The sequence below is a fragment of the Bradyrhizobium lablabi genome, from assembly GCF_018131005.1.
GTDB classification, from domain to species: domain Bacteria; phylum Pseudomonadota; class Alphaproteobacteria; order Rhizobiales; family Xanthobacteraceae; genus Bradyrhizobium; species Bradyrhizobium lablabi_D.
On sequence record NZ_JAFCJK010000008.1, the window covers coordinates 1 to 56760 of the forward strand.

The window sequence follows — 56760 nt, forward strand, 5'->3', positions numbered from 1 at the left end:
CTCGAGCTGATCGAGGTGCAGACCGGCAGCTATTTCGGCGAGGACGACATCATCCGCATCGAGGACGACTACCAGCGAACCTGAAGCGGGCGGGCTCTCATGCCAAAAAAATGATCTATTGGACGATGTAACTCTTTGAATCAAAACGTGTGCGGATTTCGCCCTCGGCATTCGCCACATTTGTGACGGCATGCTATAGCGCTTTCTCAACAAGACGGGCCGGGGCGCGCCAGAAACCTGCCAAAGATGAGGTACAGCCTTCGCGCTGATTCGCCTCGGAGCCGGGGGGCTCCAGAAGCGCCGGGAAGCCGCCAGACAATCTGTTGGGGTCAGGATATGAATTCAAAAGTGTCTGCACCGGGCGCGAGGGCCGACATCAAGCGCGCGCTGCGCGTCGGCGTGATCGGCGCCGGTGTGATGGGCAGCAACCATGCCCGCGTACTGGACGGGCTGCCCGGTGTCGTGCTGGTCGGGATCGTCGATCCCTTGCCGGAGCACCGTGCGCGAGCGATCGAGCTCGTGGGTTGCCGCGCATTCGAGAGCTTCGATGACCTGCTGTCGGAAGGTGTCGATGCGGTGACGATCGCCGCGCCCACCCATCTGCATCACGAGATCGCGCTCGCCTGCATCGCACGCAACATCCACATCCTTGTCGAGAAGCCTGTCGCCTCCACTGTCGAGGAGGGGTGCGAGATCGTCGCCGCCGCGCGCCGCGCAGGCGTGACGCTGATGGTCGGCCATGTCGAGCGCTTCAACCCGGCGGTCGCCGCCATCAAACAGGCGATCTCCGGGGAGGACATCCTGTCGATCGGCATCACCCGCGTCGGGCCGTTCCCGCCGCGGATGTCAAATGTCGGCGTCGTCATTGATCTCGCCGTGCACGACATCGACCTGATTCGCTGGTTCACCGAATCTGACATCGTCGAGGTGCAGCCGCAGCTCTCGAGCGCGGTCGCCGAGCGCGAGGACATCGCGCTCCTGCAATTCCGCACCGCCTCCGGCGTTCTCGCCCACATCAACACCAACTGGCTGACGCCGTTCAAGGCGCGCAGCGTGACCGTGGCGACGCGCGGCAAATATGTGATGGGAGACCTGCTCACGCGCCAGGTCACCGAGTGCTTCGGCTTCAAGCCGGACGGCAGCTATTCAATGCGCCATCTGCCGGTTGGTCATGATGAGCCGCTGCGCGCTGAGCTGATCGCTTTCCTCGACGCAGTGCGCACCGGCAAGCTGCCGGCGGTGTCCGGCGACGAGGGCGTGGCGAGCCTCGAGATCGCGATCCGCTGCCTGGAGTCGCCTGCACGGCCCGCCGCATCCACCGCCCGCAAGGGACCGCGTCGCGTCGTCGGCTGATTGCCGGTCTCCACTTTTCCTGATCATGCCGCACCAGCAGAAGAGCTCCATGAACCAGCATATGCGCCCGGAACCCATCCCCTTCATCGACGTCGCCGCGCAGCGCCGGCGGCTCGGCAAGGCGATCGACGAGGCGGTGGCCCGTGTGCTCGATCACTGCGCGTTCATCAACGGCCCGGAAGTGACGGCCCTGGAGAAGGCGCTGGCGGAGTATTGCGGCGCCAGGCATGTGGTGACCTGCGCCAGCGGCACCGACGCACTGCTGATGGTGCTGATGGCCAAGAGCGTCGGCCCGGGCGACGCGGTGCTGTGTCCGTCCTTCACCTTCTGCGCGACCGGTGAGGCGGTGGCGCTGACCGGCGCCACGCCGGTCTTCGTCGACGTCGATGAGGCAACCTTCAACATCGATGTCAACTCGCTCAAGCGCGGTATCGCGACCGCGAAAGCGCGCGGGCTTAAAGCCGTTGGCATCATCCCGGTCGACCTGTTCGGCCAAAGCGCCGATCATGATGCGGTGGCTGCGGTCGCCGGCGCCGAAGGCCTGTTCGTGCTCGACGACGCCGCGCAGGGCTTTGGCGCGAACTACAAGGGCCGCAAGCTCGGCACCTTCGGCCTTGCGACCGCGACGAGCTTCTTCCCGGCCAAGCCGCTCGGCTGCTTCGGCGACGGCGGCGCGATCTTCACCGACGACGACGAACTCGCGAACACGCTGCGCAGCATCCGTGTGCATGGGCAGGGCGCGGACAAATACGACAATGTCCGTCTCGGCCTCACCGGCCGGCTCGACACCATGCAGGCCGCGATCCTGATCGAGAAGCTGAAGATTTTTGAGGACGAGATCGCGGCGCGCAATCTGGTCGCCGCCCGCTACGCGCGCGGGCTCGGCAATGTCGTGACCGTGCCGCGGCTCGCCGCCGGCTGCACCTCGGTGTGGGCGCAGTACACGATCCGGCTGCCCAAGGGGGTTGACCGCGACGTGTTCGCGGCGGCGCTGAAGGCGCAGGGGGTTCCGACCGCGATCTACTACACCAAATCGATGCACCAGCAGACGGCCTACCGCAATTTTCCGGTCGCCGACGGCGGGCTGCCGGTCAGCGAGAGCCTCTCGGAGGACGTCATCAGCCTGCCGATGCATGCCTATCTCGACGAGGCGACGCAGGAGCGCGTCATCCAGGCCGTGCGTGGCGCACTTCAGGCATGATCCCGAAAACTGGTCCCCGGTTTTCGGACCGGATCATGCCTAATTATCATGCCAAATTGTTGTCTTCCTGATTTCGACGTTTTGTCACGCTGCCTCATAGGATAGAAGCGGCGCATGCTCGGGCGCATCTTCACCGTCGGCGGCTACACCCTGCTTTCGCGGCTGACCGGGTTTGCACGCGACATCATGCTCGCGGCGATCCTCGGCGCAGGACCGGTGGCGGATGCGTTCTTCGTCGCGCTGCGGCTGCCCAATCATTTCCGGGCGATCTTCGCCGAGGGCGCCTTCAACGCCGCCTTCGTTCCAGCCTATGCCCACGTCCATGGCGAGCGCGGTGAGGCCTCGGCGCGGCTGTTTGCCGACCGCATCTTCACGCTGCTGTTCGCTTCGCAGGTCATCCTGCTGGTCGTGGCCATGGCGTTCATGCCGCAGGCCATGAGCATCCTCGCCCCCGGCTTTACCGAGGACGTCGAGCAGCGCAAGCTTGCGATCGAGCTGACGCGGATCACCTTTCCCTATCTCCTGCTGATTACGCTGGTGACGCTCTATGGCGGCATGCTCAACGTCATGCATCGCTTCGCGAGCGCCGCGGCGGCGCCGATCTTCCTTAATCTGGCGATGATGATGACGCTTGCACTCGCCGCATTTTTCCCGAGCGCCGGCCACGCCGCGGCCTGGGGCGTGCTGATTTCCGGATTCCTGCAGTTCTTCCTGCTTGCCGGCGACCTCGCGCGCCATGGCGGCCTGCCGCGTTTTGCACCGCTCAGGCTCGACGAGGACGTCCGTTCCTTCTTCCGCGCGTTGGGTCCCGCGACGTTGGGCTCGATGGGGACGCAGGTGGCGCTGTTCGCCGACACGATCATCGCGACGTTCCTGCCGGCGGGCGCGCTGTCGGCGCTCTATTACGCTGATCGCCTCAACCAACTGCCGATTGGCGTGATCGGGATCGCGATCGGCACCGTGCTGCTGCCCGAGATGTCGCGCCGCCTGACCGCGGACGATCAGGCCGGGGCGCTGGCCGCGCAGCGGCGCGCGTTCGATTTCACGCTGTTGTTCTCGGTGCCGTTCGTGGCCGCATTCCTGACGGTCGCCGATCCGATCATGCGCGCGATGTTCGCGCGCGGCGCCTTCTCGAAAGCCGATGCCGCAACGTCAGGCGCGACGCTTGCCGCCTACGCCGTCGGCCTCATTCCCTTCGTGCTGATCCGCAGCGCGGTAGCGACCTTCTATGCCCGCAAGGACACCGCAACGCCGGTAAAGGCGGCGCTCACCGGCGTTGCCGTCAACGTCGCGCTCAAGATCGCGCTGGTCGGCACGCTGGCGCAGGTGGGTCTTGCACTCGCGACCGCCATCGGAGCCTGGATCAACCTCCTGCTGGTACTGCTCTTCGCCGCGCGCCGCGGCTTCCTCGATTTCGACCGCGCGCTGATGCGCTCGTTCGGAAAATTCGCGGCCTGCGGCATCGTATTGGCGGCCAGCCTGTGGCTGACCTCGCACTTCGCGGCGGTCTGGTTTGCGCCGATGCGGCTGTTTCGCGACGAGTTGATCCTGCTGCTTTTGATCGCGGTCGGCTTGTTCGTATATTCCTTCTGCATCCTGGTTCTGTTCGGCCGCGGCTGGTTGTTCGCGCTCCGGCGCGTCTAGCGTTTCTCAAACATAATCAACGATGTGGGTCCTTATCCTGTAGCGATTTCTTGATCAGATATTCTTCAACATTTGCGTGAGAAGCGCGCTGTAACGCCTCTGCGCATATTGACGCATCCAAGCGGGCGATAGTTTCCATCTACCGGTGTGCTCGGGCGACCTCAACCAAGACCACCAAGATCATCAATTTGAGGTCGGCGGCCCGATGGCGACGACGTCTTGATCGCGGGTGGTCCTGCGGCGATTCATCAAATCCCCGGCGTCGCCGGGGCCTTGCTGTTCGGCGATTCGGGCACGGGGCGCTCGCTCGAAAGCAGCAAAGCCGTTTGCGCTTCTCGGCCAACCACGCCAATATGGTCCCACAAAAAGACTGCAACCGGAGATCCCATGGCAGCTCCCGTCAAGTTCGGCGTCGGACAAAGTGTGCGGCGCAAGGAGGATGATGCGCTCATTCGCGGCAAGGGCCGCTATACCGACGACGTTGCTCCGTCTCCCGCACTGCACGCGCAGGTGCTGCGCTCTCCGCATGCGCATGCGACATTCACCATCGACGCCGGCAAGGCGCACGGCATGCCCGGAGTGGCGCTGATCCTCACTGCGGGCGACGTCGCCGATCTTGGCGGCCTGCCGTGCCTGTTCAACCTGGAAACCGATCCGTTTACCGCCCCGCCTTACCCGATCCTCGCCAAGGACGAGGTGCGCCATGTCGGCGATGCCGTAGCCTTCGTAGTCGCCGACACCGTCGATCATGGCCGCGACGCGATCGAGGCGATCGACGTCAAATGGACGCCGCTGCCGGCGGCGGTCGGTGTCGTCAACGCGATCAAGAAGGACGCGCCGCAGGTCTGGCCGGACAAGCCTGGCAACGTGCTGTTCGACGTTTCGATCGGGGACAAGAAGGCGGCCGAAGCAGCCTTCGCGAGGGCGCATGCGGTCGCCGAGATCACCATCGTCAATCCCCGCGTCATCACCAATTTCATGGAAACGCGCGCAGCGGTTGCCGAATACGACGCGAGGAACGATCACCTCACGCTCACGGTCGGCAGCCAGGGCAGCCACCGCCTGCGCGAGATCCTCTGCGACATGGTGCTCAAGATGCCGAAGGAGAAGATGCGGGTGATCTGCCCCGACGTCGGCGGCGGCTTCGGCACCAAGCTCTTTCCCTATCGCGAATATGCGCTGATCGCGGTCGCCGCGCGGAAGCTGAAGAAGACGATCAAATGGACAGCGGAGCGCTCCGAGCACTTCATGGGCGATGCGCAGGGCCGCGACAACGTCACCACCGCAAAGATGGCTCTGGCCGAGGACGGCAAATTCCTCGGCATGGATTGTGACCTGATGGGCGACATGGGCGCCTATCTGTCGACCTTTGCACCTTACATTCCGCATGGCGGCGCCGGCATGCTGCCCGGCCTCTATGACATCCAGGCGTTCCACTGCCGCGTCCGCACGGTGTTCACCAACACTGTGCCGGTCGATGCCTATCGCGGCGCCGGGCGGCCTGAAGCGGCTTACGTCGTGGAGCGGCTGGTCGACGCCGCCGCGCGCAAGCTCGGCATGACGCCGGATGCGATCAGGCGGAAGAATTTCATTCCGCCGAAATCGCTGCCTTACACGACCGCGACCGGCAAGGTCTACGACTCCGGCGACTTCACCGCGCACATGAAGCGGGCGATGGAGATCGCGAACTGGAAGGAGTTTCCCAAGCGTGCCAAGGCCGCCAAGAAGGAAGGCCTGGTGCGGGGCATCGGCATGGCGACCTATGTCGAGGTTTGCGGCACCATGGGTGATGAGACTGCGAATGTGGCGCTCGATCCCAATGGCGACGTCACCATCCTGATCGGCACGCAGTCAAGCGGACAGGGTCACCAGACGGCCTATGCGCAACTCGTCGCCGAGCAGTTCGGCCTGCCGCCCGAGCGCGTCCACGTGCTGCAGGGCGACACCGACAAGATCGCGAGCGGTCTCGGCACGGGCGGCTCGGCGTCGATCCCGACCGGCGGCGTCAGCGTCGAGCGCGCGACGCGCGATCTCGGCGACAAGCTGAAAGAGCTCGCGGCGCAGGCGCTCGAGGCCGGAGCCGGCGACCTCGAGATATCGGACGGCCGCATCCGCATCGCGGGCACCGACCGCTCGATCAACTTCGCCGACCTCGCCAAGCGTCCCGGCACCGATCCGTCCAAACTGAACGCCAGCGCGACGTTCACCCAGGTCGACGGCACCTATCCGAACGGCACGCATCTCGCCGAAGTCGAGATCGATCCCGCAACAGGCATCATCAAGATCGTCAACTATGTGATCGTCGACGATTTCGGAGTGACGCTCAATCCGCTGCTGCTCGCGGGCCAGGTGCATGGCGGCGCGATGCAGGGTATCGGCCAGGCGCTGATGGAGCGCGCAGTCTACAATGCGACCGACGGCCAGCTCGTCACCGGCACGTTCATGGACTACGCGCTGCCGCGCGCCGCGGACGGGCCGTCTTTCGTGTTCGAGACCCACAACGTGCCCTGCACGACCAATCCACTCGGGGTAAAGGGCGCGGGCGAGGCCGGCGCGATCGGCTCGTGTCCGGCGGTCGTCAACGCGATCATCGAGGGTCTGTGGCGCGAATACAAGATCGACCACATCGACATGCCGGCGACGCCGGAGCGGGTCTGGATCGCGGTCCGCGAAGCGCAACGCCAGCACAAGCTCTGATTATTTGTCGCAGGCGGAATGAAGGTCCGCCTGCGGTGTTTGCAAACAAGCCGGCCGCAGCCCTGCACCGGCATCAAACGGATTGAGGGGATTTTGCCGATGAAGCGGATTGTCGTCGTTGCAGCGGTGCTTGCGTTCAGCGCAGGTGCGGTTGTTGCACAGCAGGATCAGGTCAAGCAGACCCAGACCATGATGAAGGACAACGGCAAGAACGCTGGCGCGCTGGCAGCGATAGTCAAGGGCGAGAAGCCCTATGACCAGCCGACCGTCGATGCCGCGCTGGCTCAGTTCGAAGAGACCGCCAAGAAGCTTCCCACGCTGTTCCCCGAGAGCATCAAAGGTCATAAATTTGAGGGTGATTACTCTCCCTCGCCAAAAATCTGGGAAGACAAGGCTGGCTTCGAGCAGCACGTTGCGAGCTTCGGCAAGGCCGTCGCGGATTCCAAAGGTAAAATCAAGAATCTCGACACGCTGAAGGCGGAACTGTCCATTATCGGTAAGCAATGCGGCGGGTGCCACGAAACCTTTCGCGTCAAGAAGGGCTGATCCTGTTGAATCGAAAAAGGGCGGGCGCCGCGCGGCGTCCGCCCTTTTGCTGTGCCGGCCTTTTCTTGTTTGAACTTATTTCGTTACCTGACCACGGATCTCGCCGCCCGGATTGGCCGCGGTGTGAATGTTGACGTAATACTTGCCGGCCAGGAGATCGGCGGCCTGCGCGTCGGTCAGCGTCGCGCTGCCTTCGACCGGGCTTGAGCCGGCGTTGGGGATCGCGACTGCGACGCCGCTGTTCTTGCCGGCGTCGGCAGGGCCATGGAAATGCGCGGCGGTGGCGGGACCGCTAAGACCGGAATAGGTCACTTTCCAGGTCAGCTTCTTGGTCGCGGCGTCATAGTTGATGTCGGCCGTGCCGGTGGCGGCACTGGTGTTCGGTGGCACTTCGGACTTGCTGTCCAGCGTCGCCTTCAACTTCTCCGCCAAGGCAGGGCCAGCGAATGCGATCGCTGCGCCGAGCGTGAGTGTGGCAAGCAAGGTCTTGTTCGGCATGGTTCTCTCCCTGTTGACGTCGACCGTGTCAGCCTCAAAACAGCGGCCCTTCGGATTTATTCCCAAAATCGCCGTGAACGCGCGAAATTTGATGGAAGCTTATGGGCCGACTAGCGTTCATACTAGCTGACGGGATGAGGGGCTCAATCGTGGATTAGTGAATGCTGCGACGAATTCTCATTCTGGCTATTCTGGCCGGCATTGCCGGCTTCGGCGCGTTCTGGTGGCTGACGATCCCCGCAACCGTTGCAGCGAGCGCGCTGCCTGTCTATCGGCCTGACGTGGCGAACGGGCTCGCAACGTTCAACGCCGGCGGATGTTCCTCCTGTCACGCCGTGCCGAAGCAAGACGACCGCACCAGGCTCGGCGGCGGGCTCGCGATTCCGTCGCCATTCGGCACCTTCTATGCGCCGAACATCTCGCCCGATCAGAACGACGGGATCGGGCGCTGGACTGAAGCCGACTTCGTCACCGCGGTCATGAAGGGGACCTCGCCATCGGGAACGCATTACTTCCCGGCGTTTCCCTATACCTCCTATCAGCATGCAAGGATCGAGGACGTCAGGGATCTCTTTGCCTATCTGAAGACATTGCCGCCGGTTGCCGGCAAGGTGCGCGGTCACGACCTGCCGTTTCCCTTCGACATCCGCCGCAATGTCGGCATCTGGAAGCTGCTGTTCATGGACATTAAGCCGCTAGTCGCCGATGCAGGCCGCTCGGCGCAGTGGAATCGCGGCGCCTATCTCGTCAACGGATTCGGCCATTGCGCCGAGTGCCATAGCCCGCGGAATTTCCTCGGCGGCATCGTCAATGCGCAGCGCTTCGCCGGCGGACCCAATCCGGAAGGCGAGGGCTGGGTGCCCAATATCACGCAGAAGGGGGTCTCGGACTGGAGCGCAAAGGATATCGCCTATTTTCTCGAAAGCGGACAGACACCTGACGGCGACTCCGCCGGCGGATCGATGGTGCGTGTAATCAAAAACACCTCGCAGCTTTCGCCCGATGACCGCGACGCGATCGCCGATTACATCAAGTCGCTGCCGCCGGTCGACGGACCGCCACGGCCGAAGAAGGAGGCGAAGGAGTCCTAGACTCCGGCTTATCCTGAGGCACAGCGCGGCCTCATGGTTGGACACGGCGCAGGCGCCTCACCATGAGGGATTTGCAACGCAGCAAGATCAGCCTCCGCCGAAGGCCTTGAAGGTGATGATAGTGAGGGTGTCCTGGATACCCGGAATCACCTGCACCTTCTCGTTGATGAAGTGGCCGATGTCGGTGTCGTGATCGACGTAAAACTTCACCAGGAGATCGTAATTGCCCGCGGTGGAATAGATCTCCGACGCGATCTCGGCTTCCGCCAGCGCATTGGCGACGGTGTAGGACTGACCGAGCTTGCATTTGATCTGGACGAAGAAAGGAACCATCGCTGTCGTCTCCGGGGATATCGGCCCAATAGGCCAAAAACAGACGGCCAAGGCAAGGCCGGGACCGGCGAACTTGCTGCCAATAATCAGTCGCGCTAGGAGAGGTCATGATCCCGTTCGCATCAGCACCGTGCGTTGTCGGATGACACCTGTCGCGCTCACCATTGCCGGCTCGGATTCCTCGGGCGGCGCCGGCATCCAGGCCGACCTGAAGAGCTTTGCGGCGCTCGGCGTCTACGGCGCTTCCGTCATCACGGCGCTGACGGCGCAGAACACCACGGGTGTCAGCGGCATCCATCCGGTGCCGGCGGAATTCGTCACCGCGCAGATCGATGCGGTGTTTTCCGATCTGGCGGTCGGCGCGGTCAAGATCGGCATGGTGGCGCAAGCCGCCACCATCGCGGCGATTGTCGATGGCCTTGCGCGCTGGTCGCCGCGACACGTTGTGCTCGACCCCGTGATGGTCGCGACTTCGGGCGATCGCCTGCTGGCGGCGGAGGCCGTCGATGCGCTCAAGTCGGGGCTCGTCCCACGCGCGTCGTTGATCACGCCGAACCTGCCTGAGGCGGCAGCGCTGTTGAATGAGGCGATTGCCGAGAGCGAAGCCGCGATCGAGAGCCAAGGCAAGCGATTGCTGGCGATGGGGTGCCGCGCCGTGTTGATCAAGGGCGGCCACGGGCAGGGCGCCGATAGCACCGACTATCTGATCGACTGCGACCGCACCATCGCGCTTGCCGCGCCGCGCGTCGCGACCAAGAACACGCACGGCACGGGCTGCTCCCTGTCATCGGCGATCGCTGCGGGTCTTGCCAGGGGCGAGGACATGGAGACCGCCGCGCGTAACGCCAAGGCCTGGATCACGGCCGCGATCGCCGCAAGCGATCGCTTCGCTGTCGGGCACGGCCACGGGCCGGTGCATCATTTCCACAAATATTATTGAGCGTCGCAACCGTAACCGGCGCTCGCTTTGCGTGCGGGCGCGTCGGTTGCGTCGCTTTGCTTGCAGTCCACCAGTCGGATGTTCCGGTGCAGAACACCGGGCAACGCGAGTGCGTTTGCCATATCGTCTGGCCCGCAATGTCGCCTGATTGTCGTATCGCGCTGTTATCGCCAATGACAGGGCGTGCAATTGATTCTCGCTGATTTTCCGAGGCCTTCGGTCGCGAGGATCGTCATCGCCTTGTCACAGGAATCGGCTAGGTGCACGGCATGGGAAGTGACTCCTTGAGTGAAGAGAGCCCCGAGCGGCGCTTCCGTACTTTGTTCATCTCGGACGTCCATCTCGGAGCCCGCGGTTCGCAAGCCGACCGCCTGCTGGACTTCCTCCGCTCTCATGACGCCGATACGATCTACCTCGTTGGCGACATCGTTGACGGTTGGGCACTGAAGTCAAACTGGTACTGGCCGCAGACTCACAACGACTTCGTACAGAAGATGCTGCGGAAGGCGCGCAAGGGCGCGAAGGTCGTCTACGTGCCCGGCAATCACGACGAGTTCCTGCGCAAATACTACGGCACGCATTTCGGCGGCATCGACGTGGTCGAGAACACCATCCACACCGGCGCTGATGGCAAGCGCTATCTCGTGATCCACGGCGACATCTTTGATCTCGTTGTGCAGAATGCGCGCTGGCTCGCACATCTCGGCGACAAGGCCTACGACTTTGCGATCCAGATGAATCGCTTCGTCAACTTCTTCCGCCGTATGTTCGGCGTGCCCTATTGGTCGCTGTCGCAATGGGCCAAGCTGAAGGTCAAGAAGGCGGTGAACTATATCGGCGCGTTCGAGACCACGCTCGCCGGCGAGGCGCGGCGGCACGGCTGCGACGGCGTGATCTGCGGCCACATCCACTACGCGACCATTCGCGACGAACATGGCATTCGCTACATGAACTGCGGCGACTGGGTCGAGAGTTGCACTGCGCTGGTCGAGCATGAGGACGGCAGCTTCGAGATCATCGTGTGGACTGATCCCCTGCGTCGCGTCGCGCCAGTTCCACGGGTGACGGCACGCGCTGCATGACGCATATCCTGGTCGCGACCGATGCGTGGCATCCCCAGATCAACGGGGTGGTCCGCACGCTGACCATGATGGCGCGGACGGCAAGGTCCCTCGGCGTCGAGGTCAGCTTTCTGACGCCGGAATCCTTCCGCACTTTTGCAATGCCGGGCTATCGCGATCTGAGGCTCGCATTGCCGGGCCCGTCGCGGATCGCAAGGTTGATCGACGCGGCTAAGCCGCACAGCATCCATATCGCGACCGAGGGCCCGATCGGACTGCTGGTTCGCCGCTATTGTCGCAAGCACGGCCTGCCGTTCACCACGAGCTTTCACACTCGCTTCCCAGAGTATGTTTCGGCGCGGTCACCGATCCCGGAATCCTGGATCTGGCGCGCGCTACGCTGGTTCCACAAGCCGAGCCAGGCAGTGATGGCGGCGACGCCGGCGCTGGCCGCCGAACTGCGCCAGCGCGGCTTCCGCAACGTTGTGCTGTGGTCGCGCGGCGTCGATACATCGCTTTTCCATCCGCGCGATGTCGATCTTTGCCTGCCTCAGCCGGTTTTTCTGAACGTCGGCCGCGTGGCGGTGGAGAAGAATCTCGAGGCCTTTCTCGACCTCGAACTGCCCGGCACCAAGGTCGTCGTGGGCGACGGCCCGGCGCGCGCGGCGCTGGAGCACAAGTATCCGGAGGCCGTGTTTCTCGGCGCGCGCCACGGCGAGGAACTGGCCGAGATCTATGCCGCCGCCGACGTGTTCGTGTTCCCGAGCCGGACCGACACCTTCGGCCTCGTGCTACTCGAGGCGCTGGCGAGCGGCGTGCCGGTTGCCGCTTTTCCGGTCACCGGTCCCCGTGACGTGATCGGAACAACTCCTGTCGGCGCGCTCGACGATGATTTGCGCGACGCCTGCTTGAAGGCCCTGAAGATCCCGCGGACCGCCTGCGTCGATTTCGCCGCGCTCCACACCTGGCAGGCCTCGGCGCGGGTATTCGTCGATCATGCGACCAATGTCCGGCCCGTTCCGCCGGAGGGGGAGGTCGCAGCGACCGAATTCGGCGCAGAAGAGCGCCATTTCGCCGCTATGCCGGCCGCCCCGCCCGGCTCAAGATAAAGTAGGTTGCCCGGTGATCCGTTGCCGCGATACAAATCACGGATGACGGAAATCGCCCCAAATCCACCCGTCGCCGCCGCGGACATCGATGCCGCGGCCAAGGTGGTCGCGCCGTTCGCGGTGCGTACGCCGCTCCTGACCTTTCCCGTCCTCAACGAACGCGTCGGCACCCGGGTCTTCCTGAAACCCGAAATGTTGCAGCGGACCGGATCGTTCAAGTTCCGCGGCGCCTTCAACAAGCTCGCCTCGATCCCGCAAGCGCAGCGGGGCGGCGGCGTGGTCGCATTTTCCTCGGGCAATCACGCCCAGGGTGTCGCGGCCGCGGCAAAGATCCTCAACATGCAGGCGACCATCGTGATGCCAGCCGATTCTCCGGTCACCAAGCGTGACCGGACCAAATCCTATGGCGCCGAGGTCGTGCTCTATGATCGTGATCGCGACGACCGGGAAGCGATCGCCAACGGCATCGCCGGCAAGCGCGGCGCGACGCTGGTGCGTCCGTATGACGATCCCTTCGTGATCGCAGGCCAAGGCACCGCCGGCCGCGAGATCGCCGAGGACATGGCAGCGCTCGGGCTCAACCCCGACATCGTGGTCGCGCCGGCGTCCGGCGGCGGGCTGATCGCGGGCGTCGCCACCGCGGTGAAGGCGAAATTCCCGCAAGCCCAGGTGATCGTCGCCGAGCCCAACGGCTACGACGATCACGCGCTGTCGCTCAAGGCCGGGCATCGTGAGCCTCATCCGGCGATGCCGCGCACCATCTGCGATGCACTGATGGCGGCGATGCCGGGCGAACTCACCTTCGCCATCAACAGCAAGCTGTTGGCGAACGGCGTGACCGCCTCCGACGAGGAAGTCGGCGCGGCCGTTGCCTTTGCCTATCGCGAGCTGAAGCTCGTGGTCGAACCCGGTGGCGCCGTCGGGCTTGCCGCGCTGCTTGCGGGCCGGATCGAGGCGAAGGGCCGGAATGTCGTCATCGTGCTCTCCGGCGGCAATGTCGACGCCGAACTGTTCGCGAAGCTCGTCGCCTGAGGCGACGCGCGGAATCAGGAACGGGGCAGAGCGGTCCCCGCTCTGCCCCGTTTTCTTTGGTGAACTCGGCGTTCGAATATGCGCTGTTACGAGAAGAACGCGATCTTCTCGGCCTGGCTCATGCGGCGGATCGAGGCGAGCGGGTCGTTGGCCGCGATGGTCGGCTTCTTGACGATGCCGCTCGCGATGATGGTGGAGCCGAGCGAAACTTCCATTGCGGGTTCGCGAGCAGGCGCGACGCCGGCTTGCGGCACTGCGTCATTGGCCTTCGATTCCGCAATGGCGGCCTCGACCCTTGCCGCGGGCGGCGCGACAACCGGTTCAGGCACACGCGCGGGCTCCGCCTCTGACGCTTGTGCCGCGATCCCTGATTCGAACGGCGGCGCAGCGACGAGATGCGCTTCATCGACTATCATCTCGGCGTCGTCGTAGTCAGTCGGATCGGGCGCGCCCATCTCCATCGCGATCAGATCGAGCATGGCTTCGTCATGCGCATCGGCGGCGGCCTCTTCGGCGACGCGGGCGAGCTCGGCTGCCTCGGCCTCGGCCAATGCGGCTTCGGCTTCCGCGAGCGCGGCGTCGATCGGTTGCGTCGGCATGGGCGCCGCGGCTTCGGCCGCCGGTGCGCGGATGGGCTCTATCACAGCTTCCCGTGCAGGCGGCGGCGCCTCGACGGCCGCGATGTCGATGGCCGTGCTCTCGGTCATCGGGGCCGGCGAGGGCGATGCCGCTCCCGCGACCGCTGTGTCCGCCGACGGCGCAGGTGCTTCGTTCTCTCCGAATTCGGAGAGCCGGCGTGCGAGCCCGGCGAAGGCGGCATCCAGCACCGCCTTGGCTTCGTCCAGCGAGACCTCAGCGGCGCTCGCCTCGACGGCGTTCATCTGCGAATCGATGATGTCGCAAATCCGCCCGTCATTGCCGATCTCGCGCAATCGCCAGGAGATTTCGCGGAGCACCCGCACGCCCTTGCGTACCGGTGCAAGCTTCTGTTCGAAGCCGAGATCGTCGAGAGCGGCCACAGCAGAGGCCTGGGCTGCCTCGATCGCGCCGCGCAACCCGCCGAGCGCGTCCTCCAGCCGTTCGTCGAGGATCGCCTCCATGGCGGCTTGCCGCTGCGCGCCAAGACTTTCCTCGATCCGGGCCACGGCATCGAGCACCATGCGCGTATCAGCATTGCGGTTGCGCTTGGCATATTCGCCAAGAAACCAGCGGCCCCGCGCGGTCTCCATGAAGGCGTCGCTGATCGCGACATAGTCCTCCTCGCTCGGCTGGGCCGCACGGGCGGAAATCGGCGACAGGGCGAAAGCTTCTTCGGCCATCACAATCTCTTCGCGCAAATCACTGCGCGTTAAGATAACGATCACCACGATATCGCGCGAATCGCAATTGAATTGATGCAGTCCGAATCACAAATCCCCATCACCGAGGCTGCATCGAGGCGATTCGCGGCGCGCCTGGCGGCATTCTACGCCACGCTATTCGGCATGACCGGCGCGCACCTGCCGTTTTTCACCGTGTGGCTGAAGGCGATTGGAATCGATGCGGCCTGGATCGGCGTGATCACCGCTGTTCCGCCAGTGACGCGCTTCACTGTGCTGCCGCTCGTGACCGGTGCAGCCGAACGACTCCAGATGCTGCGCGGCGCGATCATCATCACGGGATTCGCTACCGCGTTCGGCTTTCTTGTGATTGGCACTCAGCGCGAGCCGTTGCTGGTTCTCGCGGTTTATGTGCTGACCTGCTGCGTGTGGACCCCGATGGTGCCGCTGACGGACGCCTATGCGTTGCGCGGCGTGGCGCGCTACGGGCTCAATTACGGACCGTTGCGGCTGTGGGGCTCGGCTGCGTTCGTCGTCGGCGCGCTGGTTTGCGGGCTGTTGCTCGGCTATGTCGCGGCTGTCCATCTGATCTGGATCATCGCCGGTGTGGCCGTCCTTGGCGCGGTCGTCGGGCTTGCGCTGCGGCCGCTGGATCGTCCCTCGGCGGCCCTGGCGCCGGCGCATGGCGGGCGAAAGCTGCTGCGCGATCCCGGCTTCCTCGCGATCATCGTGTCCTCGGCGCTGATCCAGAGCAGCCACTCGGCCTATTACATCTTCGCTTCGATCGCCTGGCAGCAGGCCGGTTTCGGCGGCTTGACCATCGCCGCCCTGTGGGCGCTTGGCGTGATCGCCGAGATCGTGTTGTTCGCGCTGTCGCCGCGATTTGCGCTGGCTCCTGCCATGCTGGTCGTGATCGCCGCGGCCAGCGCGGTCGCACGCTGGACGATCACGGCGCAGGATCCTCCGATCGCGATCCTGGCGGTGGTTCAGCTCGCCCACGCGCTGACCTTCGGGCTGACCCAGGTCGGCATCATGGGGCTGATGGTGCATCACGTGCCCACTCACGTGATCGCGCGGGGCCAGGGCTATCTCGCCGCCTGCGGCGGCATCGTCGCGAGCGCCACCTCGATCCTGTGCGGCATGGTCTATGCGCGCTACGGGCTGGGCGTCTATTACATGATGGCCGCGATGGCGGCCTCGGGCGGGCTCGTGATGTGGCTCGCGCGCAAGAGGCTTACCCATCATCCCCAGAGCGCGGCGTCCGGCGGATAGACCTGGCTGCCGTCATAGCGCAGGCCGTCGTCGCGATCGCGCGCAAGAAGCAACGGGCCGTCGAGATCGACGAAGCGCGCGGCTTGCGCGATCAGCATCGCCGGCGCCATCGACAGCGAGGTCGCCACCATGCAGCCGACCATGATCTCGAAGCCGAGCGCACGCGCGGCGCCTGCCATCGCCAGCGCCTCGGTGAGCCCGCCGGTCTTGTCGAGCTTGATGTTGACGGCGTCATAGCGCCCGCGCAGGCGATCGAGCGAGGCGCGATCGTGCACGCTCTCGTCGGCGCAGACCGCGACCGGGCGCCCGATGCGCGCGAGCGGTTCGTCGTTGCCGGCTGGCAGCGGCTGCTCGATCAAGGTCACGCCGGCATCGGCGCAGGCGGCGAGGTTGGCCGCAAGGTTGTCATCGGTCCACGCCTCGTTGGCGTCGACGATCAGCTCGGAATTCGGCGCGGCCTTGCGCACCGCCACAATTCGCGAACCGTCGCCCTCGCCGCCGAGCTTGACCTTGAGCAACGGGCGGTGCGCCGCCCTGGCGGCGGCCGCCGCCATCACCTCTGATGTGCCGAGCGAGATCGTATAGGCGGTGGTGCAGGCCTGCGGTGCAGTGAGGCCGAGCAGGTTCCAGATGCGCTGCCCGGCAATCTTGGCCTCAAGGTCCAGCATTGCACAATCCAGCGCGTTACGGGCGGCGCCGGCGGGCATTTTGGACTGCAGGGCGTTGCGGTCCATGCCGAGAGCCAGGGGTTCCTGCATCGCGCAAATTGCCTGGAGCGTTGCGTCCGGCGTCTCGCCATAGCGTGGATAGGGCACACACTCGCCTCGGCCGGTCAGGCCGCCCTGGCTGATCTCCGCCACCACGGTCACCGCTTCGGTCTTGGCACCGCGGCTGATCGTGAAGCTGCCCGCGATCGGCCAGCGCTCGATGCGGGCAGCGAGCGCTCTGGAGGGGTTGGAAGTCATTTTAAAGTCTACAATTTCCTGAACCGTATGCTTGCGAGGCGCAATCAACTATGACTGGTTAGTGACAGATTCGACAAGGCAATCCGAGGTGCCGGATCTCTGTGTCCGAGCGGCCAACCAGCCGAGGGGTGGGCAAACGTGAGCGGCGACCCGACATTGGAACAGATAGTCCAAGGCGAGGGACTCGCGTTGTGTGCCGCTGGCAACTGGACGGCCACCTTTGCACCCGCGCTCGAGAGGATCGTCTCCGACGCCGAGAAGCTGCGCGGCAGCCGCCCGCATATCTTCATCGACGTCTCGCAGGTCTCAAGGCTCGACACGTTTGGCGCGTGGCTGATCGAGCGGCTGCGCCGCAGCCTCAGCGACACCACCGCCGAAGCCGAGATCGCGGGGCTTTCGGCCAACTACTCGAGTCTCGTCGACGAGGTCAGCCGCGTCGGTACTGCGCCAACAGCCGACGGCGATCGGGTCTCGCTATCCACCATGTTCGAGCAGATCGGACGCACGGTGGTCGGCATCGGCGACACCGTGGTTGGGCTCGTCGACATGCTGGGCGCCGTGCTGGCCGCGACAGCCCATGTACTGATCCATCCGCGCAGCTTCCGCCTGACCTCGACCGTGCATCATCTCGAGCAGGTGTGCTGGCGCGCGGTGCCGATCGTCGTGCTGATCACCTTTCTGATCGGTTGCATCATCTCGCAACAGGGCATCTTCCATTTCCGCAGGTTCGGCGCCGACATTTTCGTGGTTGATATGCTCGGCGTGCTGGTGCTGCGCGAGATCGGCGTGCTCCTGGTCGCAATCATGGTCGCCGGCCGCTCGGGCTCCGCCTACACCGCCGAACTCGGCTCGATGAAAATGCGCGAGGAGATCGACGCGCTGCGCACCATGGGATTCGACCCGATCGAGGTGTTGATCCTGCCGCGCATGCTCGCTCTGGTGCTGGCGCTGCCGATCCTCGCCTTTCTCGGCGCGATGGCCGCGCTCTATGGCGGCGGGCTGGTGGCCTGGCTCTATGGCGGCGTCGATCCGGAAGCGTTCCTGCAGCGGCTGCGCGACGCGATCTCGATCAATCATTTCATTGTCGGCCTCGTCAAGGCGCCCGTCATGGCCGCGGTGATCGGCATCGTTGCCTGCGTGGAGGGGCTGGCGGTGCAGGGCTCGGCGGAATCGCTCGGACAGCACACCACGTCGTCGGTGGTGAAGGGCATCTTCTTCGTGATCGTGATGGACGGCGTGTTTGCGATCTTCTTTGCGTCGATCGGGATCTGACCATGTCCGATTGGGCATCAGACGCCATCATCCGGGTCCGCGACATTACGGTTCAATTCGGCAAGACGCGCGTGCTCGACGGCCTCGACCTCGATGTGAAGCGCGGCGAGATCCTGGGCTTCGTCGGCCCCTCGGGCTCCGGCAAATCGGTGCTGACGCGCACCATCATCGGGCTCTTGCCGAAAGTCTCCGGCCGCATCGAGGTGTTCGGCGTCGATCTCGATGCCGCAAGCTCCGCGGAGCGACGCGCGATCGAGCGGCGCTGGGGCATCCTGTTCCAGCAGGGCGCGCTGTTCTCCTCACTCACGGTGCGGCAGAATATCCAGTTCCCGGTGCGCGAATATCTCCGGGTGTCGCAGCGGCTGCTCGACGAAATCATGGTCGCCAAGCTCGTGATGGTCGGCCTGAAGCCCGAAGTTGCCGACCGCTATCCGTCGGAGCTTTCCGGCGGCATGGTCAAGCGCGTCGCGCTGGCGCGAGCGCTCGCACTCGATCCCGAGCTCGTCTTCCTCGACGAGCCCACGTCGGGCCTTGATCCGATCGGCGCTGGCGATTTCGATGAACTGGTTCGCACCCTGCAGCGCACTTTGGGCCTGACCGTTTTCATGGTAACCCACGATCTCGACAGTCTTTACACTGCATGTGATCGTATCGCCGTGCTAGGGAACGGTAAGATCATTGCAGTGGGGTCAATCGCCGACATGAAGGCGTCGCAGCATCCCTGGTTGCAGCAATATTTCAACGGCAAGCGCGCCCGGGCCGTCGTGAGCTAGCGCATGATCCCGAAACGTGGCGGCCGGTCGTCGGAAAAGATCATGCGCCAACATACAAACTCGACGGCTCTGATGCAGCGCGGCTGCGACGGAGAGCCTGGTCGTCGGAGCAATTGATGGAAACGCGGGCGAACTACGTCCTGATCGGGGTCTTCACGGTGGCGGTGATCGCGGCCGCGTTCGGCTTCGTGCTGTGGTTCCAGAGCCTGCACACCACCAAGCAGCGCAGCCCTTTGCGGGTCATCTTCGAGGGCGCAGCGTCAGGTCTGCGCAACGGCGGAAGCGTCAATTTTAACGGTATCCGGATAGGGGAGGTAGTTTCAGTAAAACTCGACAATCCGCGGCGCGTGGTCGCGCTTGCGATGGTCGAGAACAACGCCCCGATCCGCAAGGACACGCTCGTCGGCCTCGAATTCCAGGGACTGACCGGCGTCGCCGCGATCTCGCTGAAGGGCGGCGAGGAGGCCGCCCCACCGGCGCCGCTCGACGAGGACGGCATCCCGGTTTTGACCGCCGATCCGAGGGCGTTGCAGGACGTTACAGAGGCGATCCGCGCCACTCTGCAGAACGTCAACCGCATCGTCGCCGATAACCAGGAATCGGTGAAGAACTCGCTGCGCAATCTGGAGACCTTCACCTCGGCGCTCGCGCGCAACTCGGAGAAGATCGACAACGTCATGCTCAAGGTCGATGGCGTGATGGGCAAGGCCGACAATCTGATGCTCGGGTTGAACGCGATCGCGGGCGGCAATGCCGGTGGCGAACTCAGTCTGATGGTGAAGTCGATCCGCGAACTCGCCGAGGATTTCGACAAGCGTTCCGGCGCGCTGATCGCCGACAGCCGCAGGACGCTGTCCGACATCAGCCGCGCCGTGAACAATTTCGACCGTAATCCGAGCCGGGTGATCTTCGGCGGCAGCAACAACAGCGCGCCGGAGACTGCGCCGGCACCGCCGGCAGCGCCACCCAGGCGGCGGCAGTGATGTGATGGTGAGTAGCGAGTAGCTTTCCGGCGTTGCCGAGTCCGTCATTGCGGGCATCGGAAGCGACGCAGGGGGTCCCGCCGAGGTCCACGCGTCCGTTTGTTGTGGTTCAAGACCAAAACGGAGGCCTTTCGGCCTCCGTTTTCTATTCGCCTATCGTTCCTCGCCAGCTCATCCCAGCCGTCCCGCCGCGTGGGCGAGCAGCGTGTAGACCAGCCCGGTCTCCGAGATCAGGTGGCTGCGCAGTTCATGCTGGCCGCGGCCATCGCGGGCGACGTCATCGAGCAGACGCTCGAACTCGCCGATATAACGGTCGACGGTCTGCTTGAAGCCGCGGTCGGCGCGATACTTGCGCGCGACCTCGTCGAAGGCTTTCTGGCCCGCCGGCGTATACAGGCGCTTGGAGAATGCCTTGTTCTCGCCGCGCTGGTAGCGATCCCACATCTCGGCGGCGAGGTTGCGGTCCATCAGCCGGGCGATGTCGAGCGACAGCGACTCCAGCGGATTGGCTGCAGCCTGTGGCGCCGGGCGGCCACGCGGGACCTCGCGGCTCGGTACGGGCGGTGGCGTATCACTACTGCGGTTGAGCAGATCGGACAGCCAGCCGTCGCGGCCGCCATCGGAGCTCGCCGGGTTAGCCGATGGCGCCTCGGTGCGGCGCGAGGACGGCATGCCGAGATCCGGCGGCGGAAGCGTCGATGCGCTACCCCCGCTGTCCCGCATGCGCACCTCGCCACGGCCACCCGCGGCTGCCGCGATCGACTCCTCCTGGCGGGCGCTGCCTCGGTTGCTGCTGACGACGTCGAGCCCGCGGCCGTGATGCGCGACGATGCGGTTCAGTTCGGCCAGCGCCTCGATCTGGTCGACGATCACCTTGCGCATCTGCGCGGTGTTCTCGGCGGCCTCCTGCGGCATTTCCAGCACCCCGCGACGCAGCTCGTTGCGGGTGACCTCGAGTTCGTTGTGCATCTCCGCGGCCATCTGCTTCATCGCCGTGACCATCGCGGAGAACTTCTCCGTCGATTCCCTGAACATCGCGTCGGTCTCGGTGTTGCTCTGCTGGTACAGCTCGCTCATGGCGTCGAGCGTCTGCTGCCGCTCATTCTCGGCCGCGAGCCGCACCGCCTCGAATTGCCGGCTGATCGCCGCCGAACCGGCGCCGGCGGTTTCCGCCACCACGCGGGCGATGTCGCGGGCGCGCTCCTCGGCCGCGGCCAGCGATTCATCGAGCAGCCCGGTGAAGCGCGACAGCCGCTGGTCGAGATCGGTGGTGCGCAGGTCGATCGTCGTGACCAGCGACTCCAGCGCCGACTTGCGCTCGGTGACCGACGAGGTGGTGCTGCGATTGGCCTGCTCGACCATGGCAGCCGCCTCGATCAGTGCCTTGCCGTGGGTTTCGAACTGGGCCGAGAGCTCGCCGAGGTCCTCCAGCGCCTTGCCGGTCTTGCTGTTGAACGTCGTCAACTGATCTTCAAGCGTCCGGGTCGCAATGCCGTTGCGCGAGGTGACGTCGTTCATGGCGGACACGAAGTCGGCCACCCGGGTCACGAGCGCGCGCTCCAGCGAGTTGAGATTGTCGTGGGCGCCAGTCAACACCTCCTGCAGAAGGATGTTGCCCTCGCGCAGTCGCTCGAACAGCGCCACCGTGTCGGTGCGCAGGATCTTGCTGGTCTCCTGCATCTCGGTGACGGCGGAGATTGAAACCTGGCGCGACTGGTCGATGGCCGCGCGCGAGGCATGTTCAAGATCCTTGAGCGACTTCGCCACCGCGCCGGTCGCAAGATCGCCGGCCGAGGTGATGTTGCGCGCGACATCGTTGCCGTGCGTCAACATCGATTGCGAGAACGTCTGGCCGCGCGACTCGATCGCCTTCAGCGCGTCCGCGGTGGCGCGATCGATGTCGCCCGCGAGCTGGCCCGCCTTGGCGGAGAGCGCCTCGATCAGCGAACCGCGGCGGCCGTCGACCATCTGCGACAGGCGATCGGTCTGCTGCTGCACATAGGTGATGATCTCGTCGGTCTTTCCGGTCATCGTCGAGCCGAACGCGCTGGAGGCGGCGAGCACCGAACGTTCGATGTCGGCGGAGGTCGTCTTGACCTTGGTGGTGACCTCGTTGGACATGCTGACAAGCGATGCCTGCGCATTCTGCGCGGACGTCTGGATGTTGTCGGTGGTCTTGGCCGTGACCACGGTGAGCGAATGCTCGATCTCGGTGGACACCGCGCGGATCTGGGTTGCCGCGTCCGAGGAGGTGGCCGCGAACGTGCTTTGCGCCTCGCGTGCGCTGGCAAGGATGGACTGTGCGGTATCCGCACCGGCGGTGGTGAGCGAACGTTCGATGTCGGCGGAGATCGCGCGGATCTGGGTCGCCGCCTCGGAGGAGGTCGCAGCGAACGAGCTTTGTGCCTCGCGTGCGCTGCCGAGGATGGCCTGGGCGGTATCTGCGCCGGCGGTGGTGAGCGAACGTTCGATCTCGGCGGAGATCGCGCGGATCTGGGTTGCCGCCTCGGAGGAGGTCGCAGCGAACGAGCTTTGTGCCTCGCGTGCGCTGCCAAGGATGGCCTGAGCGGTATCTGCGCCGATCGCGGTCAGCGTGCGCTCGACGTCGATCGCCAGCGACTTGACGTGGTCGGCGGCTTCCGACGACGCGGTGACCAGGGTGTTCTGCGCCTCGCGAGCGCCGGCCGTCAGTGTCTCCACGGTCCCGTTGCCGACCATCGACAGCGAACGCTGGATGTCGGCGGCGAGTGCGGACACCTTGCTCGCGGTGTCCGCGGACACATTGACGAGGGTGTTCTGGGCCTCGCGCGCACCGGAAGTGATCGCCTCGGCGGTGGCGGCGCCGGTCATCGACAGCGAGCGCTGCACATCGTCGGCCAGCGTGCGGACCAGATTGGTGGCCTCGGTGGACGCGCCGGCCAGCGTGCTCTGGGCCTCGCGTGCGCTCGCGACCACAGCCTCGGCGGTGGCGGTGCCGGCCATCGAGAGCGAACGTTCGACGTCGACGGCAAGCGACTTGACCTGCCTGGTGACGTCGGACGAGGCCGAGATCAGCGTGGTCTGCGCTTCGCGCGCGCCGGACGTGATGGCCTCGGCGGTCGCCGTGCCGACCAGCGAGAGCGAGCGCTCGACGTCGGCCGTGAGCGATTTGACCTGGTTTGCGGTATCGGCGGAGGCACTGACCAGCACGGTCTGCGCCTCGCGGGCGCCCGAGAGCACCGACGCGGCAGTGGCGCTGCCGGCCGCCTGCAGCGTCCGCTCGACATCATCAGACAGAGTCTTGATCTGGGAAGTGACGTCGCCTGATGCCGTGATCAGCATGGACTGCGCGTCGCGGGCGCTGGTCAGGACCGAATTGGCGGCGTTGGTGCCGACGGCGGCGAGCACGCTCTCGACTTCGGACGACGTCAGCTTGAGCTGGGCGCCGACATCGGTCGATACCGTGAGCAGCGCCTGCTGTGCGGTGCGCGCACCGGTCTGGATCGTTTCGGCAGTGTTGACCACGAGATTGGTAAGCGAGCGTTCGGCGTCCTCGACATGGGACCGGATGCCGGACGACAGCAGCTCCGCACGCGCCATGAGGTCTTCACTGGCCTGCCGGCCGCTGCTCTCGATACGACCAGCGACGGCCTCGACGCGCGAGCCCAGCAGATCCTCGAACTGCGCGACGCGGGTGTCGATGTCGCTGGCGATAGCGCCGACCCGGCTCTCGATGCCCTGCTGAATGTCCATGAATCGCGCCGAGATGGTGTCGGTCAGGTGCGCGCTGCGGCCGTTGATGGTTTCGGTGACGCTGCCGATGCGATGGTCGACTGCGGCGATCGCCTGCACAGTGCCCTCGGTGAGGGTCGCGCCGAGGAGGCCGAGGCGCGAGTCGATCGACTGGATCGCCTGTGCGGCGCCTTCCGTCAGCGACGTCGCTAGCGTGTCGAGGCGACCCTCGATGGTCTCGGTGACCGACTTCGCGCGGGTGTCGAAGTTGACCTCAAGCGTCCTGAGGCGGCCGTCGATTGCATCATCCAACGACCTGAGGTGGTCGTCGAGGGACGTGTCGAGGAAGCTCAGCCGGCCGTCCAGCGAGTTGTCGAGTGAGCTGATCTTGCTCGACATCGAACTGTCGAAGGTCGTGAGCTTGTCGTCCAGCGAGGCGTCGAGAGTGGTGACGCGGCTGCCAAGCGTGGTTTCGAATTGCAGCAGGCGCTGGTCCAGCGAGGCGGTAATCTGCCCGCTGTTCGACATCACGCGGTGATCGAAGGTGTCGACATAGCTCTTCAGGCTGTCGGCGATGTCCTGGGTCCGCTGGCCCATGCGTTCGACGATGTCGCCGCCGAAGGTCTTGACGGTGCGGTCGAACTCCGAGATGTGGCGGGTGATCAGCGCGCCGAGCGTGCCGGAGTCCCGCGCGAACTTCTCGGCAAGCTCGCTGCCATGGTTCTTCACCAGCTCGTCGAACGCGCTCATCTGCAGCGACAGGGAATCGTGCGCGGTCTCGGTCTGGCTCACCACCCTGGCGACCAGCGAATTGACGGTGACGTCGAGAGCCTCGCTCGCCTTGTCGCCGCTGCTCATGATCTGGCCGGCGAGGCGGCCGCCGGCGTCGTCGATCTTGCTGACGAGGTCGTTGCTGCGCAGCTCGAGTTCCAGCAGCAGCGAGTCGGACGAATTCTTGAGCGAGTCATGGACGTGCTCGGTGCGCTCGGAGATGCCCTCGATGATGTTCGCCGACCGCTGCTCGAACTCGCCGGTGATGCGGTCGATGCGCTCGTTCAGCATCTCGTGAACGCGGTCGGCCAGATCGACGAACTCGTCGTGAACGTGGCCGGTCTTGAAGTTGAGGCTGGTGGTCAGCCGCTCGGAGGCGTCGAGCACGGCGCGGGTGGTCTCGGCGCTCGCTTCCTCGAGGCGATCGAGCAGGTCGCCCCCGCGCTCGCCGAGCGCGAGGATCATGTTGTCGCCCGCGTGACCCAGTGCGGCCGTGATGTGCTGGCCGCGCTCTTCCAGCGCGCCGGTGATGCTCTTGGCGACCTCGTCGACGCGCGAGGCGATCGCATCCGAGATCAGCGCGATATCGTGGCGCAGATCGATCTGCACGCCGGAAATCGCGCTGCGCACCTGCTCGGCCTGGCCGACCAGATTGTCACGCTGATGGGCAATGTCCTGCAGCAGAGCGCGGATGCGTACTTCATTGTCGGAATAGGCGCGTTCGAGCGCGGCGACTTCGTTGGCAACGAGAGTTTCGAGTTCGCCGGCGCGCGCGATCGCGCGCTCGACGCCGTCGCCCATCGCCGCGACCTCGCGGCGGATCGCCTGGCCGACCGTCACCATGGAATCGGCGGCTGCGTGTTCGGGCTCGGAGAAGCGGATCGCGACCTGCGCCATCGATTGCGCGATCATCCGCATCTCCTGGCCACGCCAGGCGAGGCTCGCGAGGAAATAGAACAGCAGGATCGGTGCGAGGAATAGCGCCAAGAGGCCCGTCAGCACCAGCACACCGCCGTTCTGGCCCATCGCGGCCTGCAGCGATGGCAGGAAGGCAGCCGCCAGGATGCCGCAGCCGATCAGCCAGACGCCGGCTGTAAGCGTTGCGAGCGTATAGACGTTGCGGGTAGGGCGCCCCTTCTGCAGCGCCTGCAGCAGCTGGCCGATGGTTTCGCGATCATCATTGGCGGCGCGGCGCGGGCTGCGCGGCTCGTCGATCGGCTCGAACACCGGATGATCCGCGACAGGTCGGGAGTCGAATGATGTGGCCGAGAAGTCGGGCGCTGCCGAGGGCGGACTTGGCGGGGTGGCATCGTCGTCGGTGGTACTGCGGTTTTCCGCGCTCTGTTCGCCGATGTTGAGGGCTTCCTGAATCGCAGAGAGCGCGACTTCGGTGGGATCTTTGACCTTTTTGGGATTGTTCGCCATGTTCAGTCCAAGCCCTCTTGCGATTTTCTATTTTGCGCGTCGGCGACCTTGCGAACGTCCCCCGCAAGCGCGAAGCCGGTGCCCCCAGCGGAGCGCAAGCCTGCCCGTCGGCGGCTTGTCCGCTACATCCTCAAACATCCTATTGGTTGAGCGATGCGAATGAAATGGTCGCAATTAAGACATTCTTAATCATCGTTAACAGCTTTGTGCCATAAGGCCTTATGGTTGCTTGTAAATTCCTCGTGGCAGCGCTGATTATGTCAATATTATGTCCTAAATCGGGCGGGTGTGCGGCCACCCCCGACAACATTCCGTTAACCAGTTTCGTGATTGGCTAGTCAACCGGCCGCCGGATACTCCCGGTGGCGACGACTGGACAGGCCATGCCGCTTCATGCCCAACGGATTGAATGGATGCCTTCGCCGCCGCTCGCTCCCGATGATGGCCCGATCGATCTCGATCACCTCCAGCGCATGACGCTTGGCGACTCCGCCCTGGAGCAGGAGGTGCTGGGGATGTTCTCGGCCCAGTCTGCGCAGATTCTCAGCGAGCTCGCTGCCTTGCCGGCGCAGGCTGCCGTGCAGGCCCACACGCTGAAAGGATCGGCGCGCGCCATTGGCGCCTTTGCCGTCGCCGACGCCGCCGCGCGGCTGGAGACGGCGTTCTCGACGGGTTCCGATCCGGCCGAACCGCTTGCTGAGCTCGGGACCACCATCGCCGAGGCGCGGGCGGCGATCGCGCTGATGCTGCGCCGATCCTGATCCTCAGCTGATGCTGCTCGAGCGCTTCCGGGAACTGCAAGCCGCTCACCATCCATTCAAACCGACCGGCGGCTTTTCGCGCCCCCGGCGCTAGCGCAGCGCGGGTCGACCCGTTATAGGGACTGCCGGGGACCTTCCATCCATCGTCCGGCGTATTCCGGCAGCATGAGCGACCATGGCTAAAATCCACTTCATCGACCATTCCGGCGAGAAACGCACCATCGATATCGAGAACGGCGCGACCGTCATGGAAGGGGCGATCCGCAATGCGATTCCCGGCATTGAAGCCGAATGCGGCGGCGCCTGCGCGTGCGCGACCTGCCACGTCTATGTCGACGAAGCCTGGCGCCAGAAAGTCGGTGCTCCTTCGCCGATGGAAGAGGACATGCTGGATTTCGGCTTTGATGTGCGGCCGAACTCGCGACTGTCCTGCCAGATCAAGGTGACCGACGATCTCGACGGTTTGATCGTGTCGACGCCGGAGCGGCAGGCCTGAAGACTTATTCCCCGTCGGGATTGACGCCGCGACGCACCCAGCGCCGGAAGTTCTGCTTGACCTCGGCTGGCAGCGGTGTCGGCTTACGCGTCGCCTCGTCGATCATGACGGTGATTGCCTTCGCCGACGCCACGCAGCGTCCTTCGGAAAACACCACCTGATCGAACGTGGTCGAGGTCCGTCCGAACTTGACGAGGCCGAGCCCCAGCTCGATCTTGCCGGGCCAGTGCAACTCGGCGCGGAAATGGATGTCGAGGCGCACCATGATCCAGCCGAGCCCCGGCGGCACCAGACCGTTGCTGCGGTCCTTCACCAGCGTGACGCGGCCGGTTTCGAAATAGCTCGCATAGACCGCGTTATTGACGTGCCCGTTCGGGTCGAGATCCGCAAATCGGACGTTGTCCGAAAGCCGGTAGGGGAAGTCTTCCAGGCGCGGCACGTCGCCGGCGCGGATCGGGTCATTCACAGGCGATATCTCCATCGGTCTGCCGTCCATACAGCCGACTTGTCGAAGCTCGGCAAGGGGTTGCCGCGCCAGCCCCTGTCCCTATTATGCATGTCCCGATCCGGCAGTGCTTGACTGGAGAGGCGAAAGCCGTCCCAGTTCATTTCAACCGAAAAGAAGCGGATATGAGCGAAGCGATCAAAACCGATGTGCTGATTATTGGCGCGGGCCCGTGCGGACTGTTCGCCGTGTTCGAACTGGGGCTGCTGGATATGAAAACGCATCTGGTCGACATCCTCGACAAGATCGGCGGCCAGTGCGCTGAACTCTATCCGGAGAAGCCGATCTACGACATTCCCGGAATCCCCTTCGTCACCGGCCAGGGCCTCACCGATCAGCTCGTGGAGCAGATCAAACCCTTCAATCCCACCTTCCACCTCAACGAGATGGTGGAGACGATCGAGAAGATCGGCGATCCGCTGTTCCGCGTGAAGACCGATGCCGGCAAGGAATTCGAGGCCAAGGTCGTTGTAATTTCGGCGGGCGGCGGCTCGTTCCAGCCGAAGCGGCCGCCGGTTCCTGGCATCGAGGCCTATGAGGGCACGTCGGTGTTCTACGCCGTGCGCAAGATGGAGCAGTTCCGCGACAAGAGCATCCTGATCGTCGGCGGCGGCGACTCGGCGCTCGACTGGACGCTCAATCTGCATCCGATCGCCAGGCGCATTACGCTGCTGCACCGGCGCGATGATTTTCGCGCGGCGCCGCACAGCGTCGAGCAGATGCGCGCACTGGTCGCCGCCGGAAAAATGGACCTGAAGATCGGCCAGGTCACGAGCCTCGAAGGCGCGGGCGGCCAGCTCTCCGGCGCGGTCATGAAGGCCAACGACAATGCGGTCTCGACCGTCGCCTGCGATACGTTGCTGCCGTTCTTCGGCCTCACCATGAAACTCGGCCCGGTCGCGAACTGGGGCGTGGCGCTGGAGAACAATCTCGTGCCGGTCGACACCGCGGCCTTCGAGACCAATGTGCCGGGCATCTTCGCGATCGGTGACATCAATACCTATCCCGGCAAGCTGAAGCTGATCCTGTCCGGCTTCCACGAGGGAGCGCTGATGGCGCAAAAGGCGCACCGCTATGTCTACCCGGACAAGCGGCTGGTGTTCCAGTACACGACGTCGTCGTCGAGCCTGCAGAAGAAGCTCGGCGTCCACTGATCCCAGCCGTAAGTAATATGGTCCGGATGGCCGCGCATTAGGCGCGGCCTGCGGCCCGCTGTCGCGCGGGCACTGGAACACTGCGCGAAATGGCCGTAGTGTTGGCGCATTCGTTTTGTCGATTGGTCAGGTGATGATGATGCGGAATGCGCTATCCAGGCTTCGGCTGCTGTTTGCGATCGCTGCGGCCCTCGTCGTCCCGGCACTTGCGGCGTCGGCGGCGGAGCCGAGCGCCGCTGGGCTCTGGCAGAAGATCGAGGACGGCAAGACGGTCGGGATGTTCCTCGTGATCGAGCGCAATGGCCTATACGAAGGCATAATCGCAAAGATGATTTCGTCGCCTGGGGATGAGCCCAATCCGACCTGCTCGAAATGCACCGACGATCGCAAGGACATGCCGTGGCTCGGCATTCCCTTCATCCGCGACATGAAGCGCAATCGGCTGGTCTATGAAGGCGGCAACGTGCTCGATCCGCGCAACGGCAAGGTCTACAAGGCGAAGATGACGCTCAGCGCAGACGGGCAAACGCTGACGATGCGCGGTTATGTGGGCATTTCGCTGTTCGGCATGGACGAGATCTGGAGCCGGCTGCCGGATAGCGCAATGGCACAGCTTGACCCAACGATCATCGCCAAATATCTGCCGGCGCAGGCCGCCGCCATGAAGCCGCCGCCGGCGACGAAGAAAGGCGCGGCGCCAGCGGCACCGGCGAAGAATTAGCTCCTTAACGCGTCGGAGAAATCCGCATCGGTAGCGGCGCGACCGGCTGCGAAATGATTTCCGGTACAGCGGTGTCGAGTTGAAGCACGCTGGCGGCCGCAGGCACCGCGGCATCCGCCATCACGGCGTGCCCTTCGGCGGTCGGATGCACGGCGCCGCCATAGACCGCCGACAGGATTCCCCAGGTCGCGTCGTGAATATCGGTTGGTTGCATCGCGGAGGGCAGGGCCTGCGGATAGGTCATGGCCGCGAAATAGCTGTCATTGGCATCGCGGATCCAGCGTGCGCGAGGCAGATAGGCGCGATACTCGCCGGCGCTGCGGCCGCACTTGAGCGGCTGGTTGGCCGCGATCACGATATCGGACTCGAAGCTGTTGCCGTTGGCGGCGAAACAGTCGCGGTCGAATTCCGGATCGGTCGAGGCGCGCGCGCAGAAGCCGTGGTTTGCGAACGCGTCCTGATGTGCATCGACGAAGGTCATGCGGTCTGAATTCGGATTGCGACAGATGATGCCCGACTGACACAGCGCGAGCGCCTTCAACTGAGGCAGGAATTCGTTCTCGACGAAATTCGACACAGCCGAGAGACGCCGCGGATCGGCGTTGAAAGACGGGTGAATGTCGAAGCCGGCGCGGCCACCGGGGCAGGGCGCGCCGCCATTGGCCAGTGTCGGATTGGCGTAGGTCGTGTAGATCACGCGCGAGAGGTCGCCGACCAGGGGCTTCAACGCGTTGCGCAGCTTGGCGAAGCCGGACGGCAGATCGCGCGTCAACGCCGAACGGGCATCGTCGACTGAGGCCATCGAGCCGCCGCGCTTGAACAGCGTCCGTTCGGTCGGCGTATCCACGATCACGTCGGCTACGAGGGCGGAGAAGTAGATATCGTTGGCGCCGATCGACAGCAGCACGAGGTCGAGCCTGCGGTCGGGCTGGCGCCGCTGTGCATCGGCAAGTGCCTCGCGCAACTCCGATACCTGGGCGCTGACGGAGCCGGAGCAGGTCGTGGCCGACTTCGTCGGCAGGCATTCCTTCGCGCGCTGCGAGCCGAGCAGGCCGTCGGAGATGGTGGCGCCGCTGCAGGCCAGCGGCAGGTAGGTCACAGCGATGTGCGGATATTGCACGGCAAGCGCCAGCGCCGTGCGGGTCTGATAGCTGTACAGCGAGCGGTGGCAGGCCGAGTTGAACCACAATGCGCTCTGCCGCTGCCAGACCGCCAGACTGTCGGGGGCTTCGCAGGCCCGGCCGCCTTTGTAGCCGGCGCGGCTCGGCCGGTAATACTGCGACGTGCCGAGATAGGAGCGGAAGCAGAATCCTTCGTCGGAAAGCGCGATCGCGCGGTCGGGATTGCCCTCGCCGGAGGCGATGCTGTCGCCGAGACCGGCGATGAGGAAATCTCGCACCGCGATCTCGGTCGAGACGCGCTGGTTCGCCTCCGAGCCGCTCGCGACGTCCACGGTCGCGACGGTGGCGCGGCCGTAGCGAACGCGCAGATTCACCGGCTCGGCGCAGTCGAAGGTCGAGGATTGCGGCCCGTCGCCGTCGTCGAACGACCAGGCGCAGGTCGCGCCGACCGGGACCGGGCCGGTGAGGCGGACCACGATCGAATGGTCAATCGGCGTCAGATAGCTCTCCTTGACGTTGTCGCGGGTGCAAGGCTCGTTGACGCGGCCCTGGAGGTCGATGCAGAGCCGGTTCACGGTGTTGCGCGCCCAGCCGCGGCCGTCGCTCTGCAACTCGAGCGCCTGCTCCGAGGCCAGCACGCTGCGGCCCAGCCCGCTCTCGACCTGGAGGCGGAAGTCGCGTTCCTCGCGGAACAGGCGAAAGCGGTTGCGAACCTCCCAGGAAATCTGCAGCGGCGAATTGCCGGCGGTCTGCGCGTCGGCGGCCGACACCGCGATCATCGCCAGCGCGGAGCCGAGCAACGTGGTGCAGATTGTCAAATAAAACGAAAATCGAGCCAGAAATCGGGTCATGGCGCGTTTGACGTTAGCGATGAGGCAAAAATAAGAGTGAGCTCTCCGAGGGCATGGCGCCAGGATGCGGGCGATAACGTCGTCGTTACCGCTTCAGGCGCTTGATCCGCTGCTGGCCTTCGATTGGTTGCCGCACGGTCGCCGAAGCCGTGCAGGCCCCGCCGAGTTTCCGTCGTTCCTGCCAGGGTTGGACCACGTTGAGCCACAGTTCGCGCATGCCCATAATCGAAATCGAAATCCCGAAAGGAATCAGAAAATACAGGATGCGGAACACGACCAGCGTCGCCAGCAACTGCTCCTTGCTGAACTCCGGCAGTGCCACGAGCATCGCCGCGTCGAACACGCCAAGCGAGCCCGGCGCATGGCTGGCGAAGCCGAGCAACGTCGCCAGGATGAACACCACCGCCAGCGATATGAAATCGATATGCGGCTGTGTCGGCATCAGGAGGTACATGGCCAGCGCGCAGAAACCGAGATCGACCACGCCGATCAGGACCTGCAACAGCGTCAGCCTGGCGGAGGGCAGCACCACCTTCCATCCGTTCTGACCGAGCTCACGGCGCTTCTCGCCGGTCAGGAGCCAGAGGAAATAGACGCCGATGCCGGCCAGGCAACCGATTGCGATCAACCGATTCATGGCTGGCGGCAAGAGGTCCATCGCGGAGGCCGCCCCGGGGTGCCAGGCCATGCCGAAGCCGAGCACGAACAGATTGCCGAGCCAGAACGTCAGCCCGGACAGAAAGCAGATTTTTGCGACATCTATCGCGGTGAGGCCGTAGTCCGAATAGATCCGGAAGCGGATCGCGCCGCCCGTGAAGACGGTGGCGCCAATATTGTGACCGATCGTGTAGCTCGTGAAACTGGAGAGCGCTGCAATGCGGTAGGGGACATGAGTCTTGCCGATCGTACGCAATGCGAAGAAATCATAGAAGGTCAGGGTGCAGAAGGCACCGACTACGCAGAGCGCAGCGAGCGCGATCCGATGCGGTGCGATTTCGGTGAGCGCCGTCAGGATGATGTTGGTGTCGACGCCTTTCAGCGTCCGGATCAGCGTCGTGACCGCGAACACGATGATGAGGAGACTCGCAGCGATCCCAAGCCGCTTCCAGCCGATCTTTTCCTTGAAGCCACGCCCGAGCGTGGTCAGCAGCCGATGCATTCATCCTCCCGGCGGGACTGCAATTTCAGTAGGACCCGGTCACGGGCGGTGACGGGTGACGGGCAAAGCGCACCGTGCGCGAAGACCCATAAGGCAAAACGGTTGCCTTGTGCAGTCCTTGACAAGCGAGGCCTTGGCCCTTGGCGGTCGTAACTGTCATATGGGCTACATATGTTCCCGCCTTGCGGATTGTGAGTCGCGGCGCATGCATCCCAGTCTGGTCAATTCGCCGTGTGTTTTCGTGTTCCACGAGGCGGCAGGACCGCATGGATAGATTTCGTAGGAACGTCCGCTAAACAGGCCGGTTAGCGCGGGCATCGGCACGACGGCGTGTGCCTCAGGCGGCTCGCGCCATGCGTGTTCCCACAACGGAAAGGACCCGCGATGGGACTGTTTACCAAAGACATCAAAACCATGAACGACCTGTTCGTGCATCAGCTTCAGGACATCTATTACGCCGAGAAACAACTTGTGAAGGCGTTGCCGAAAATGGCCGACAAGGCGACCGATAAGCAGCTAAAGCAGGGTTTCCTGACGCATCTTGATGAAACCAGGACGCATGTTCAGCGCCTTGAGCAGGTTTTCCAGATGCATGGTGCCGAAATCAAGGCGGTCGATTGCCCGGCGATCGACGGCATCATCGCAGAAGCCGACGAGGTGACGGGAGAGGTCGCCGACAAGCATGTGCTGGACGCAGCACTGATCAATGCGGCGCAGGCCGCCGAACACTATGAGATGACCCGCTACGGAAGTCTGATCGCCTGGGCTCGCCAGCTTGGTCGCACCGACTGCGCGGCCGTGCTGCAGAAGACGCTCGATGAGGAACGCAAGACCGACCAGAAGCTCACGTCTCTCGCGGAGGGCAAGGTCAACCTGCGAGCCGCCGGCTAACTGCTCCGGCCGTAGTCAGTAGGTCTATTGAGACAAAACGCCGCGCGGGGCTACCGCGCGGCGTTCTTGTGAGAGTTTTCGACGCGACGCCACACTTCGATCTGAAACGAAATGTCAGGTCGAACGGATACCTATCTCTCGCATTGGTTTCCGAAACGAGGTCGGTCCATGCGAAGCACGCCCTTGAGTTTTCAGCCCCTTCCGGAGGAACGCGCCGTGTTGCGCTCCGGCCGGCCGAAATTGGCGGCGGCGCTGACGCTTGCCGCGATGAGTCTTGGCTATGGCGTTGTCCAGCTCGACGTCACCATCGTCAACACCGCGCTCAATGCGATCGGCGCCTCGCTCGGCGGCGGCGTCGCCGAACTGCAATGGGTGGTCAGCTCCTATACCATTGCCTTTGCCGCGTTCATCCTGACGGCAGGCGCGCTTGGCGATCGTATCGGCGCCAAGCGCATCTACATGGCGGGATTTGCGATCTTCACCGCGGCCTCCGTCGCCTGCGCGCTCGCGCCCGACGCGGTAACGCTGATTGCCGCGCGCTGCATTCAGGGATTGGCGGCGGCCATTCTGGTCCCCAATTCGCTCGCGCTGCTTAGGCACGCCTATGCGGATGACAAGACGCGGGGACGCGCTATCGGCGTCTGGGCGGCAGGCGCAAGCCTTGCACTGACTGCGGGCCCGCTCGTCGGCGGTGGCCTGATTGCGCTCGTCGGCTGGCGCGCGATCTTCCTGGTCAACCTGCCGATCGGTCTGGCCGCGCTGTGGCTCGCATGGCGCTTTGCCGGCGAGACGACGCGCCATCGGCAGCGCGAGATCGACCTGCCGGGCCAGATCACGGCGCTCGCGGCACTCGGCACGCTTGCCGGCGCTCTCATCGAAGGTGGCACGCTCGGATGGGACAGTCCGTTCGTTTGTCCTGTCAGCCGTCTTCATGCTGCTTTTCGTCTGGCGCGAGGCATGGGCGCCGCAGCCGATGCTGCCGCTGTCGCTGTTCCGCCAGCGCATGTTCGCGCTCACCTCCTTGACCGGTCTCCTCGTGAACGTCGCGATCTACGGGCTGATCTTCGTGCTCAGCCTGTACTTCCAGCAGGTCAACGGTCTGTCGGCGTTGGAAACCGGTCTTGCCTTCGTGCCAATGCTCGGAGCGGTATTGCCGGTCAATTTGATCGCGCCGCGTCTCGCCGAGCGGATCGGTGCGGCTCAGACCATCGCGCTCGGCGCGACGATATCCGCCATCGGGTGCCTGGCGATGCTCGGAGTCGATCGCGGTACGAGTTACTGGGCGATCTGCTTGCAGATGATCGCGCTGAGCGGCGGGCTCGGTCTGCTGGTGCCGCCGTTGACGTCCACGCTGCTCGGCAGTGTGGAGACGGCGCGCTCTGGCATCGCGGCCGGCGTGCTGAATGCGACCCGGCAGACCGGCAGCGTGCTTGGCGTTGCTCTGTTCGGTTCGCTTGTCAGCGGCTCCGCGGCGTTCATCGGTGGTCTCCACGCGTCGCTGGTGATCTCGGCCGGAGTGCTGCTTGCGGCCGGCGCGTTGATTTGGATCGGCGCAGGCGCTTCAGGCCTTGCGCATCGCAAAGTAGGCGCCGCAAAACGCCATGACGCCGCCAAGACACAGCGCCGCAAGGCCGGCGAGGACACCGGAGATTGTCGGAATCGGGCTCGGCGCTGACGCGGCCTGTCCCGCTCCCGCAAGGATCAGCACGCCGATCACGATCAGGAACTGTCGCATCCGGTGCGGGATATGGCCGGATACTGCGCTGTGCATCAGATTGGCGGTGAAGTAACCGCCGGTGAATCCGACACCGGCGATCAGCCACCACGCGATAGCCGCGCCCGCCGGCATGAAATCCTTGGTGTCGGAGCGCCACAGGCCGCCGAGATCGAGTCCGTAGCGTGCGCCGAGCATGTGCACGGCGAGCGCCAGCAGCACACCTGAAATCATCGCGCCTCCCAGGATGAGGTAGCGCGGAAAATGGGTCGTCTCGGCCATGGTCAGCTTGTAAGATAAAGACGACGGGCCGCGCAAGCATGCGCGCGGGCCTTGCAGAGAGGCTTGTTCGATGGGGAGTGGCCTTCTGGCGCTGATGGTCGCGGCGATCTTCACGGGGGCAGCGCTCTACGTGAATATGGTTGAGCAGCCTGCGCGGCTCACTCTCGATGACCGCGCGCTGCTCGCCGAGTGGAAGCCGTCCTACCGGCGCGGCTTTGCGATGCAGGCGCCGCTTGCCCTGATCGGATGCATCCTCGGCCTGATCGCCTGGTGGCAGGCGTTGCATCCAGGGTTCCTGATCGGCGCCGTGGCGATGATCGCTCCATGGCCATGGACGATTTTCGTCATTAAACCAACCAATGATGCGCTGCTTGCCACCGAGTTCGACCAGGCGGGGCCCCAGTCGCGGGCCCTGGTCGTGAAATGGGGCGGGCTTCATGGCGTTCGCACCGTACTGGGCGCAATCGGCACGCTCGCCTACCTCTGGGGATGTCTGCAGCGTTAGAGTTAGAGCATGATCCGGAAAGGTGTGTCGCTGTTTTCCTTCACGACAAACGCGGAGCGTTTGCGCGGAGATCATGCTTTCAAACAACAAAGAGATAAGATCATGATGCTATTCGACCTGATCGCATCATGATCTCGGATTCGCGACATGACGGTTGTTCCCGCCGACGAGAAGGCGGAGCCGGTCCGCTACGCCTACAAGGCGTCTTTGATCGGCTCCGCGCATCAGTTTGAGCTGACGGACGGCGGGCTGTCGTGGCGGATCGCCGGTAGGTCGGGCCTGTGGCTCTATACCGACATCGCATCCGTCAAACTGTCTTACCGTCCGGTATCGATGCAGCAGCAGCGGTTTCGCGCCGACATCGACAACGCCAAGGGCGGGCGGATCGCGATCCTCTCGACCACCTGGCAGACCGCGACGCTCATGGCGCCGCAGGGGCAGGGCTATCGCGACTTCATCGTTGAACTGCACCGCCGGATGCAGGCGGCGGGCAGCAAGGCAACGCTCATCGGCGGCCTCGGGCCGAAGACCTACGCGGCGGCGCTGGCGCTGCTGGCGGTCCTGGCAATCGCGATGATCGCACTGTTTGTCCGCGCGCTGGCGGCTTCGGAATGGACTGGCGCGTTGTTCCTGGTCGGTTTCGCCGTGTTGTTCGCCTGGCAGGTCGGAGGCTTCGTCACGCGCAACCGGCCACGGCGCTACGGCTTCGATCATCTCCCTGACGTGCTGCTGCCGCCTTCTGTCGCAAAGCGCAGCGAAATATAGCTTCGCGCTTCCCCTGAGCGGAGAGGGCATCGCCGGTCATTCCGTCGAGTCAAAATCCTCTTCGGTCGCGCTCAACATCCCCGCCAGTGTCCTCAAGCCCAGCTCGAGCTGCTCCATCGGCGGTGCGGCGAGCGCGAGTCGCACGGCATTGGGCGCGTGGCCGGGCGTGACGGCAAAGGTGGTCGACGGAGTCAGCGCTATGTCGCGCCGTGCGGCCGCCGTGACAAAGGTCTGCGAACGCCAATGCGGCGGCAATATCAGCCACATGTGATAGGACTTCGGGTTGGTCTGCACTTCGAAACTCGTAAAATGCTTCGCCGCCATCTGCTGGCGCCGCCCGGCATCGATTCGCTTCAGCCGCGACAGTTCTGCTGCCGTGCCGTCGCCCATCAGTCGCTGTCCCGCGGCGAAGGCATAGCCTGACGCCGTCCAGCCGCCCGATCGCACCGCGGCCATGACGCTCTCGCGCAGCCGTGGCGGCGGGACGATGAAACCGAGCGCGAGGCCCGGCGCGACCTTCTTCGACAGGCTGTCGAGCACGATGCAGCTATCGGGCGCGAGTGCGGCGAGCGGTACCTCCTCGTCGAGGAAGCCGTAGACCGTGTCCTCGATGACCGTTAGGCCGAGCTTCTCGATCACGCGCAAGAGATCGACACGACGCTCGGCCGGCATGGTGATGCCGAGCGGGTTCTGGATCGTGGGCTGAATGTACAATGCCGACAGATGCGCCTCGCGATGCGCCTTCTGCACCGCGTCCGGACGTACGCCGTGCTCATCCATCGCGAGCGGCACCAGCGTGACGCCAAGCCGCGCCGCGATGCCCTTGATGAAGGGATAGGTCAGCGCCTCGACGCCGCAGCGTCCGCCGGGCGGCGCGACGGCCGCGAGCGCCGCGGCGATGCATTGCCGTCCGTTGGCGGTGAAGACGATCTGGTCCGGGCTTGGCATCCAGCTCTTGCGCGCGAGAAACTCCGCCGAAATGGTGCGCGCCGCGCGAGTCCCAAAACTGGTCGCCTGCCGCAGTGCGACTTCGAGCGCTTCCGGACGTTCGAGCCCTTCGAGGCTTTTTGCGATCATCGCCGTCTGGTGCGGGAGCAGTGGATAGTTGAATTCGAGATCGATGCGGGCGCCGCGCGGCTCCGTCGACGCGGCGACGCCACGACGTGCTTCTCCGGAGACGAATGTCCCCCGGCCGACTTCGCCGACCACAAGCCCGCGCCGCAACAGCTCGGTATAGACCCGGCTCGCGGTCGACACGGCAATTCCGCGGTCATAGGCGAAATGGCGTTGCGGCGGCAGGCGGTCGCCAGCCTTGAGCGCGCCGCTGGCAATCTCGGCGGCGACCGCGTCGGCCAGCTTCAGATATTCGAATCTCGACATTATTGTACCGAGAGCAATGTTTTACTTGCTCCGAGTAATGTACCGGATCATTTATAGCGAAGCAAGCCCGCGATGCACTGAAGAGAGCGCAAGCAATCCGAGGTGTCGGAAAGGTGCAAGTGCCGAAACAGCATTTGTATCAATTGCATCGCTTGGCCGCGCGGGCCCTCGAAGGAGATGACAATGACCACGATATCCTCAGCCGCCGTGCCGCCAGCGCGAGGCAGTATCCCGGGTGGATTGTTCCGATTGCTCCGAGCCTGGACCGATGCGCTCGCCACCTATTGGGTGCGCCGGGAAGCGATCAAGACCTTGCGCCGCCTCGACGACAGGGCGCTGCGCGATATCGGAATCTCGCGCTGCCATATCGAGACGGCCGTCACAGGCGACATTGATCTCGAGCTTATCCGGATTCGTTGAGATTGGTTATGCGTTCGCACGCGACGTTAAAGCGCGATGACAATGGATCAGCATCGCGCTTTAGGTCATTGTTCGGGCGTGATCTTTTCGGAAAGCTCCTGCGCACTTTTCCGGATCAGGGCCTTAGTGCCTCACCACCAGCACCGAACATTTGGCATAACGCACGACGTGCCCGGCATTTGAGCCGAGGAAGTATGTGCGCATCGCCGGGCGGTGCGACGTCATCACGATGAGGTCGGCCTTCATCGCGGCGGCCTCTTCGAGGATCTCATGATAGATGCCGCCCTGGCGGACCACGCCGGAGATGCGGTCCGGCTCGACGCCGGACTCGCGCGCCACGATCGCAAGGGCCTCTTCCGAGGTTTCCCGCTGCTGGGCGTCGAAATCGGCCGGCACATATTCGGCAAGCATCACCGGCGTCATCGGCAGCACGTTGAGCAGGCGGATCGAGCCGTTCCAGGTCCGCGACAGCGTCGCGGCGGTTGCCAGCGCAGGCTTCGCCAGATCGGTGTCGGCGAGGTCGATCGGCACGAGAATGGACTTGTACATCTGCGCCTCTCCGCGATTGGTCCGGAGCCGTTTGGTCCCTCTTGCGCCGGGACGCGAGCCCTCATTTTTATGTTGATGTTTTTTAAACGCGAACGGTCCCCTGTCGCGCGAGCGCAGTATAGCACGAAACGACAGCGATGTCCGCCGGCCTCAGTCGTGCGACGACTGCCGCAACAATTTCGGGCTGACGAACAGGATCAGCTTGCCGCGGCGGAACGACACCTCGTTCCAGTCATCGGTCGCGAAATCGAAGACCGCAAGCCCTGACGTCGGCAGATTGTCGCGCAACGCCTTCCTCGCGGCCTCGTCGCCACTGCCGGTCAATGTCAGCGCCAGCTCGTGCATGCCGGGATTGTGGCCGACCAGCATCAGCCGCTTCGGATCAGTGGCGGAGGCCATGCGGATCGTGGTTAGCAATTGCGTCGGATCGGCGCCGTAGAGCTCCGGCAGGAATTCGACTGACGGCTGCGGCGCAAGGCCCTGCATCGCCTCGCGCGCGATCTCCCAGGTCTGCGCCGCGCGGACCGCCGGTGACACCAAGACCCGATCGGGAAAGGGCGGGTGGCGGCCGATCCAGCCGCCCATCTCAGCGGCATCACGTCGGCCGCGATCGTCGAGGCGGCGGTCCTGGTCATGCCCCGAAGGTGCATCGGTCTCGGTTTTGGCATGACGCAGCAGCAGCAAACGGCGCATGGACTATTATCTCGATTCGTTCAGCCGAATTAATTCTACAAGCTCGTGCCCGGGACAAGGTGACAAGCGCCGCAGCGGTTCGTAAGAGAACGACATGAGCGAGACTTCCACAAGTGCGGCGGAGGGCCCCGACGAGGCGGCTTCGCCCCGTGCGCGCCTGTTACACGATCTTGACGTCGATATCTGCGTGGTCGGAGCGGGGCTTGCCGGCCTGACGGTCGCGCGTGAGGCGGCCCGCCTCGGTGCGAGCGTTGCCGTGCTCGAGGGCCGCCACGTCGGCTGGAACGCCTCAGGCCACCAACTCGGCACCGTGATGCCGGGCTTCAACCTGCCGGTCTCGGGCCTCATCGAAAGGGTCGGGCTCGAAGATGCCCGCGAACTCTGGGCGCTGTCGAACGAGGGGGCCGAGTATGTCCGTGGCATCGCGACCGCGGGGCTGATCCCTGACATCGGCTTCAGCGAGGGCGCACTCGAAGTGCCCAACGTCGATGCGGGCGAGGCGCTGATCCGCCGCGTGCAGACGCTTGGCGAGGAGTTTGGGGCAGATGTCGAGGGCTGGCACGTCGACCGCGTCCGCAGCGTGCTGAAGACCGGCCGCTACTTCCACGGCATCCATTACCCCAAGGCCTTTCAGATCGACGGCCGCAAATATGTCCATGGGCTCGCAGCGCTCGCGACGCGCGTGGGCGCGCGGATATTCGAGGATACGCCGGTCGTCAGCATCGATTTTTCCGGCATTCGCAAACGCATCGCGACGCCTTCGGCGCGGTTGCGCGCCTCGCACATCGTGCTGGCCGGCAACGTCCATCTCGGGGCGCCGCTGGAGCGATTGTCCGAGACGCTATTGCCGGTCTGGCGCTATGCGGCGTTGACCGAGCCGCTCGGTGAGCGGCTGGCTGACGCGATCGCCTTTCAGGGTTCGGTGATCGATAGCGATGGCATCGATCATTTCCGCATTGTCGAGGGTGACCGCCTGCTGTGGGCCAGCCCGGAGACCACGTGGCCCGCGCAATCGACGAGATTCGCCAGGGGTGTGCAGCGCCGGATCGAGACTGTATTCCCGCAACTCGGGAAGGTGCCGATCGCGGAGACATTCGGCGGCGCGGTCGGGGTGACTGTGCATGGCATGCCGCAGATCGGCCAGTTGCGCAAAGGACTCTGGGTCGCCAGCGGTTTCGGCCGGCAGGGACTCAACACGTCGGCGATGGCCGGGCAGTTGATCGCGCGCAGCATCCTTTGGGGGGACGAGCGCTGGCGGCTGTTCTCACCATTCGAACTGGTCTGGGCCGGCGGCGCTATCGGCCGCGTCGCGGGCCAGGTCATTGGCATGTGGGCGAGGGGCGCCTCATCCGCCGCCGGGGTATTCGCCCGCTACCGCGAGAGTGTCCGAGCCAAGGAGCGGATACGCGAGGACCGGCTTACCAAAGCCAATCTCAGGGCGGGAACCCGGGCGCCGTCGCGTCGCGGTCGGCTGCCCGTCGCCCCGCGCGCTTTTGGGGTACGGGAGCGCGCGGATGCACATCCTGTTCCCTCGCAAGAAAGTGAGAGGGTCCCGGACGATTCGATGTAATTTCGGGCGGGTACAACCGTATTTGATGGAGAACATTTGTACCCATCGGAGAAGCTGTGATGATCGATCGCCGTATCCTGCTTGCTGCTGTCGCGAGCCTACCGGGCCTGGCTGTTTTCCGCTGGTTGCAGGCCTCGCCGGCGCGGGCCGCCGAGAAATTCGAGATTGAGAAGACCGATGCCGAGTGGCGCGCGCAATTGACGCCGCAGCAATATGACATATTGCGCAGGCAGGGCACCGAGCGTCCATGGTCGAGCCCGCTCCTCAAGGAGCATCGCAAGGGCGTCTTCGCCTGCGCCGGCTGTAACCTGCCGCTGTTCTCCTCCGACACCAAATTCGAGAGCGGCACCGGCTGGCCGAGCTTCTACCAGCCGCTCGAGGGCGCGGTCGGCACCACCCAGGATCGTACCTTCGGCATGGTCCGCACCGAGGTGCATTGTAGCCGTTGCGGCGGCCATCTCGGCCACGTCTTCGATGACGGGCCAAAGCCGACCGGTCTGCGCTACTGCATGGACGGTTTTGCCCTGGTGTTTCATCCGGCGGCGCCCTCGGCGACTTGACGCACTCTCCCGGCAATTGTTGCCGGCCCGGCAATTGTGCCCCGGTCCCGCGACCGGGGTTTTTCTTTTAAATACATGATTTAGCTACGTTTTGCCTGCTGGCACGACGCTTGCGACACTCTCCGCCGATGCGGCCAGTTCTCGGAACGCGGGCCGCCGGGAACCGGATTTGGAGAACGTGTCATGGGTATCTTCGGCGCACTTACGACCTCTGTCGGTGGCTTGCGCGCAGAGTCGTACGCACTCGAGAACATCTCAGGCAATATCGCCAACTCGCAGACCACGGCGTTCAAGCGCATTGACACCTCCTTCCTCGACCTCATTCCGCAGACCGCGCTGACTGCGCAGCTTGCGGGCGGCGTCACGGCACAATCCCGCTCGACCAACTCGGTGCAGGGCGACGTGCAGCCCGCGTCGGTTGCGACCTTCATGGCGATCAACGGCAACGGCTTTTTCGCGGTGCAGAAGCCCGGCACCTTCACCGACAATCAGCCGGTATTCGACGGTGTCGACCGCTACACCCGCCGCGGCGACTTCCAACTCGACAAGAGCGGCTACCTGGTCAATGGCGCAGGCTACTACCTCGAAGGTGTCCCGATCGACCCGACCACGGGCAACCCCTCGGGCAGTTCGCCGCAGGTGCTGCGATTCCAGAACGACTTCCTGCCGGCGCAACAGACCACCAAGGTCGACTATCGCGCCAACCTCGCAAGTTATCCTCTGACCACCAAGCACGACACGTCGGTTCCGGGCTCTGAGCTGATTGCACCGGGATCCTTCAGCTCGGGCCATAACCCGCTGGTGCTGGGCACGCCGGCGGCGCCGTTCACCGATTCCACGTTCACCGGCACGGTTCAGAGCAACAAGGCGACGCCTTCGGTGGCGAATACGGGCGCCACCGCTCTGTCAGGCGCCGCGGGCACCGATTCGATCAGCGCCAACTTCGCGGCCGGCGACACCATCACGGTGAACGGCACCGTCGTCACATTCGTGGCTTCCGGTGCCACCGGCAACCAGCTCAACGTCACCGACAGCATCTCGACCCTGCTGAGCAAGATCGACTCGATCACCGGCACGGCCACCGCGTCGACGATCACCGGCGGCTCGATCACTCTGCACTCGGGCACCACGAGCGATCTCTCGATCACGAGCTCGAACTCGACCGCCTTCGCTGCGCTCGGCTTTACCGGCAGCGTGTCCGCGAGCCGCGGCGGCGGCGGCACGGTCGGCACCGGCCAGGTGATTGGCAACGACAACTCGACTTTCCTCGACGAAAGCGTCGCGGGCGGCGCCGTCACCACTTACGACGTATCGGGTGCGCCCGTGAACCTGCAGTTCCGCTGGGCCAAGACGGACAGCTCCTCGCAGGGTCCTGGTCATACCGATACCTGGAACCTGTTCTATCAGGTCAACCCGAATGCGACCGGTACCCAGGTCGCCTGGCAAAACGTCAATGTCAACTTCACCTTCTCCGCGAACGGCCAGATGTCGCCGGCGATCCCGACGGTGACGCTCAGCAACGCCGTCGTCAACGGCGTGTCGCTCGGCAATCCGGTCATCAACTTCGGCACCGGCGGCGTGACCCAGTTCGCCGACGCCAACGGCAACGTCCAGGTCAACCAGATCCAGCAGGACGGCTTTCCCGCCGGTCAACTGCAATCGGTCAGCGTCTCGACCAACGGTCGCATCGTCGGCAACTACACCAACGGCCGCAACATCGACCTCGCCGAGATCTCGGTGGCGACCTTCAACGGCACCAACTTCCTGAAGCGCGTCGATGGCGGCGCATTCGAGCAAACCGACGAATCCGGCGCCCCGGTATTCGGCAACGCCGGAACCATCGTCGGTTCTTCGCTCGAAAGCTCCAACACCGACATCGCCGACGAATTCACCAAGCTGATCGTCACGCAGCAGGCCTATTCGGCGAACACCAAGGTGATCACCACCTCCAACTCGATGGTGGAGGATCTGCTGAACGTGCTGCGCTGATCGCGGCGACGATACACGTTTGCACTTGTAAGAGGTGAGTAACACGTCATGGGTCTGAGCCAGGCTCTCTCCACCGCGATGTCAGGCCTGCGGGTCACGCAGGCATCGCTGTCGCTTGTATCGTCGAACGTCGCGAATGCGGAGACGCCCGGCTATACCAGGAAGACGCTCAACCAGGTCGCCGGGCTGAGCGGTGATTACGGATCCAGCGTTCTCATCAACGGCGTCAACCGCCAACTCGACGAATATCTGCAGACCCAGATTCGCACCGAGACTTCGGGCGCAGCCTACGCCGACACCCGTGCAACTTACCTCGCCAACCTGCAGAGCGTGTACGGCAATCCCGACGAGACCGGCACAATTGAGGACGCCTTCAACAAGCTGCTGACCGCGATCCAGGGCCTGTCGACCAGTCCCGACTCACAGTCGGCCCGCATCGGCGTCGTCAATGCCGCGCAGACCATGGCGCAGCAACTCAATGCGACGTCGCAGGGTATCCAGAACCTGCGCGCCAACGCCGAGAGCGGCATCAACGACTCGATCAACACGGCCAACAACGCCCTGGCGCAGATTGCGGCCATCAACAACCAGCTTCAGGCCAGCGGCCGGACCGACGCTTCGACGGCGGCGCTGCTCGACCAGCGCGACCAGTATGTCGCGCAGCTGTCGCAACTGATGGACATCCGTACCGTCACCAACAGCCAGAACCAGTTGACTGTGTTCACCAATTCCGGTGTGCAACTGGTCGGGACCGAGGCAGCGACGCTCAGCTTCAATCCACAGGGCACGGTGACGCCGAATACGCTGTACAATTCCGATCCGGCCAAGAGCACAGTCGGCACCATCTCCATCACGTTCCCGCATGGCGGCAGCTACGACCTGGTGTCGACCAACTCGATTCGGTCCGGCAAGATCGCGGCCTATCTCGAGCTGCGCGACAAGACGTTGGTGCAGGCGCAGACGCAGGTCGACCAGTTCGCGGCCGCGATGGCGAGCGCGCTGTCGGACAAGACGACCGCGGGCACCACAGCGCCGGCATCGGTCGCGCCGCAGGCCGGTTTTGATCTCGATCTCACGGGGCTGCAGAACGGCAACGTCATCCATGTGACCTACAAAGACAACACCACCGGCGCGACGCACAATTTGTCGATCGTCCGCGTCGACGATCCGAGTGTGTTGCCGCTGAGCAATACCGCAACCGTCGATCCGAACGACGAAGTGCTCGGGGTCGATTTCTCCGGCGGCATGAGCTCGGTGCTGTCGCAGCTCAACGGCGCGCTCAGTTCGACTGCGGGCCTGCAGTTTTCCAATCCGTCTGGATCGACCCTGCGCGTGCTCGACGATGGTGCCGCCAACCGCTCCGACGTGACCGCGGCTTCCGTCACCACCACGATCTCCTCGCTCACGTCAGGCAATCCGCAGCTTCCGCTGTTCACCGACAATGGCATGGCCTACACCGGCGCGATTACCGCCAGCGGATCGCAGATGACCGGCCTCGCTGCCCGCATCAGCGTCAACTCGGCATTGGTCGGCGATCCCTCGCGCACGATCGTGTTCTCGACCAATCCGCAGACCCCCGCCGGAGACACCACGCGCTCCGACTTCATGCTGTCGCAGCTCTCGAATGGATCCTACGCCTATTCGCCGCAGACCGGCCTTGGAACTTCCAGTGCCCCGTTCAGCGGCACGCTGTTGAACTTTGCAAAGCAGTTCATCAGTCAGCAGGGTGAGGCGGCAACATCGGCCCAGAACCTGGCGGACGGACAGGACACCGTGCTCAACACGCTGCAGCAAAAGATGAACGCGACGGCCGGCGTCAATATCGACGACGAAATGGCGCATCTGCTGGCTCTGCAAAATGCCTATTCCGCCAACGCGCGCGTGATGTCGTCGATCAAGGAGATGTACGACACGCTCATCCAGGCCATGTGAGGGTTGAATGTCGATCGACGGCGTTAACGGCAGAACTTCCTATATCGGCTCCGCGATCATCAATCTGCGGAACCAGCTCAATGACCTGACGACGCAGCTTGCGTCGGGCAGGGTGTCGACGACCTATGCGGGGCAGGGGCCCGACCGCGGATTCGCGCTGAACCTGCGCGCGCAGATCAGCAGTATCGACGCGTTTTCCGATACCGCGACCAACGTCAACACCCGGCTGAACGTCCTTAATCTCGCGCTGCAGGGGCTATCCGACCTCGGCAGTCAGGTGAAGAACGCCTCGACCACGGCGACGCAGACGCTCAACGAGAACGGCCAGACGTCAGGCCAGATCACGGCACAGGCAGCGTTCGCCAACGCGATATCGCTGCTGAACAGCCAGTCGGGCGACCGTTTTCTGTTTTCCGGCCGCGCCAACGATACGCAGGCAACCGCGCCTGCCGACACCATTCTCAACGGCACGGCGACCCAGGCAGGCCTCAAACAACTGATCGACGAGCGCAGGCAGGCCGATCAGGGCACCAACAAGATGGGGCACCTGGCCGTATCGTCGCCGCCGGCGACGACGGTGACCAGCATCGCAGAGGATGGCTCGGCGTTCGGTCTGAAACTGGCGTCGGTGCAGTCATCTTTGACCGGGGCCACCGTGACGCAGCCGGCCGGCAATCCGCCTGCCGCGTCTGTCGATCTCGGTGCCGCCAATCCGAACGAGGGCGACAAGGTCAAGTTCAACTTCACGCTGCCCGACGGCACGACGGAGGCGATCGAACTGACGGCGACCAACACGAACCCGCCGCCGGCCGGTTCGTTCCTGATAGGCCCCGACACCGCTGCGACGACATCGAATCTGCAGTCGACGCTGACCTCGTCGATCCAGAAGTTGAGCGACACCTCGCTGGTCGCCGCATCGGCGATCGCGGCGTCCAACAACTTCTTCAACCCGGTGGCGACGATTTCCGGGTCCCCGGTCAACAACGCGAACACGCCGGCTGCGCCGATTACCGGCGCGACGCAACTGTCGGGCACCGGGGACGCGCTGGCCACGGGCTTCGCTGTCGGCGACACCATCACGGTGAACGGAACGCCGATCACCTTCGTGGCGTCGGGCGCGACCGGCAATCAGCTCAATATCACCGACAGCGTTCAGACGCTCGCGGCGAAGATCGACCAGATTACCGGCACCAAGAATGCCGCGACGATCAGCAATGGAGCGATCACGTTGCACGGCGCGGATGGCGCGAACCTTTCGATCTCGAGCTCCAATCCGACGGCGCTGGGAGCGCTCGGCATCGCCAACAACACGACCGCGACGCCGGCGCCGCTGCGGGTCGGCGGCCCGCCATTCGCCACCGCGACCAATCTGGTGGCGGGAACGCAGGCAAACACCGTGTCCTGGTACACCGGCGAGAGCGGTTCGGATTCCGCGCGCGGCACCGCGATCGCGCAGGTCGATCAGTCGATCACCGTCCAGTACGGTGCGCGCGCCAACGAGCAGGCATTCCGTTATGAATTGCAGAACATCGCGGTGTATGCCGCGGTGACGACCGATACCAGCAATCCGAACGCAAGCGCGCAGGTGACGGCGCTAGCGCAGCGGATTACGGCGAACCTCTCCCCGCAGACGGGCCAGCAGCAGATCCAGGACGTGCAGGCGGAGCTGGCCGGAGCAGGGACTGCGATCAAGGCGGCGACCGACCGCCAGACCCAGCTCAAGGGAATGGCGCAGACGATGCTCGACTCGATCGAGGGCATCAACCAGGACGAGGTCGCAACCAAGATTCTTGCGCTGCAAACCAGCCTGCAGGCGTCCTATCAGACCACTTCGATGCTGTACCAGACGACGCTGCTGAAATATCTGCCGATCTGACGGCCGCGGAATTTTCAAGGCGCCGAAGATGAAAAAGGCCTCCGCTTGGAGGCCTTTTTGCATCCCGTAGCGAAACGCTCACGCCGACTTGCGGGCGTCCGCCTGTGCGGATGCCTGTAGGCGGCGTGCGTTTTCGATCACCTTTTCCTCGTGACTGATCAGTTTCTTCGATTCCTTCAGCGCGTGATAGAGGTCGCCGTTGAGGATGAGATTGTTGATGCCTTCGATGAACGGCCAAGCGCTCGGCATCGCCACAAGGATGTCGCGCACCAGGCTGAAATAGGTCGGATGGTGTGCCATCGGATCGGGCGACAGATACATCAATTGCACGGCAAGATAGATCAGCTTTGCCGGCGTATCGGCGGTCTCAGGCGTCAGGATGTCCTTTTCGCGCAGGATCGGAATCCGGTCGCCGTCGATCAGGAGACGGGCGCGCTGATCGGTGTTGGTGATCACGCAATTGCCGACGATGATGCGCTCGTTCGGTTTGAGTTCGACCTTCAAAGCCATGCCCGTTCTCCTTTGCCGCCAGTTGCGCGAGGTTTCGTTGCAGCAAATCGCACATGATCCCGGCTCGGCTTAGCAGTCGCCGCCGCGACCGAGGGCCGATGCGACAGCGATCCTTTCCGATCATGGTTAACTATTGGTAAACGCCGCGGACCGGGATGTCGCTGAGGCTCCGAGAATGTGCAGCGAGATCAGTAGTTTTTCCGACGGACTTCATCCGGTCGAAGCAATTTTATTCTCTCGCATTTGAATTAAACGCCTTCTCGTAGATTGGTTTTTTCTTCGGGCGTCGCCGCGAGGATCGGCCGTCCGCCCGATCAGAAAGGATTGGAGCGGTTCATTCCCTCAGTTTCACACCAGAAAGGTATGAAAATGTCTGATATCGTTCTCTCCGCTTCCGTCCGTCAGAACCTCCTCTCCCTGCAGTCAACCGCCGATCTGCTCTCCACAACGCAGAACCGCCTTGCCACTGGCAAGAAGGTGAACACGGCGCTCGACAATCCAACCAACTTCTTCACCGCGCAATCGCTGGACAATCGTGCCAGCGACATCAACAACCTGCTCGACGGAATCGGCAACGGCGTGCAGATCCTGCAGGCCGCCAACACCGGCATCACTTCGCTGCAGAAGCTTGTCGACACCGCGAAGTCGATCGCAAACCAGGTGCTGCAGAGTCCCGTGGGCTACTCGAGCAAGGCCAATGTCGACGTTACCGGTACCGGGACCGGCACCGGCACCACGGTCGCGACCGACCTCAATGCCGGCAAGCTCGGCGGCGCCGTCCTGACCTTCAAGACGGCGACCGGCTCGCTGGCGGTGACCATCGGCTCGACCTTCTCGACCGGCAGCGGGACCGCGACCGTCAAGACGCTCGACCAGTTGAACAGCGTGCTGGCGTCCAACGGCGTTGCCGTGACCGCCTCGCTGTCCTCGACGGCTGATACGCTGACGTTCACCTCGACCAACGACGCGGCGAGCCAGACCATCACCAAGACGGGGAATGCGCCGACCGGTGAAGGCGTCGACATCTCGGCGGCCACCGCCACCGTCGGTACGGTGAATGCCGCTGTGGCCGACCCGACCTCGCAGGCCACCCGCGCCAACCTGGTCAGTCAGTACAACGTCGTGATCCAGCAGATCACCACGACCGCGCAGGATGCGTCCTTCAACGGCGTCAACCTCTTGAACGGCGACAACCTCAAGCTGGTGTTCAACGAGACCGGTAAGTCGACCCTGAACGTTCAGGGCGTCACCTTCGATGCCGCAGGCCTCGGCCTCGGCTCGCTGACGGCAGCGACCGACTTCCTCGACAGCACCTCGGCCAACAGCATCATCTCGAAGCTGAGCAATGCGTCGAGCACGCTGCGGTCGGAAGCCTCCGCGCTGGGTTCAAACCTGTCGGTGGTGCAGATTCGCCAGGACTTCTCCAAGAACCTGATCAACGTGCTGCAGACCGGCTCGTCCAACCTGACGCTCGCCGACACCAACGAGGAAGCGGCCAACAGCCAGGCGCTGTCGACCCGCCAGTCGATCGCGGTGTCTGCGTTGGCGCTCGCCAACCAGAGCCAGCAGAGCGTGCTTCAGTTGCTCCGCTAAACGCCGCCACCATTGGCTCCGAAACGGCGGGGAAAACCCCGCCGTTTTTCTTGGCCTGTGAACTGCGCGCTGCGTCGGGTCTTGCCGCATCAAAGGCGCAATCGGTAACGGCTGCTAACCATATTTAAAGGCGCGGCGCGTACCATCATGCGAAGCTATTTTGAAGTCCCGCGGTGCAAGAAAATCCGCTCTGATCGAGGTCTATTGAATGTCGAATGCAGCCCAGGCCTACGCACGCACGTCCACCACGACGGCGTCTCCACGTGAAATCGAAGCGCAGGCGCTCTTGAAGGCTGCCCGGCAGCTGCAGGAAGTCCAGACCAACTGGACTGGTCCCGGCAAGGCGATGGAGAACGCGCTGCTGTTCAATCGCCGCCTGTGGTCGATCTTCATGAGCGCCGCGCAGACCGACGAGAATCCGCAGCCGCTCGAGGTCCGCCAGAACATCGCCAATATCGGCGTGTTCGTAATGAAGCAGACCGTCGACATGCAGCTCAATCCGGATCCGGCGAAGCTGAAATCGCTGATCGACATCAACTGCAATCTCGCCGCCGGCTTGTCCGGCCGCGGCTGATCCGCGTATTCCCGACGGAGCATCGTCACGATGGCTGACCTGATGAGCATCTTGTCGGCCAACTACAAGGCGGTCGGTCTGACCGTTCCGTCCAAGACTCCTTATGTCGCGGTTGACCCGGACCTCTATCAGGGCACCTGGAGCGGGAAATATGCCAACAACAAGACCTTCAAGATCACGGTCTCGAACGTCTCGGGCTTTCGCGCCAAGGTTCATTACCAGAGCGACGGCACCAGCAAGTATCAGGACGTGCTGATCAAGGATAACGGGTTCCGGATCGGCGATACCAAGTTCACGCTGGTCAATCAGGGCACCGCGTTGATCAAGAACATCGTCAGCGATCCGGCGACGGGTGCAACCTATCTCGACCAGGCCTACGCCAAGCAGTCGAGCTGACCGCGCAGCTTTTCCCGGTTCAAACGCGGCGGTCGGTTGCGCGCAGGCGCGTCGGCGCCTCCTTGCTCAGGTCGAGCGCATGGAAATAGGCGCGGCGGCGCAACACCGCCTCTTCCGGAAACTGCTTCATCACCTGGCTGGTGCGATTGTCCACAACCCGGTAGACGATCGAGGCCGCGTCGCGGTCGATGATTACCTGGTTCGACACCGACGCAGCCTGATTTGCCGCCGACGCGTTGACGGCATTCGGATCGATTGTCACGCGCACGCTCGGCTCCGGAGCGGTGACGCTCTGGCTTGCCGGCAGTTCGGTCGCAACCGCCTTCTGCGCCGTTTCGCTCGCGGGAGAAACCATCGGCGCTGCAACCGGTGCCCCCACCGGTTTGATGTTGAAGTCCGTACTCATGGCAGCCTCCTAGTGCGCAGGCACTAGCTTTGCTTGAGTCAAACCCCAACCCCTCACGATCCGCAACTATAGGGACCACCTCTCAATATGCTGTTAGGGAACGCGCTGAACACCGCGCTGACGCGCTTGCGCCGAATTGATGAAAATTGCAGCTAACCGCACACTCAGAGCGAGCGGCTGACGGCGAGCGGCGTCATGTTGCGCGGGCCCGGCGCCGCGCGCTGTCCGGTTGCCGTATACGTATTCGGGATGTTGCGGCGCTGGATCTCGGTGTTGACACCACGCACAATGCCCTCCGAGACGGCGTGGGCCGTGGCCAGCACGGTCAGATTGACCTGAAGCATGGCGCGGAACGTGTCGTGATGACGGCGCAACGTCTCCAGCAGTTCTGGAGATGTCTGCGACAGCATCTTGTGCGCGGCCTTCAGATTTTCCACCACGACCATGTAGCGGCGCGACAGTTCGGATTTCCGTCCCTCGAGCTGCATTCCCTCGCGCACCTTCCCCGCGCGCACCAATTCGGTCTCGTGCTCGATGATGCCAAGCAGCGCGCTCATCACCTCGATGAGCTCTTCCGCGAGCTTGCGAATCTCCGGAGGCGTCGACGCCGCGGGGCGTGGGGCGGGGGCGGTCGTTGGCCGCTGCTGGGGACGCTGGTTCATCTCACGCTTCTCCGTCAGGCATTCAACTGGCGCGGTTCGCTTGCTGCAGGATCAGCGTGCGGAACACTTCGTTGGAAATGCCGACGCCGCCTGCCTTGGCGAAGTTTTTCGAATATTGGTCGGTGAGCATGGATCGCCACGCACCGGTGCCGGGCGTGTCGCCGAACGGGCCTTCGCCCTTCAGGCCGCTCGTCATTTGCGAGAACATCGAGTTCAGGAACATCGCCTCGAAGTCGGTCGCCGTCGACTTCGCCTTGGCCTGTACTTCCGGCGACACCTTCTTCAGCGCATCCTGGAGCAGCGGGTCGGGACGGCCGTTGAACAGCGGCATCACCGCCTTGTTCGGCATGCCAGCGGAGTTGATCATGCTGTCCATCACATCACCTCGATGTCGGCCTGGATCGCGCCGGCCGCCTTGATCGCCTGCAGGATGCTGATGAGATCACGCGGTCCGATGCCGAGGCCGTTCAGACCGTCGACGAGCTGCTGTAGCGAGACGCCGCTCTTGACGACCGCGAACTTCTTGCCGTCCTCGCTGACGCCGACACTCGTGCGCGGCGTCACAACCGTTCGGCCGGACGACAGTGGGTTGGGCTGGCTGACCTGCGGGGTTTCGGCGATCGAGACGGTGAGGTTGCCTTGGGCGACGGCAACGGTGGCGACGCGGACGTCGCGGCCCATCACGATGACGCCGGACCGTTCGTCGATCACGATTTTGGCCGCGAGATCGGGATCGACCTGCAACTGCTCGATCTCGGTCAGAAAGGCGACGACATTGCCCTTGAACTCCGCGGGGATCGAGAGCTGCACGGTGGAAGGGTCGATCGGTTCGGCCGTCTTCACCCCGAGGAAATCGTTAACCGCGGCCGCGATGCGCTTGGCGGTGGTGAAGTCGGCGTTGCGCAGCGCCAGCCGCACGTTGGGCAGGCGATTGAGCGCAAACTCGATCTCGCGCTCGATGATGGCGCCATTGGCGATGCGGCCGACGGTCGGTACGCCGCGGACGATGCTGGCAGCGGCGCCCTCGGCTGCGAATCCCGCCACTGCCACCGATCCCTGCGCCACCGCATAGACGTTGCCGTCGGCGCCGAGCAGGGGGGTGACGAGCAGCGTGCCGCCCTGCAGATTCTTGGCATCGCCAAGCGCGGAGACGGTGACGTCCATCCGCGTCCCCTGGGTGCCGAATGCGGGCAGATTGCCGGTGACCATGACCGCGGCGACGTTGCCGGTGCGAATGGTGGCGCCGCGGATGTTGACGCCCATGCGCTCGAGCATCGCCTGCAACGACTGCTTGGTGAAGGGGATGTTGTTGAGTGTATCGCCGGTGCCGTTCAGGCCGACCACGAGGCCGTAGCCGATCAGTTGGTTTTGGCGCACGCCCTCGATGTTGGCGAGATCCTTGATCCGGGACGTCGCGCCCGCAGGCATGACCGCGAACGCCAGCGCGGACAGCGCGGCGCAAGCTATCCGGAGTAGTCTTGCCGTACGGATGCCGGGCATCCCAGTGCTCCCCTCGAACTTACAGGCGGGTCGCACGACACTCCCATGACGGCGATCCGCCATTAACCATGCGAGCGCCGTGCCACGCTGTGGCGCGAATGCAATCAGTTGATATGTTTATCGAAATTGTCGGTTCGTCGTTTTGCTCCGGTTTGGCAGCCCGCGCGAAACTGCCGTGCGGCGGCAGAAATTGCCGGGTCGTTTACGGGCCGTTAACCATCGGGCGGCCAAGCTCGCAGCAGTCAGGCCTGCGAGACACCCCATGCGAATCTACGGACCGAACGGCACCACGCTTGGCTCGCCCACCAGCAGCACGCGCCGCACCGCGTCGACCGGCTTCTCGCTACCGGAGGCGACATCCGTTCCGGATGAGGTCCGCTCTACGGCTGCGCCGAAGGCCGCGGCCAGTCTTGATGCGCTGCTCGCGCTGCAGGGCGTGGAGGACCCGACCGAACGCCGCAGGCGCTCGGTCGCCCGCGGCAGGGGTGCGCTCGACGTGCTCGACGATCTCAAGCTCGGATTGCTCTCCGGCAGTTTCGACTCGTCCACGGTGAGCCGGCTGCGCAGCGCAGCCGCGGGCCTGAAGGAATCGTCCGGCGATCCTGGCCTCGATGCGGTGCTCGGTGAGATCGAACTGCGCGTTGAAGTCGAACTCGCCAAGGTCGGGCGCTATTAAGGCCCTCCTTGCGCTGCCGGACGGTCAGTTCCGTCCATGCGATTCGGCCACGCCGACCGGCGGGTGGCCAAGGAACTGAGGTATCTTGCTACTACCAAGCCGATAAGTTCCGTCTTGGGGCCGATCGTCTCCGATCGCGGCGGCCGGCGGATAGCCTCGCTTGCGCAAGGCCTTGGGGGTAGCCCGCCTTTCGTGGGTCCAGATATTGTCTGTCACATATCATGGCTATATAACGCGCCGCGCGGAGGGGCATTTTCCTCCGATTCACAGGGACATGGCTGCCTTTGGAAAAGCTGAAGAACTACCGGCCGACTGAAAAAGAGCCTTTCATGAACGAGCGGCAGCGCGATTATTTCCGCGCCAAGCTGCTGGCCTGGAAGGACGAAATTCTCCGCGAATCGAAGATCACGCTGCAGACGTTGCAGGAGGAGAACGTCAATCATCCAGACTTGGCCGACCGCGCGTCCTCGGAAACAGACCGTGCGATCGAGCTCCGTGCCCGCGACCGCCAGCGCAAGCTGATCTCCAAGATCGACGCCGCGCTCCAGCGTATCGAAGACAACACCTACGGCTATTGTGAAGAGACCGGCGAGCCGATCTCGCTGAAGCGGCTCGAAGCCCGCCCGATCGCAACGCTGTCGGTGGAGGCGCAGGAACGTCACGAGAAGCGCGAGAAGGTCTATCGCGACGAATAGTGGCCACCGGCCGCCACACGTTGCTCCTTGCGCGTGTGTGTCGTCACTTTTCGAATGAGTCGATTGCGCTTTACCTTAAGCGCGAGTCGGTTGGAGCAATTTGCGACCCGCAGCCGCTAATTGGTCCGCGGGTAGCAAAATATTCCGCTGTCCACAGCCACCACGGCGCAGATGGAAGCGCCACCAAGCGACATCGACCAATTTCGATGTCAGGCTGGGCAATAGAAAATCTGATCCCTCAGAGGCCCTAACGCCCCTATCAGAGGGCCCGGGCTGATGGCGGCGAGGGCTTCTTCGCGGTCAAAGGCGATCTAAGAACACATGGCAGTGCCTCGGTCTTCATGCGTTTCCGCGCGTCAGCTCGAGGATCCTCTTCTGGTGAGCGGCCGCTTCTTTCGCAGCCGGCGTCTGGTTCAGAAGGTCGAGGTTGATGTCATCATCATCGGTCGCGCGAGCCATCGCCTCGTCAGTGTAATCTAGACGCCTGGGATCATAGCTGACGCGGATGGCCGCCACGCTGAGACTTGTCAGCGTCGAGAGTCCGAACCACGTCTTTCGGATCAGATTTGCAGCCAACCGGACCCTGAAGAACAGGAAATTTTCCCGCTCCAGCCCAGGCCGCCGCTCATCAGGGTGACGAAGCCGAAATACACCACTTTGGAGCGGGTGGACGCCTTCTAACGTATGCATGGTCGAGAATTGATAGAGGATCTTGACCAAACTGCTCATTTTAATGCCGGAAGCGCCGGCGCGTCGTAGCAATACTTCCATGTGGTCCGGCGAGTAGTAGGTCGACCACGCTTCGTTATAGATGCCCGCCCATTCGCTCGTCGACATTCGAGGATGCGCCGTGCAGACGTGTTCGAGGTCGTAGTTATTAAGATCAGGATCCATCGCGACGCCGGATTTCCATAAACCCTGATGATCCTCCGAGCCGGGCAATGGTGTGAGGCAAAAGAATTCGACGATGTCGAGAGGCAATTCGCGCTTGAGAATGGCAATATCCTTTCGGATAGAGTGAGGCGTGTCGCCTGGAAAGCCAAGAATATAGCCTGCGAACGTTATGATGCCCTGGTCCTTCCAGGCCAACAGCATCTTGCGATACTCGGTGATCTTGTTTTGTCGTTTCTTGGCGTTCAACAAGTTGTCAGGATTAATATTCTCAAGCCCGATGAACACCCGGGTTACCCCGGCGCGTTTGCACTTCTCGATGAAGTTCGGGACCTTATGGCACAGTGTATCGACCTGAATCATCAACCCCAACGGAATGCCCTGAGCTTCCCGAAGCCAGACCAGCCGATCGAGAATGGCTTCCCAATTCTTGTTCCGCGTAAAGTTGTCGTCGGTAATAAAAAATCGACTGATACCCTGGGCCCAGTTTGCACGTACAATCGACTCAATGTCTTCCGGTGAGCGAAAACGAGATTTACGCCCCTGTACATTTATGATGGTGCAGAACGAGCACTGATAAGGGCAACCGCGCCCGGCATCAAAGCTGGTGCTCACCCCGAGTGTCCGCTCCACATTCAGGAGAGGCAGAAGCGGCACAGGGGTTTGCTCGATACCCGGCAGGTCCTTTAGATAGTTGTAGATCGGTTGCAGGCGACCAGCGGCCGCGTCTTGCAGTAACATATCGAAGCGTCCCTCCGCTTCGCCGGCGAAGATTGAAACTCCCATCTCGCGGCAGGCATCCAGTCCGACGGCTTTTCCATCAAGCATCGACAGACAGCCGGAGACGTGAAATCCACCGATGGCAACGGGAATATTAGCCTCACGAAACCTGGAAGCGATATCCAGGGCGCGAGGGTACTGATTGGACTGCACCCCGACCAGAGCTACGAGACCGACATTTTTGTTC

Annotated in this window: 51 protein-coding genes and 1 pseudogene (1 of these 52 only partly in view); 34 read left to right on the plus strand and 18 right to left on the minus strand. The window is 63.9% G+C overall.

The window, feature by feature from the left end; genetic code table 11:
• The 6 genes from JQ553_RS23585 to JQ553_RS23610 all read left to right on the plus strand — a co-directional run.
• Window positions 1–84: hypothetical protein (locus JQ553_RS23585; protein ID WP_212502693.1), on the plus strand; the 84-nt coding region annotated here is incomplete at its 5' end.
• A gap of 252 nt (window positions 85–336) precedes the next feature.
• Complete coding sequence (locus tag JQ553_RS23590) at window positions 337–1353, plus strand: Gfo/Idh/MocA family protein (protein WP_212502424.1); 1017 nt, start codon at window positions 337–339, stop codon at window positions 1351–1353.
• A gap of 49 nt (window positions 1354–1402) precedes the next feature.
• Entirely contained in the window at window positions 1403–2554 is a 1152-nt protein-coding gene (locus tag JQ553_RS23595; RefSeq protein ID WP_212502425.1) for a DegT/DnrJ/EryC1/StrS aminotransferase family protein, read from the plus strand.
• A 114-nt stretch (window positions 2555–2668) separates the two neighbouring features.
• Complete coding sequence (gene murJ / locus JQ553_RS23600; RefSeq protein WP_212502426.1) at window positions 2669–4198, plus strand: murein biosynthesis integral membrane protein MurJ; 1530 nt, start codon at window positions 2669–2671, stop codon at window positions 4196–4198.
• Between the two features lie 387 nt (window positions 4199–4585).
• Entirely contained in the window at window positions 4586–6895 is a 2310-nt protein-coding gene (locus tag JQ553_RS23605) for a xanthine dehydrogenase family protein molybdopterin-binding subunit (RefSeq protein ID WP_212502427.1), read from the plus strand.
• Between the two features lie 99 nt (window positions 6896–6994).
• Complete coding sequence (locus tag JQ553_RS23610; protein WP_212502694.1) at window positions 6995–7441, plus strand: cytochrome c; 447 nt, start codon at window positions 6995–6997, stop codon at window positions 7439–7441.
• A gap of 75 nt (window positions 7442–7516) precedes the next feature.
• Here JQ553_RS23610 and JQ553_RS23615 read toward each other — a convergent pair whose 3' ends face one another.
• Window positions 7517–7939, minus strand: a complete 423-nt coding sequence (locus JQ553_RS23615) for a CHRD domain-containing protein (RefSeq protein WP_212502428.1) — start codon at window positions 7937–7939, stop codon at window positions 7517–7519.
• A 161-nt stretch (window positions 7940–8100) separates the two neighbouring features.
• On the opposite strand from JQ553_RS23615, the gene JQ553_RS23620 reads away from it, so the two are divergent.
• Window positions 8101–9030, plus strand: coding sequence for a cytochrome c (locus JQ553_RS23620; protein ID WP_212502429.1), 930 nt, complete (start codon window positions 8101–8103; stop codon window positions 9028–9030).
• Window positions 9031–9117: 87 nt separating this feature from the next.
• Here the strand turns inward: JQ553_RS23620 and JQ553_RS23625 are convergent, their stop codons facing one another.
• Window positions 9118–9363 (minus strand): Lrp/AsnC ligand binding domain-containing protein, encoded by a 246-nt coding sequence (locus tag JQ553_RS23625; protein WP_212502430.1) that lies wholly within the window; start codon window positions 9361–9363, stop codon window positions 9118–9120.
• Window positions 9364–9505: 142 nt separating this feature from the next.
• Between JQ553_RS23625 and thiD the strand changes: the two genes are divergently transcribed.
• The 4 genes from thiD to JQ553_RS23645 all read left to right on the plus strand — a co-directional run bounded on the left by thiD (window position 9506) and on the right by JQ553_RS23645 (window position 13505).
• The gene (thiD, locus tag JQ553_RS23630; RefSeq protein WP_212502431.1) at window positions 9506–10303 is read left to right on the plus strand and encodes a bifunctional hydroxymethylpyrimidine kinase/phosphomethylpyrimidine kinase; all 798 of its coding nucleotides are present in this window, start codon (window positions 9506–9508) and stop codon (window positions 10301–10303) included.
• Between the two features lie 269 nt (window positions 10304–10572).
• Window positions 10573–11385, plus strand: a complete 813-nt coding sequence (locus JQ553_RS23635) for a UDP-2,3-diacylglucosamine diphosphatase (protein WP_212502432.1) — start codon at window positions 10573–10575, stop codon at window positions 11383–11385.
• Window positions 11382–12473 (plus strand): glycosyltransferase family 1 protein, encoded by a 1092-nt coding sequence (locus JQ553_RS23640; RefSeq protein ID WP_212502433.1) that lies wholly within the window; start codon window positions 11382–11384, stop codon window positions 12471–12473. The genes JQ553_RS23635 and JQ553_RS23640 overlap by 4 nt, the downstream gene beginning before the upstream one ends.
• A gap of 42 nt (window positions 12474–12515) precedes the next feature.
• Complete coding sequence (locus JQ553_RS23645; protein ID WP_212502434.1) at window positions 12516–13505, plus strand: threonine/serine dehydratase; 990 nt, start codon at window positions 12516–12518, stop codon at window positions 13503–13505.
• Between the two features lie 86 nt (window positions 13506–13591).
• On the opposite strand, the gene JQ553_RS23650 is transcribed toward JQ553_RS23645, so the two are convergent.
• Complete coding sequence (locus tag JQ553_RS23650; RefSeq protein ID WP_212502435.1) at window positions 13592–14824, minus strand: hypothetical protein; 1233 nt, start codon at window positions 14822–14824, stop codon at window positions 13592–13594.
• A 75-nt stretch (window positions 14825–14899) separates the two neighbouring features.
• Here JQ553_RS23650 and JQ553_RS23655 point away from each other — a divergent pair, with 75 nt between their 5' ends.
• Window positions 14900–16096 (plus strand): MFS transporter, encoded by a 1197-nt coding sequence (locus JQ553_RS23655; RefSeq protein WP_212502436.1) that lies wholly within the window; start codon window positions 14900–14902, stop codon window positions 16094–16096.
• Here the strand turns inward: JQ553_RS23655 and dgcA are convergent.
• Window positions 16066–17061: an N-acetyl-D-Glu racemase DgcA gene (gene dgcA, locus JQ553_RS23660; protein WP_212502437.1), complete on the minus strand. Its 996-nt coding sequence runs from the start codon at window positions 17059–17061 to the stop codon at window positions 16066–16068. The genes JQ553_RS23655 and dgcA overlap by 31 nt on opposite strands.
• A 138-nt stretch (window positions 17062–17199) precedes the next feature.
• Here dgcA and JQ553_RS23665 point away from each other — a divergent pair, with 138 nt between their 5' ends.
• From JQ553_RS23665 to JQ553_RS23675, 3 genes are all read left to right on the plus strand, one after another.
• Window positions 17200–18333, plus strand: coding sequence for an ABC transporter permease (locus tag JQ553_RS23665; RefSeq protein WP_212502438.1), 1134 nt, complete (start codon window positions 17200–17202; stop codon window positions 18331–18333).
• A gap of 2 nt (window positions 18334–18335) precedes the next feature.
• Window positions 18336–19106, plus strand: coding sequence for an ABC transporter ATP-binding protein (locus tag JQ553_RS23670; RefSeq protein WP_212502439.1), 771 nt, complete (start codon window positions 18336–18338; stop codon window positions 19104–19106).
• A gap of 116 nt (window positions 19107–19222) precedes the next feature.
• Window positions 19223–20089, plus strand: a complete 867-nt coding sequence (locus JQ553_RS23675) for an MlaD family protein (RefSeq protein WP_212502440.1) — start codon at window positions 19223–19225, stop codon at window positions 20087–20089.
• Between the two features lie 171 nt (window positions 20090–20260).
• Here JQ553_RS23675 and JQ553_RS23680 read toward each other — a convergent pair whose 3' ends face one another.
• On the minus strand, window positions 20261–25996 hold the full coding sequence (locus JQ553_RS23680; RefSeq protein ID WP_212502441.1) for a hypothetical protein: 5736 nt from the start codon (window positions 25994–25996) through the stop codon (window positions 20261–20263).
• Window positions 25997–26409: 413 nt separating this feature from the next.
• Between JQ553_RS23680 and JQ553_RS23685 the strand changes: the two genes are divergently transcribed.
• Entirely contained in the window at window positions 26410–26757 is a 348-nt protein-coding gene (locus JQ553_RS23685) for an Hpt domain-containing protein (RefSeq protein ID WP_249144544.1), read from the plus strand.
• A gap of 175 nt (window positions 26758–26932) precedes the next feature.
• Window positions 26933–27253 (plus strand): 2Fe-2S iron-sulfur cluster-binding protein, encoded by a 321-nt coding sequence (locus JQ553_RS23690; protein ID WP_212502443.1) that lies wholly within the window; start codon window positions 26933–26935, stop codon window positions 27251–27253.
• Between the two features lie 4 nt (window positions 27254–27257).
• On the opposite strand, the gene JQ553_RS23695 is transcribed toward JQ553_RS23690, so the two are convergent.
• Complete coding sequence (locus JQ553_RS23695; protein ID WP_312015189.1) at window positions 27258–27719, minus strand: thioesterase family protein; 462 nt, start codon at window positions 27717–27719, stop codon at window positions 27258–27260.
• Between the two features lie 164 nt (window positions 27720–27883).
• On the opposite strand from JQ553_RS23695, the gene JQ553_RS23700 reads away from it, so the two are divergent.
• Together JQ553_RS23700 and JQ553_RS23705 are read left to right on the plus strand one after the other, a co-directional pair.
• Window positions 27884–28912 carry an NAD(P)/FAD-dependent oxidoreductase gene (locus tag JQ553_RS23700; RefSeq protein ID WP_212502445.1) on the plus strand — a complete coding sequence of 343 codons (1029 nt, stop codon included), beginning with the start codon at window positions 27884–27886 and terminating at the stop codon, window positions 28910–28912.
• A 139-nt stretch (window positions 28913–29051) separates the two neighbouring features.
• Window positions 29052–29633 carry a DUF2147 domain-containing protein gene (locus tag JQ553_RS23705; protein WP_212502446.1) on the plus strand — a complete coding sequence of 194 codons (582 nt, stop codon included), beginning with the start codon at window positions 29052–29054 and terminating at the stop codon, window positions 29631–29633.
• A gap of 4 nt (window positions 29634–29637) precedes the next feature.
• On the opposite strand, the gene JQ553_RS23710 is transcribed toward JQ553_RS23705, so the two are convergent.
• Complete coding sequence (locus JQ553_RS23710) at window positions 29638–31533, minus strand: hypothetical protein (protein ID WP_249144556.1); 1896 nt, start codon at window positions 31531–31533, stop codon at window positions 29638–29640.
• A gap of 157 nt (window positions 31534–31690) precedes the next feature.
• Window positions 31691–32764: a YbhN family protein gene (locus tag JQ553_RS23715; RefSeq protein WP_212502447.1), complete on the minus strand. Its 1074-nt coding sequence runs from the start codon at window positions 32762–32764 to the stop codon at window positions 31691–31693.
• A gap of 384 nt (window positions 32765–33148) precedes the next feature.
• Here JQ553_RS23715 and JQ553_RS23720 point away from each other — a divergent pair, with 384 nt between their 5' ends.
• Together JQ553_RS23720 and JQ553_RS23725 are read left to right on the plus strand one after the other, a co-directional pair.
• A complete protein-coding gene (locus tag JQ553_RS23720) occupies window positions 33149–33655 on the plus strand; it encodes a ferritin-like domain-containing protein (protein ID WP_212502448.1) in 507 nt (168 codons plus the stop codon).
• Window positions 33656–33823: 168 nt separating this feature from the next.
• A pseudogene (locus JQ553_RS23725) lies at window positions 33824–35222 on the plus strand (MFS transporter); the annotation flags it as partial.
• Here JQ553_RS23725 and JQ553_RS23730 read toward each other — a convergent pair.
• Window positions 35217–35651, minus strand: coding sequence for a hypothetical protein (locus JQ553_RS23730; RefSeq protein ID WP_212502449.1), 435 nt, complete (start codon window positions 35649–35651; stop codon window positions 35217–35219). The pseudogene JQ553_RS23725 and the gene JQ553_RS23730 sit on opposite strands and share 6 nt — an antisense overlap.
• 70 nt (window positions 35652–35721) lie before the next feature.
• On the opposite strand from JQ553_RS23730, the gene JQ553_RS23735 reads away from it, so the two are divergent.
• Complete coding sequence (locus JQ553_RS23735) at window positions 35722–36156, plus strand: DUF1772 domain-containing protein (RefSeq protein ID WP_212502450.1); 435 nt, start codon at window positions 35722–35724, stop codon at window positions 36154–36156.
• Between the two features lie 147 nt (window positions 36157–36303).
• A complete protein-coding gene (locus JQ553_RS23740; RefSeq protein WP_212502451.1) occupies window positions 36304–36921 on the plus strand; it encodes a hypothetical protein in 618 nt (205 codons plus the stop codon).
• 36 nt (window positions 36922–36957) lie between these two features.
• Here the strand turns inward: JQ553_RS23740 and JQ553_RS23745 are convergent, their stop codons facing one another.
• Window positions 36958–38301, minus strand: a complete 1344-nt coding sequence (locus JQ553_RS23745; RefSeq protein WP_212502452.1) for a PLP-dependent aminotransferase family protein — start codon at window positions 38299–38301, stop codon at window positions 36958–36960.
• 183 nt (window positions 38302–38484) lie between these two features.
• Here JQ553_RS23745 and JQ553_RS23750 point away from each other — a divergent pair, with 183 nt between their 5' ends.
• Window positions 38485–38721, plus strand: coding sequence for a DUF1127 domain-containing protein (locus JQ553_RS23750; protein ID WP_212502453.1), 237 nt, complete (start codon window positions 38485–38487; stop codon window positions 38719–38721).
• A 123-nt stretch (window positions 38722–38844) separates the two neighbouring features.
• Here JQ553_RS23750 and JQ553_RS23755 read toward each other — a convergent pair whose 3' ends face one another.
• A complete protein-coding gene (locus tag JQ553_RS23755; RefSeq protein WP_212502454.1) occupies window positions 38845–39270 on the minus strand; it encodes a universal stress protein in 426 nt (141 codons plus the stop codon).
• 150 nt (window positions 39271–39420) lie between these two features.
• Window positions 39421–39963, minus strand: coding sequence for a histidine phosphatase family protein (locus JQ553_RS23760; protein WP_212502455.1), 543 nt, complete (start codon window positions 39961–39963; stop codon window positions 39421–39423).
• Window positions 39964–40057: 94 nt separating this feature from the next.
• On the opposite strand from JQ553_RS23760, the gene JQ553_RS23765 reads away from it, so the two are divergent.
• The 5 genes from JQ553_RS23765 to JQ553_RS23785 all read left to right on the plus strand — a co-directional run bounded on the left by JQ553_RS23765 (window position 40058) and on the right by JQ553_RS23785 (window position 47890).
• A complete protein-coding gene (locus JQ553_RS23765) occupies window positions 40058–41533 on the plus strand; it encodes an FAD-binding oxidoreductase (protein ID WP_212502456.1) in 1476 nt (491 codons plus the stop codon).
• 59 nt (window positions 41534–41592) lie between these two features.
• Complete coding sequence (gene msrB / locus JQ553_RS23770) at window positions 41593–42093, plus strand: peptide-methionine (R)-S-oxide reductase MsrB (protein ID WP_212502457.1); 501 nt, start codon at window positions 41593–41595, stop codon at window positions 42091–42093.
• Between the two features lie 183 nt (window positions 42094–42276).
• Entirely contained in the window at window positions 42277–44082 is a 1806-nt protein-coding gene (locus JQ553_RS23775) for a flagellar hook-basal body complex protein (RefSeq protein WP_212502458.1), read from the plus strand.
• 48 nt (window positions 44083–44130) lie between these two features.
• Window positions 44131–46014: a flagellar hook-associated protein FlgK gene (gene flgK, locus JQ553_RS23780; protein ID WP_212502459.1), complete on the plus strand. Its 1884-nt coding sequence runs from the start codon at window positions 44131–44133 to the stop codon at window positions 46012–46014.
• A 7-nt stretch (window positions 46015–46021) separates the two neighbouring features.
• Complete coding sequence (locus tag JQ553_RS23785) at window positions 46022–47890, plus strand: flagellar protein (RefSeq protein WP_212502460.1); 1869 nt, start codon at window positions 46022–46024, stop codon at window positions 47888–47890.
• 78 nt (window positions 47891–47968) lie between these two features.
• Here JQ553_RS23785 and flbT read toward each other — a convergent pair whose 3' ends face one another.
• Window positions 47969–48400, minus strand: coding sequence for a flagellar biosynthesis repressor FlbT (gene flbT, locus JQ553_RS23790; protein WP_212502461.1), 432 nt, complete (start codon window positions 48398–48400; stop codon window positions 47969–47971).
• Between the two features lie 369 nt (window positions 48401–48769).
• Here flbT and JQ553_RS23795 point away from each other — a divergent pair, with 369 nt between their 5' ends.
• From JQ553_RS23795 to JQ553_RS23805, 3 genes are all read left to right on the plus strand, one after another.
• Window positions 48770–49993 carry a flagellin gene (locus JQ553_RS23795; protein WP_212502462.1) on the plus strand — a complete coding sequence of 408 codons (1224 nt, stop codon included), beginning with the start codon at window positions 48770–48772 and terminating at the stop codon, window positions 49991–49993.
• A gap of 208 nt (window positions 49994–50201) precedes the next feature.
• On the plus strand, window positions 50202–50567 hold the full coding sequence (gene flaF / locus JQ553_RS23800) for a flagellar biosynthesis regulator FlaF (protein ID WP_212502463.1): 366 nt from the start codon (window positions 50202–50204) through the stop codon (window positions 50565–50567).
• A 30-nt stretch (window positions 50568–50597) separates the two neighbouring features.
• Window positions 50598–50963 (plus strand): hypothetical protein, encoded by a 366-nt coding sequence (locus JQ553_RS23805; protein WP_212502464.1) that lies wholly within the window; start codon window positions 50598–50600, stop codon window positions 50961–50963.
• Window positions 50964–50982: 19 nt separating this feature from the next.
• Here the strand turns inward: JQ553_RS23805 and JQ553_RS23810 are convergent, their stop codons facing one another.
• The 4 genes from JQ553_RS23810 to JQ553_RS23825 all read right to left on the minus strand — a co-directional run bounded on the left by JQ553_RS23810 (window position 50983) and on the right by JQ553_RS23825 (window position 53531).
• Window positions 50983–51369 carry a hypothetical protein gene (locus tag JQ553_RS23810; RefSeq protein ID WP_212502465.1) on the minus strand — a complete coding sequence of 129 codons (387 nt, stop codon included), beginning with the start codon at window positions 51367–51369 and terminating at the stop codon, window positions 50983–50985.
• Window positions 51370–51533: 164 nt separating this feature from the next.
• Window positions 51534–52031, minus strand: coding sequence for a hypothetical protein (locus tag JQ553_RS23815; protein WP_212502466.1), 498 nt, complete (start codon window positions 52029–52031; stop codon window positions 51534–51536).
• Window positions 52032–52053: 22 nt separating this feature from the next.
• Window positions 52054–52407 (minus strand): flagellar assembly peptidoglycan hydrolase FlgJ, encoded by a 354-nt coding sequence (gene flgJ / locus JQ553_RS23820; RefSeq protein WP_212502467.1) that lies wholly within the window; start codon window positions 52405–52407, stop codon window positions 52054–52056.
• Window positions 52407–53531 (minus strand): flagellar basal body P-ring protein FlgI, encoded by a 1125-nt coding sequence (locus tag JQ553_RS23825; RefSeq protein WP_212502468.1) that lies wholly within the window; start codon window positions 53529–53531, stop codon window positions 52407–52409. Before JQ553_RS23825 ends, flgJ begins: the two co-directional genes overlap by 1 nt.
• A gap of 262 nt (window positions 53532–53793) precedes the next feature.
• Here JQ553_RS23825 and JQ553_RS23830 point away from each other — a divergent pair, with 262 nt between their 5' ends.
• On the plus strand, window positions 53794–54207 hold the full coding sequence (locus JQ553_RS23830) for a flagellar assembly protein FliX (protein WP_212502469.1): 414 nt from the start codon (window positions 53794–53796) through the stop codon (window positions 54205–54207).
• Window positions 54208–54536: 329 nt separating this feature from the next.
• The gene (gene dksA / locus JQ553_RS23835; protein WP_171707889.1) at window positions 54537–54902 is read left to right on the plus strand and encodes an RNA polymerase-binding protein DksA; all 366 of its coding nucleotides are present in this window, start codon (window positions 54537–54539) and stop codon (window positions 54900–54902) included.
• Between the two features lie 339 nt (window positions 54903–55241).
• Here the strand turns inward: dksA and JQ553_RS23840 are convergent, their stop codons facing one another.
• On the minus strand, window positions 55242–56760 hold the 3' portion of the coding sequence (locus tag JQ553_RS23840) for a radical SAM protein (RefSeq protein WP_212502470.1). It continues 254 nt past the right edge of the window; 1519 of the gene's 1773 nt are visible here — the last part of the coding sequence; the start codon falls outside the window, past its right edge — the gene reads right to left on this strand; the stop codon is at window positions 55242–55244.

Bases quoted from the DNA above. Each gene is read 5' to 3' on its own strand.
- thiD (WP_212502431.1), top strand. From the start codon at position 9,506: ATGACACCTGTCGCGCTCACCATTGCCGGCTCGGATTCCTCGGGCGGC.
- JQ553_RS23730 (WP_212502449.1), bottom strand. From the start codon at position 35,651: ATGGCCGAGACGACCCATTTTCCGCGCTACCTCATCCTGGGAGGCGCG.
- JQ553_RS23590 (WP_212502424.1), top strand. From the start codon at position 337: ATGAATTCAAAAGTGTCTGCACCGGGCGCGAGGGCCGACATCAAGCGC.
- JQ553_RS23595 (WP_212502425.1), top strand. From the start codon at position 1,403: ATGAACCAGCATATGCGCCCGGAACCCATCCCCTTCATCGACGTCGCC.
- JQ553_RS23690 (WP_212502443.1), top strand. From the start codon at position 26,933: ATGGCTAAAATCCACTTCATCGACCATTCCGGCGAGAAACGCACCATC.
- JQ553_RS23740 (WP_212502451.1), top strand. From the start codon at position 36,304: ATGACGGTTGTTCCCGCCGACGAGAAGGCGGAGCCGGTCCGCTACGCC.
- JQ553_RS23645 (WP_212502434.1), top strand. From the start codon at position 12,516: ATGACGGAAATCGCCCCAAATCCACCCGTCGCCGCCGCGGACATCGAT.
- JQ553_RS23720 (WP_212502448.1), top strand. From the start codon at position 33,149: ATGGGACTGTTTACCAAAGACATCAAAACCATGAACGACCTGTTCGTG.
- JQ553_RS23760 (WP_212502455.1), bottom strand. From the start codon at position 39,963: ATGCGCCGTTTGCTGCTGCTGCGTCATGCCAAAACCGAGACCGATGCA.
- flbT (WP_212502461.1), bottom strand. From the start codon at position 48,400: ATGGCTTTGAAGGTCGAACTCAAACCGAACGAGCGCATCATCGTCGGC.
- murJ (WP_212502426.1), top strand. From the start codon at position 2,669: ATGCTCGGGCGCATCTTCACCGTCGGCGGCTACACCCTGCTTTCGCGG.
- JQ553_RS23815 (WP_212502466.1), bottom strand. From the start codon at position 52,031: ATGAACCAGCGTCCCCAGCAGCGGCCAACGACCGCCCCCGCCCCACGC.
- JQ553_RS23805 (WP_212502464.1), top strand. From the start codon at position 50,598: ATGGCTGACCTGATGAGCATCTTGTCGGCCAACTACAAGGCGGTCGGT.
- flaF (WP_212502463.1), top strand. From the start codon at position 50,202: ATGTCGAATGCAGCCCAGGCCTACGCACGCACGTCCACCACGACGGCG.
- JQ553_RS23670 (WP_212502439.1), top strand. From the start codon at position 18,336: ATGTCCGATTGGGCATCAGACGCCATCATCCGGGTCCGCGACATTACG.
- JQ553_RS23680 (WP_212502441.1), bottom strand. From the start codon at position 25,996: ATGGCGAACAATCCCAAAAAGGTCAAAGATCCCACCGAAGTCGCGCTC.
- JQ553_RS23785 (WP_212502460.1), top strand. From the start codon at position 46,022: ATGTCGATCGACGGCGTTAACGGCAGAACTTCCTATATCGGCTCCGCG.
- flgJ (WP_212502467.1), bottom strand. From the start codon at position 52,407: ATGGACAGCATGATCAACTCCGCTGGCATGCCGAACAAGGCGGTGATG.
- JQ553_RS23745 (WP_212502452.1), bottom strand. From the start codon at position 38,301: ATGTCGAGATTCGAATATCTGAAGCTGGCCGACGCGGTCGCCGCCGAG.
- JQ553_RS23705 (WP_212502446.1), top strand. From the start codon at position 29,052: ATGCGGAATGCGCTATCCAGGCTTCGGCTGCTGTTTGCGATCGCTGCG.
- JQ553_RS23640 (WP_212502433.1), top strand. From the start codon at position 11,382: ATGACGCATATCCTGGTCGCGACCGATGCGTGGCATCCCCAGATCAAC.
- JQ553_RS23610 (WP_212502694.1), top strand. From the start codon at position 6,995: ATGAAGCGGATTGTCGTCGTTGCAGCGGTGCTTGCGTTCAGCGCAGGT.
- JQ553_RS23810 (WP_212502465.1), bottom strand. From the start codon at position 51,369: ATGAGTACGGACTTCAACATCAAACCGGTGGGGGCACCGGTTGCAGCG.
- JQ553_RS23620 (WP_212502429.1), top strand. From the start codon at position 8,101: ATGCTGCGACGAATTCTCATTCTGGCTATTCTGGCCGGCATTGCCGGC.
- JQ553_RS23635 (WP_212502432.1), top strand. From the start codon at position 10,573: ATGGGAAGTGACTCCTTGAGTGAAGAGAGCCCCGAGCGGCGCTTCCGT.
- JQ553_RS23700 (WP_212502445.1), top strand. From the start codon at position 27,884: ATGAGCGAAGCGATCAAAACCGATGTGCTGATTATTGGCGCGGGCCCG.
- dksA (WP_171707889.1), top strand. From the start codon at position 54,537: ATGAACGAGCGGCAGCGCGATTATTTCCGCGCCAAGCTGCTGGCCTGG.
- dgcA (WP_212502437.1), bottom strand. From the start codon at position 17,061: ATGACTTCCAACCCCTCCAGAGCGCTCGCTGCCCGCATCGAGCGCTGG.
- JQ553_RS23655 (WP_212502436.1), top strand. From the start codon at position 14,900: ATGCAGTCCGAATCACAAATCCCCATCACCGAGGCTGCATCGAGGCGA.
- JQ553_RS23755 (WP_212502454.1), bottom strand. From the start codon at position 39,270: ATGTACAAGTCCATTCTCGTGCCGATCGACCTCGCCGACACCGATCTG.
- JQ553_RS23825 (WP_212502468.1), bottom strand. From the start codon at position 53,531: ATGCCCGGCATCCGTACGGCAAGACTACTCCGGATAGCTTGCGCCGCG.
- JQ553_RS23650 (WP_212502435.1), bottom strand. From the start codon at position 14,824: ATGGCCGAAGAAGCTTTCGCCCTGTCGCCGATTTCCGCCCGTGCGGCC.
- JQ553_RS23795 (WP_212502462.1), top strand. From the start codon at position 48,770: ATGTCTGATATCGTTCTCTCCGCTTCCGTCCGTCAGAACCTCCTCTCC.
- JQ553_RS23735 (WP_212502450.1), top strand. From the start codon at position 35,722: ATGGGGAGTGGCCTTCTGGCGCTGATGGTCGCGGCGATCTTCACGGGG.
- JQ553_RS23675 (WP_212502440.1), top strand. From the start codon at position 19,223: ATGGAAACGCGGGCGAACTACGTCCTGATCGGGGTCTTCACGGTGGCG.
- JQ553_RS23685 (WP_249144544.1), top strand. From the start codon at position 26,410: ATGCCTTCGCCGCCGCTCGCTCCCGATGATGGCCCGATCGATCTCGAT.
- JQ553_RS23765 (WP_212502456.1), top strand. From the start codon at position 40,058: ATGAGCGAGACTTCCACAAGTGCGGCGGAGGGCCCCGACGAGGCGGCT.
- JQ553_RS23830 (WP_212502469.1), top strand. From the start codon at position 53,794: ATGCGAATCTACGGACCGAACGGCACCACGCTTGGCTCGCCCACCAGC.
- JQ553_RS23750 (WP_212502453.1), top strand. From the start codon at position 38,485: ATGACCACGATATCCTCAGCCGCCGTGCCGCCAGCGCGAGGCAGTATC.
- msrB (WP_212502457.1), top strand. From the start codon at position 41,593: ATGATCGATCGCCGTATCCTGCTTGCTGCTGTCGCGAGCCTACCGGGC.
- JQ553_RS23775 (WP_212502458.1), top strand. From the start codon at position 42,277: ATGGGTATCTTCGGCGCACTTACGACCTCTGTCGGTGGCTTGCGCGCA.
- flgK (WP_212502459.1), top strand. From the start codon at position 44,131: ATGGGTCTGAGCCAGGCTCTCTCCACCGCGATGTCAGGCCTGCGGGTC.
- JQ553_RS23615 (WP_212502428.1), bottom strand. From the start codon at position 7,939: ATGCCGAACAAGACCTTGCTTGCCACACTCACGCTCGGCGCAGCGATC.
- JQ553_RS23625 (WP_212502430.1), bottom strand. From the start codon at position 9,363: ATGGTTCCTTTCTTCGTCCAGATCAAATGCAAGCTCGGTCAGTCCTAC.
- JQ553_RS23710 (WP_249144556.1), bottom strand. From the start codon at position 31,533: ATGATCGCGGTGTCGGCCGCCGACGCGCAGACCGCCGGCAATTCGCCG.
- JQ553_RS23715 (WP_212502447.1), bottom strand. From the start codon at position 32,764: ATGCATCGGCTGCTGACCACGCTCGGGCGTGGCTTCAAGGAAAAGATC.
- JQ553_RS23605 (WP_212502427.1), top strand. From the start codon at position 4,586: ATGGCAGCTCCCGTCAAGTTCGGCGTCGGACAAAGTGTGCGGCGCAAG.